52 protein-coding genes (2 of these 52 cut by a window edge) are annotated in these 56432 nt (G+C 70.0%); 30 read left to right on the top strand and 22 right to left on the bottom strand.

Features of this window, described 5'->3' with window-relative positions; translation table 11 throughout:
* Together ACFYV1_RS12295 and ACFYV1_RS12290 are read left to right on the top strand one after the other, a co-directional pair.
* Positions 1 to 240 carry the final stretch of a DUF1707 domain-containing protein gene (locus ACFYV1_RS12295; protein WP_389395397.1) on the top strand. Its footprint begins 450 nt before the window's first position, so the window shows 240 of its 690 coding nt (coding positions 451-690); its start codon lies beyond the left edge, outside the window; it ends in the stop codon at positions 238 to 240.
* Positions 241 to 403: 163 nt separating this feature from the next.
* The gene (locus tag ACFYV1_RS12290; RefSeq protein WP_389395396.1) at positions 404 to 757 is read left to right on the top strand and encodes a WhiB family transcriptional regulator; all 354 of its coding nucleotides are present in this window, start codon (positions 404 to 406) and stop codon (positions 755 to 757) included.
* Positions 758 to 861: 104 nt separating this feature from the next.
* Here the strand turns inward: ACFYV1_RS12290 and glpX are convergent, their stop codons facing one another.
* Positions 862 to 1893: a class II fructose-bisphosphatase gene (gene glpX, locus ACFYV1_RS12285; RefSeq protein WP_389395395.1), complete on the bottom strand. Its 1032-nt coding sequence runs from the start codon at positions 1891 to 1893 to the stop codon at positions 862 to 864.
* 136 nt (positions 1894 to 2029) lie between these two features.
* Between glpX and ACFYV1_RS12280 the strand changes: the two genes are divergently transcribed.
* Positions 2030 to 2605, top strand: a complete 576-nt coding sequence (locus ACFYV1_RS12280; RefSeq protein ID WP_389395869.1) for a DUF4245 domain-containing protein — start codon at positions 2030 to 2032, stop codon at positions 2603 to 2605.
* A gap of 127 nt (positions 2606 to 2732) precedes the next feature.
* Here the strand turns inward: ACFYV1_RS12280 and ACFYV1_RS12275 are convergent, their stop codons facing one another.
* The 4 genes from ACFYV1_RS12275 to ACFYV1_RS12260 all read right to left on the bottom strand — a co-directional run bounded on the left by ACFYV1_RS12275 (position 2733) and on the right by ACFYV1_RS12260 (position 6781).
* The gene (locus ACFYV1_RS12275) at positions 2733 to 3323 is read right to left on the bottom strand and encodes a malonic semialdehyde reductase (protein ID WP_389395394.1); all 591 of its coding nucleotides are present in this window, start codon (positions 3321 to 3323) and stop codon (positions 2733 to 2735) included.
* Between the two features lie 140 nt (positions 3324 to 3463).
* The gene (locus ACFYV1_RS12270; RefSeq protein ID WP_389395393.1) at positions 3464 to 3697 is read right to left on the bottom strand and encodes an exodeoxyribonuclease VII small subunit; all 234 of its coding nucleotides are present in this window, start codon (positions 3695 to 3697) and stop codon (positions 3464 to 3466) included.
* A 54-nt stretch (positions 3698 to 3751) separates the two neighbouring features.
* Entirely contained in the window at positions 3752 to 4960 is a 1209-nt protein-coding gene (gene xseA / locus ACFYV1_RS12265; protein ID WP_389395392.1) for an exodeoxyribonuclease VII large subunit, read from the bottom strand.
* Positions 4961 to 5389: 429 nt separating this feature from the next.
* Entirely contained in the window at positions 5390 to 6781 is a 1392-nt protein-coding gene (locus ACFYV1_RS12260) for an APC family permease (RefSeq protein ID WP_389395391.1), read from the bottom strand.
* Between the two features lie 79 nt (positions 6782 to 6860).
* Here ACFYV1_RS12260 and ACFYV1_RS12255 point away from each other — a divergent pair, with 79 nt between their 5' ends.
* Together ACFYV1_RS12255 and ppgK are read left to right on the top strand one after the other, a co-directional pair.
* Positions 6861 to 7865, top strand: coding sequence for a 4-hydroxy-3-methylbut-2-enyl diphosphate reductase (locus tag ACFYV1_RS12255; protein ID WP_389395390.1), 1005 nt, complete (start codon positions 6861 to 6863; stop codon positions 7863 to 7865).
* 30 nt (positions 7866 to 7895) lie between these two features.
* Complete coding sequence (gene ppgK / locus ACFYV1_RS12250) at positions 7896 to 8636, top strand: polyphosphate--glucose phosphotransferase (protein ID WP_389395389.1); 741 nt, start codon at positions 7896 to 7898, stop codon at positions 8634 to 8636.
* 19 nt (positions 8637 to 8655) lie between these two features.
* Here the strand turns inward: ppgK and ACFYV1_RS12245 are convergent, their stop codons facing one another.
* Positions 8656 to 9219: a DUF6542 domain-containing protein gene (locus ACFYV1_RS12245; protein WP_389395388.1), complete on the bottom strand. Its 564-nt coding sequence runs from the start codon at positions 9217 to 9219 to the stop codon at positions 8656 to 8658.
* Between the two features lie 204 nt (positions 9220 to 9423).
* Here ACFYV1_RS12245 and ychF point away from each other — a divergent pair, with 204 nt between their 5' ends.
* The 3 genes from ychF to ACFYV1_RS12230 all read left to right on the top strand — a co-directional run bounded on the left by ychF (position 9424) and on the right by ACFYV1_RS12230 (position 11471).
* Positions 9424 to 10512, top strand: a complete 1089-nt coding sequence (ychF, locus tag ACFYV1_RS12240) for a redox-regulated ATPase YchF (RefSeq protein WP_389395387.1) — start codon at positions 9424 to 9426, stop codon at positions 10510 to 10512.
* A 279-nt stretch (positions 10513 to 10791) separates the two neighbouring features.
* Entirely contained in the window at positions 10792 to 11076 is a 285-nt protein-coding gene (locus ACFYV1_RS12235) for a hypothetical protein (RefSeq protein ID WP_028438980.1), read from the top strand.
* Entirely contained in the window at positions 11058 to 11471 is a 414-nt protein-coding gene (locus tag ACFYV1_RS12230) for a PIN domain-containing protein (protein ID WP_037661709.1), read from the top strand. Before ACFYV1_RS12235 ends, ACFYV1_RS12230 begins: the two co-directional genes overlap by 19 nt.
* Before the next feature lie 1186 nt (positions 11472 to 12657).
* On the opposite strand, the gene ACFYV1_RS12225 is transcribed toward ACFYV1_RS12230, so the two are convergent.
* The 6 genes from ACFYV1_RS12225 to ACFYV1_RS12200 form a co-directional block, all read right to left on the bottom strand.
* Positions 12658 to 12921 carry a type II toxin-antitoxin system RelE/ParE family toxin gene (locus ACFYV1_RS12225; RefSeq protein ID WP_389395386.1) on the bottom strand — a complete coding sequence of 88 codons (264 nt, stop codon included), beginning with the start codon at positions 12919 to 12921 and terminating at the stop codon, positions 12658 to 12660.
* Entirely contained in the window at positions 12914 to 13183 is a 270-nt protein-coding gene (locus ACFYV1_RS12220) for a type II toxin-antitoxin system Phd/YefM family antitoxin (RefSeq protein WP_019434848.1), read from the bottom strand. Before ACFYV1_RS12220 ends, ACFYV1_RS12225 begins: the two co-directional genes overlap by 8 nt.
* A gap of 213 nt (positions 13184 to 13396) precedes the next feature.
* Entirely contained in the window at positions 13397 to 14182 is a 786-nt protein-coding gene (locus ACFYV1_RS12215) for an ArsR/SmtB family transcription factor (protein WP_389395385.1), read from the bottom strand.
* Positions 14183 to 14336: 154 nt separating this feature from the next.
* On the bottom strand, positions 14337 to 15128 hold the full coding sequence (locus ACFYV1_RS12210; protein WP_389395384.1) for an ABC transporter permease: 792 nt from the start codon (positions 15126 to 15128) through the stop codon (positions 14337 to 14339).
* Complete coding sequence (locus ACFYV1_RS12205) at positions 15125 to 16093, bottom strand: ATP-binding cassette domain-containing protein (protein WP_389395383.1); 969 nt, start codon at positions 16091 to 16093, stop codon at positions 15125 to 15127. The genes ACFYV1_RS12210 and ACFYV1_RS12205 overlap by 4 nt, the downstream gene beginning before the upstream one ends.
* A gap of 14 nt (positions 16094 to 16107) precedes the next feature.
* Positions 16108 to 16788, bottom strand: a complete 681-nt coding sequence (locus ACFYV1_RS12200) for a DUF4097 family beta strand repeat-containing protein (RefSeq protein WP_389395382.1) — start codon at positions 16786 to 16788, stop codon at positions 16108 to 16110.
* Positions 16789 to 17017: 229 nt separating this feature from the next.
* On the opposite strand from ACFYV1_RS12200, the gene ACFYV1_RS12195 reads away from it, so the two are divergent.
* The 4 genes from ACFYV1_RS12195 (at position 17018) to ACFYV1_RS12180 (ending at position 22438) form a co-directional block, all read left to right on the top strand.
* The gene (locus ACFYV1_RS12195; protein ID WP_389395381.1) at positions 17018 to 17827 is read left to right on the top strand and encodes a helix-turn-helix domain-containing protein; all 810 of its coding nucleotides are present in this window, start codon (positions 17018 to 17020) and stop codon (positions 17825 to 17827) included.
* Positions 17828 to 18014: 187 nt separating this feature from the next.
* A complete protein-coding gene (locus ACFYV1_RS12190; protein ID WP_389395380.1) occupies positions 18015 to 20672 on the top strand; it encodes a BTAD domain-containing putative transcriptional regulator in 2658 nt (885 codons plus the stop codon).
* Positions 20673 to 20775: 103 nt separating this feature from the next.
* Positions 20776 to 21543, top strand: coding sequence for a DUF4232 domain-containing protein (locus ACFYV1_RS12185; RefSeq protein ID WP_389395379.1), 768 nt, complete (start codon positions 20776 to 20778; stop codon positions 21541 to 21543).
* Between the two features lie 193 nt (positions 21544 to 21736).
* Complete coding sequence (locus ACFYV1_RS12180) at positions 21737 to 22438, top strand: ribonuclease H (RefSeq protein WP_389395378.1); 702 nt, start codon at positions 21737 to 21739, stop codon at positions 22436 to 22438.
* 77 nt (positions 22439 to 22515) lie between these two features.
* On the opposite strand, the gene ACFYV1_RS12175 is transcribed toward ACFYV1_RS12180, so the two are convergent.
* The 3 genes from ACFYV1_RS12175 to ACFYV1_RS12165 form a co-directional block, all read right to left on the bottom strand.
* The gene (locus tag ACFYV1_RS12175) at positions 22516 to 23016 is read right to left on the bottom strand and encodes a hypothetical protein (protein ID WP_389395377.1); all 501 of its coding nucleotides are present in this window, start codon (positions 23014 to 23016) and stop codon (positions 22516 to 22518) included.
* 59 nt (positions 23017 to 23075) lie between these two features.
* Positions 23076 to 23792 (bottom strand): SDR family oxidoreductase, encoded by a 717-nt coding sequence (locus ACFYV1_RS12170; RefSeq protein ID WP_389395376.1) that lies wholly within the window; start codon positions 23790 to 23792, stop codon positions 23076 to 23078.
* A gap of 97 nt (positions 23793 to 23889) precedes the next feature.
* The gene (locus ACFYV1_RS12165; RefSeq protein ID WP_389395375.1) at positions 23890 to 24978 is read right to left on the bottom strand and encodes a threonine synthase; all 1089 of its coding nucleotides are present in this window, start codon (positions 24976 to 24978) and stop codon (positions 23890 to 23892) included.
* 188 nt (positions 24979 to 25166) lie between these two features.
* On the opposite strand from ACFYV1_RS12165, the gene ACFYV1_RS12160 reads away from it, so the two are divergent.
* Complete coding sequence (locus ACFYV1_RS12160) at positions 25167 to 26744, top strand: S8 family peptidase (protein WP_389395374.1); 1578 nt, start codon at positions 25167 to 25169, stop codon at positions 26742 to 26744.
* A 128-nt stretch (positions 26745 to 26872) separates the two neighbouring features.
* Here the strand turns inward: ACFYV1_RS12160 and ACFYV1_RS12155 are convergent, their stop codons facing one another.
* Complete coding sequence (locus tag ACFYV1_RS12155) at positions 26873 to 28243, bottom strand: glycoside hydrolase family 18 protein (RefSeq protein WP_389395373.1); 1371 nt, start codon at positions 28241 to 28243, stop codon at positions 26873 to 26875.
* Positions 28244 to 28481: 238 nt separating this feature from the next.
* Here ACFYV1_RS12155 and ACFYV1_RS12150 point away from each other — a divergent pair, with 238 nt between their 5' ends.
* From ACFYV1_RS12150 to ACFYV1_RS12130, 5 genes are all read left to right on the top strand, one after another.
* Positions 28482 to 29234 (top strand): GntR family transcriptional regulator, encoded by a 753-nt coding sequence (locus ACFYV1_RS12150; RefSeq protein WP_389395372.1) that lies wholly within the window; start codon positions 28482 to 28484, stop codon positions 29232 to 29234.
* Positions 29235 to 29438: 204 nt separating this feature from the next.
* Positions 29439 to 29618, top strand: a complete 180-nt coding sequence (locus tag ACFYV1_RS12145; RefSeq protein ID WP_389395371.1) for an SPOR domain-containing protein — start codon at positions 29439 to 29441, stop codon at positions 29616 to 29618.
* A 64-nt stretch (positions 29619 to 29682) separates the two neighbouring features.
* Positions 29683 to 30147, top strand: coding sequence for a (deoxy)nucleoside triphosphate pyrophosphohydrolase (locus tag ACFYV1_RS12140; RefSeq protein WP_389395370.1), 465 nt, complete (start codon positions 29683 to 29685; stop codon positions 30145 to 30147).
* Positions 30148 to 30272: 125 nt separating this feature from the next.
* Positions 30273 to 30689, top strand: a complete 417-nt coding sequence (locus ACFYV1_RS12135; RefSeq protein ID WP_389395369.1) for an ATP-binding protein — start codon at positions 30273 to 30275, stop codon at positions 30687 to 30689.
* 147 nt (positions 30690 to 30836) lie between these two features.
* Positions 30837 to 33419: a SpoIIE family protein phosphatase gene (locus ACFYV1_RS12130; RefSeq protein WP_389395368.1), complete on the top strand. Its 2583-nt coding sequence runs from the start codon at positions 30837 to 30839 to the stop codon at positions 33417 to 33419.
* 293 nt (positions 33420 to 33712) lie between these two features.
* Here ACFYV1_RS12130 and ACFYV1_RS12125 read toward each other — a convergent pair whose 3' ends face one another.
* Both ACFYV1_RS12125 and ACFYV1_RS12120 read right to left on the bottom strand, forming a co-directional pair.
* Entirely contained in the window at positions 33713 to 34423 is a 711-nt protein-coding gene (locus tag ACFYV1_RS12125; RefSeq protein WP_389395367.1) for a PspA/IM30 family protein, read from the bottom strand.
* A gap of 43 nt (positions 34424 to 34466) precedes the next feature.
* Positions 34467 to 36545, bottom strand: coding sequence for a TPM domain-containing protein (locus ACFYV1_RS12120; protein WP_389395868.1), 2079 nt, complete (start codon positions 36543 to 36545; stop codon positions 34467 to 34469).
* 87 nt (positions 36546 to 36632) lie between these two features.
* Between ACFYV1_RS12120 and ACFYV1_RS12115 the strand changes: the two genes are divergently transcribed.
* The gene (locus ACFYV1_RS12115) at positions 36633 to 37721 is read left to right on the top strand and encodes a hypothetical protein (protein WP_389395366.1); all 1089 of its coding nucleotides are present in this window, start codon (positions 36633 to 36635) and stop codon (positions 37719 to 37721) included.
* A 39-nt stretch (positions 37722 to 37760) separates the two neighbouring features.
* On the opposite strand, the gene ACFYV1_RS12110 is transcribed toward ACFYV1_RS12115, so the two are convergent.
* The 4 genes from ACFYV1_RS12110 to ACFYV1_RS12095 all read right to left on the bottom strand — a co-directional run bounded on the left by ACFYV1_RS12110 (position 37761) and on the right by ACFYV1_RS12095 (position 41640).
* Positions 37761 to 38531 (bottom strand): succinate dehydrogenase/fumarate reductase iron-sulfur subunit, encoded by a 771-nt coding sequence (locus ACFYV1_RS12110; RefSeq protein WP_389395365.1) that lies wholly within the window; start codon positions 38529 to 38531, stop codon positions 37761 to 37763.
* Positions 38528 to 40468: a fumarate reductase/succinate dehydrogenase flavoprotein subunit gene (locus tag ACFYV1_RS12105; protein ID WP_389395364.1), complete on the bottom strand. Its 1941-nt coding sequence runs from the start codon at positions 40466 to 40468 to the stop codon at positions 38528 to 38530. The genes ACFYV1_RS12110 and ACFYV1_RS12105 overlap by 4 nt, the downstream gene beginning before the upstream one ends.
* A 14-nt stretch (positions 40469 to 40482) precedes the next feature.
* On the bottom strand, positions 40483 to 41304 hold the full coding sequence (locus ACFYV1_RS12100) for a hypothetical protein (RefSeq protein ID WP_389395363.1): 822 nt from the start codon (positions 41302 to 41304) through the stop codon (positions 40483 to 40485).
* A 90-nt stretch (positions 41305 to 41394) separates the two neighbouring features.
* Positions 41395 to 41640: a hypothetical protein gene (locus tag ACFYV1_RS12095; RefSeq protein WP_389395362.1), complete on the bottom strand. Its 246-nt coding sequence runs from the start codon at positions 41638 to 41640 to the stop codon at positions 41395 to 41397.
* A 319-nt stretch (positions 41641 to 41959) separates the two neighbouring features.
* Here ACFYV1_RS12095 and ACFYV1_RS12090 point away from each other — a divergent pair, with 319 nt between their 5' ends.
* The 11 genes from ACFYV1_RS12090 to ACFYV1_RS12040 all read left to right on the top strand — a co-directional run.
* Complete coding sequence (locus ACFYV1_RS12090) at positions 41960 to 44215, top strand: ABC transporter family substrate-binding protein (RefSeq protein WP_389395361.1); 2256 nt, start codon at positions 41960 to 41962, stop codon at positions 44213 to 44215.
* A 325-nt stretch (positions 44216 to 44540) separates the two neighbouring features.
* A complete protein-coding gene (typA, locus tag ACFYV1_RS12085; protein ID WP_389395360.1) occupies positions 44541 to 46448 on the top strand; it encodes a translational GTPase TypA in 1908 nt (635 codons plus the stop codon).
* A gap of 421 nt (positions 46449 to 46869) precedes the next feature.
* Positions 46870 to 48486 carry an ABC transporter substrate-binding protein gene (locus tag ACFYV1_RS12080; RefSeq protein ID WP_389395359.1) on the top strand — a complete coding sequence of 539 codons (1617 nt, stop codon included), beginning with the start codon at positions 46870 to 46872 and terminating at the stop codon, positions 48484 to 48486.
* Between the two features lie 127 nt (positions 48487 to 48613).
* Positions 48614 to 49543 carry an ABC transporter permease gene (locus tag ACFYV1_RS12075; RefSeq protein ID WP_389395358.1) on the top strand — a complete coding sequence of 310 codons (930 nt, stop codon included), beginning with the start codon at positions 48614 to 48616 and terminating at the stop codon, positions 49541 to 49543.
* Positions 49536 to 50507, top strand: a complete 972-nt coding sequence (locus ACFYV1_RS12070; protein ID WP_389395357.1) for an ABC transporter permease — start codon at positions 49536 to 49538, stop codon at positions 50505 to 50507. Before ACFYV1_RS12075 ends, ACFYV1_RS12070 begins: the two co-directional genes overlap by 8 nt.
* A 14-nt stretch (positions 50508 to 50521) precedes the next feature.
* Complete coding sequence (locus tag ACFYV1_RS12065; protein ID WP_389395356.1) at positions 50522 to 51580, top strand: ABC transporter ATP-binding protein; 1059 nt, start codon at positions 50522 to 50524, stop codon at positions 51578 to 51580.
* On the top strand, positions 51573 to 52721 hold the full coding sequence (locus ACFYV1_RS12060; RefSeq protein WP_389395355.1) for an ABC transporter ATP-binding protein: 1149 nt from the start codon (positions 51573 to 51575) through the stop codon (positions 52719 to 52721). Before ACFYV1_RS12065 ends, ACFYV1_RS12060 begins: the two co-directional genes overlap by 8 nt.
* Before the next feature lie 102 nt (positions 52722 to 52823).
* Complete coding sequence (locus tag ACFYV1_RS12055) at positions 52824 to 53312, top strand: GNAT family N-acetyltransferase (RefSeq protein ID WP_389395354.1); 489 nt, start codon at positions 52824 to 52826, stop codon at positions 53310 to 53312.
* 50 nt (positions 53313 to 53362) lie between these two features.
* Positions 53363 to 54310, top strand: a complete 948-nt coding sequence (locus ACFYV1_RS12050; protein ID WP_389395353.1) for a GNAT family N-acetyltransferase — start codon at positions 53363 to 53365, stop codon at positions 54308 to 54310.
* Positions 54311 to 54376: 66 nt separating this feature from the next.
* Positions 54377 to 56008, top strand: coding sequence for an ABC transporter substrate-binding protein (locus ACFYV1_RS12045; RefSeq protein ID WP_389395352.1), 1632 nt, complete (start codon positions 54377 to 54379; stop codon positions 56006 to 56008).
* 73 nt (positions 56009 to 56081) lie between these two features.
* On the top strand, positions 56082 to 56432 hold the beginning of the coding sequence (locus tag ACFYV1_RS12040; RefSeq protein ID WP_389395351.1) for an ABC transporter permease. 573 nt of this gene lie beyond the right edge of the window; 351 of the gene's 924 nt are visible here — the first part of the coding sequence; it begins with the start codon at positions 56082 to 56084; its stop codon lies beyond the right edge, outside the window.

Here is a 56432-nt window from a genome sequence, read left to right as displayed (position 1 = left end):
ATCAACGCGACGTCCGTCTTCGGCAATGTCGAGGTGCGCGTCCCCGAGAACATCTCCCTGCGCGGCAGCGGGACCGGCTTCTTCGGCAACTTCGAGGTCGTCACGCTGGAGGCGGCGGACCCGGAGGCGCCCGTGGTCGTCGTCAACGGCTACTCGGTTTTCGGCAATGTCGAGGCGAAGCCCAAGCGCGGCAGGCGTATCTCCGACCTCCACCACCGGCTGCGCAAACACCTCGGCTGACGGCCCCGGGGCGACGAAACCGGGGGGCGCCTTCACGCCGAACGCGCCGATACGCAATTCCGTACGTCGGAACTCAGTGCCACTCAGTGCATAGGCGTGCGCACAGCGGGTAGGGACTGCTGCATCGTCTCTCGCTCGCGAATCCCGTCGTCAGGAGTAGACCGTGCTGCAACTGCCGCATCAGTCCCTGCAGGTGGCCGCCGTGCCGCAACAGCGCATTCCTGCGCGGGAGGACCAGGCGGGCCCCTGGCATGCGGAGGCGGTGTGCCGTCGTGACGAGGCGGGCCTGTTCTTCGCCCCGTCCAAGGAGCCGACTGCCGAGCGGCTTTCGCGGGAGGAAGCGGCCAAGCGGGTCTGCGCCCGCTGCCCGGTGATGGTGGAGTGCCGCGAGCACGCACTGGTCCAGCCCGAGCCGTACGGGGTGTGGGGCGGTCTCACCGCAGCGGAGCGCCGTGTGGTGCTGGCCCGCCGCAGGCGCCGCGAGGTGGAGCTGAAGAAGTCGGCGTCAGCGGCCTGAGACCGGCCCGAGCCGAGCGCGCGTACGGATATGGGGCGCCCCCGCACAAGGGCGCCCCTTCCGTTTGTCCGACGGGGCCCGGTCCGTGGCGGCCGGGCGCCCGACTACTGCGCGCGGTCGAAGTCGATCTGGCTGTACGCGCGGAGCTTCGACAGCCGGTGCGTCGAGTCGATCTGCCGGATCGTGCCCGACTTGGAGCGCATCACCAGGGACTGCGTGGTCGCCGTCTCCGCCCGGTAGCGGACGCCGCGCAGCAGCTCGCCGTCCGTGATGCCGGTGGCGACGAAGAAGACGTTCTCGCCGGAGACCAGGTCGTTGGTGCTCAGGACGCGGTCGAGGTCGTGGCCGGCGTCCAGCGCGCGCTGCCGCTCCGCGTCGTCCTTCGGCCACAGCTTGCCCTGGATCACGCCGCCCAGGCACTTGATCGCGCAGGCGGAGATGATGCCCTCCGGAGTGCCGCCGATGCCCAGCAGCAGATCGACGCCGGTGCCCTCCTTGACGGCCATGATCGAGCCGGCGACGTCGCCGTCCGAGATGAACTTGATCCGCGCGCCGGTCTCGCGGATCTCCTTGACGATGCCCTCGTGGCGCGCACGGTCGAGGATGACGACGGTGACGTCCTCGGGCGACGAGTGCTTCGCCTTGGCGACGCGACGGATGTTGACGGACACGGGGGCGTCGATGTCGACGTAGTCGGCCGCCTCCGGGCCGGTGACCAGCTTGTCCATGTAGAAGACGGCGGACGGGTCGAACATGGTGCCGCGGTCGGCGGCGGCCAGCACGGCGATGGCGTTGGGCATGCCCTTGGCCGCCAGCGTCGTGCCGTCGATCGGGTCGACGGCGATGTCGCACTCGGCGCCGGTCCCGTCGCCGATCCGCTCGCCGTTGAACAGCATCGGGGCTTCGTCCTTCTCGCCTTCGCCGATGACGACGACACCGTTCATGGAGACGGTGGAGACGAGGGTCCGCATGGCCTTGACCGCGGCGCCGTCGGCGCCGTTCTTCTCGCCGCGCCCGGCCCAGCGGCCGGCGGCCATGGCGGCGGCCTCGGTGACCCGGACGAGCTCGAGGGCCAGGTTGCGGTCGGGGGCCTCGGGGGAGACCTCCAGCGGGGACGGCAGATGATTCTCGGTCATCGGAGCGCACCTTTCTGTACGACGACGGCCGTAAATAAAGAGGGTGGGGCGACTCTATCGGTACGTCGACAAAATGAGCAGAGGGGGCCACGTTTGAGCACATCCCCCGGATGCGAACATGGGGGGCGTGGCAGGTATGCGAGGCAAGCAGACGATCCGTGGCATGTTCCAGTCCATGGCGGTGATCGGCGTCGTGGTGGCGGGCATCTACATGCTCGTGCCGCACGACGAGAACAAGGACCCGATCAGGACGAAGGACTATCGCGTCGAGCTGGTGACGGCGCAGCGGGCGGCACCGTACCCGGTGCTGGCGCCCGAGGGGCTCGGCAAGGAGTGGCGGGCGACGTCCGTCACGTTCGAGCGCGAGAACGCCCACGCGTGGCACCTCGGCTTCCTCGACCCGGACAACCAGTACGTCGCGGTGGAGCAGTCCACCGCCCGGCCCGCCGACAAGTACGTGGCCCGGGTCACCCACCAGGCCGTGAAGACGGAGCGGACGCGGCAGGTGGCCGGTGAGACCTGGCAGTACTGGGAGGGCCCCAAGTACGACGCCCTCGTGCTGACGGCCGACGGCGCGACGACGGTGGTCACCGGTACGGCGCCGCCGGAGCGGCTGGCGGAGATGGCCGCGGCGCTGCGGTCCGAGAAGCCGGGCGGCACGGACGGCGGGGCGTCGGCCACGCCGTCGGCGAAGTCGTCCGCCGGTTCCTGACGGCCCCGCGCGAGAACGGCGAAGGCCGCCGCACCTGGAAGGGTGCGGCGGCCTTTGTGCGTGCCCGGAAGGGTGCGGCGGCCTTCGTGCGTGCCCGGCGGGCTCGCGGCGCCGTCGGAGGGCGCTGTCAGACGGTGGTGACGACGTCCTCGTACGACAGGCGCGGGGAGCGCGGGAACCAGGCGTCCTCGCCCGGCCTGCCGATGTTCACGACCATCAGCGGGGTGTGGTCGTCGTCCAGGAACTCCTTCTGGAGGCCCGCGAAGTCGAGTCCGGTCATCGGGCCGGCGGCGAGGCCCGCGGCGCGGACGCCGATGATGAAGTACGCGGCCTGCAGGGCGGCGTTCATCGCGGCGGCCTGCTCACGGACCGGGCGCTCGCTGAAGAACATGTCCTTCGCCTGCGGGAAGTGCGGCAGCAGGGACGGCAGTTCCTCGTGGAACTCGTTGTCGGCGGCCAGGATCGCGACCAGCGGAGCGGCGGCGGTCTTGGCCTGGTTGCCCTCGGCCATGTGCCCCACGAGGCGCTCACGGGCCTCGGCGGAGCGCACCAGCACGACCCGCAGCGGGCTCTGGTTGAAGGCGGTCGGGCCGAACTTGACCAGATCGTAGATCGCCTGGACCTGCTCCTCGGTCACCGGCTCGTCGGTGAACGTGTTGGCGGTGCGGGCCTCACGGAAGAGGAGGTCCTGGGCGGCGGGGTCAAGAACGATGGACATAGACGTACCTTCCACGTGCTGGAAAAGCCTTACGAGGGCTTCCAACCCCACCCCAGTGGATTAAATTTCAACTATATGCGGAATGTGACCCGCCTCACAGGGGTGTGCGGGAAGGTCTCCGGCCGGGCTCGCCCACGCTCCTATTCGGCGTCGGCGGCCCCGTCCCCCTCCGGCTTCGCCAGCGCCGCGTCCAGCCGCGCCCGGGCACCCTCCAGCCAGTGGCGGCACACCTTCGCCAGCTCCTCGCCGCGCTCCCACAGCGCCAGCGACTCCTCGAGCGTCGTGCCACCGGCCTCCAGCCGGCGTACGACCTCGATCAGCTCGTCCCGCGCCTGCTCGTAACCGAGCGCGGCCTCTTCCGTCTTGGCAGCCATGCGATCCACCCTATGCAAGAGGTACGACAACGGAACCGGCGCTCGGCGCCGGTGTCACTCGGCGACCCGGACGGAGAACTCGCCCTCCGCGACCCGCGCCCTCAGCGGATCCCCGGCGCCGACCTCCTCGGCCGAGCGCACCACCGCCCCGTCCGCGCGCTGGAGCACCGCGTACCCCCGCTCCAGCGTCGCCGCCGGCGAGAGCGAGACGACCCGGGCACGGGTGTGGGCCAGTTCCGACTCGGCGCGGTCCAGCAGATGCCCCAGGACCCGCCTGCTCCTGGCGACCAGGGCGTCCACCTCGGACTCCCGCTCGTCCACCATCCGCTGCGGGCGCTCCATGCACGGGCGGGCCAGCGCGTGCGCCAGCCCGCGCTCCTCCCTGTCCAGCTGCCCCTGCACGGTGCGCAGCGCCCGGTCCCGCAGCTGCCGGACACGGTCCAGTTCCTCGCCCACGTCAGGCACGACCTTCTTCGCCGCGTCGGTGGGAGTCGAGGCCCGCAGATCGGCCACCAGGTCCAGCAGCGGGGAGTCCGGCTCGTGACCGATCGCGGAGACGACCGGTGTCGAACAGGCGGCCACCGCCCGGACCAGCTGCTCGTCCGAGAACGGCAGCAGATCCTCCACGCTGCCGCCGCCGCGCGCCACGATGATCACGTCCACGTCGTCCAGACCGTCCAGCTCCTTGACGGCCTGGACCACCTGCGTCACGGCGTGCACGCCCTGCACGGCGACGTTGCGGACCTCGAAGCGGACATGCGGCCAGCGGCGGCGCGCGTTCTCCAGCACGTCGCGCTCGGCCGCGGACGCCCGCCCGCACACCAGACCCACCCGGTGCGGCAGGAACGGCAGCGGCCTCTTCCGCTCCGGCGCGAACAGCCCCTCCGCGCCGAGGGTCTGCTTCAGCTGCTCGAGCCTGGCCAGCAGTTCGCCGACGCCGACCGGCTTTATCTCGACCGCCCGCAGCGACAGCTGCCCCCGGGGCGCGTACCACTCGGGCTTGGCGTGCACGACGACGCGGGCGCCCTCCGCCACCACGTCGGCGACGGCGTCGAAGACCTGCCGGAAACAGGTGACGCCCACCGAGATGTCGTGCGACGGATCGCGCAGCGTCAGGAACACGACACCCGCCCCGGGGCGCCGCGACAGCTGGGTGATCTGCCCTTCCACCCAGACCGCCCCGAGCCGGTCGATCCAGCCGCCGATGAGCCGTGACACCTCGCCGACCGGCAGAGGAGATTCCGCGGACGTGTTGAGAGCCATGGGGGCGAGCGTAACGGCACCCTCGGACAAGTCCCGGCCCTCGCACGACGGCGGCCTTCCCGCCCGCCCCACCCGCCCCACCCGCCGCGCCCGGTCTGCCGCACCCGGCCCCGGCCCCGCAGTGCCACGCGCCCGTGATGCGCCGCCCGGCCCCCTGCCTCGGGTCTCGTTCCGGACGGCGTACGTGCGTCGTCGGATCCGTCCCACGGAGCCCTCCGCGTCCGGGCGCCGGCCGGCCGTGCGGCGGCGCGAAGCCGCGGCCCCGGGGTGCCGGCCGTCGCGTGGCCGTGGCCGGTCCCCGGGGAGGAGGGACCGGCCCGGAGACGTTTCCCCCGCCGGCCCGGACCGCCGCGCAGTCCGCCGCGCGGTCCGCCGCGCCGAACAGGGACGCTCCGGCCCCAGCCGAGGCCCGGCGCTCAGACAGGGGGCCTACCCGCCCCCGCCTGCCGGCCCCCCGCGCCGTCCGCCCCACTGCACCGACAGCACGATCAGCCCCACCCCCAGCCACACCACCCCCACCACCTGCGCCGACCCCGCCGCCTCCACCATCACCGCGATCAGCACGCACGCGCCCACGACCGGCACCACCAGATGCCTGATCCGGTCCGGCGGACCGGCCGCCCTGCGGACGACGAACCAGCCGATCACGCTCGCGTGCAGCAGGACGAACGCGCTGAGCGCCCCGATGTCCACCACCGACACCAGATGGTCCAGGCCGTCGTCCCGCTGTGCCGCCCACACCGCCGCCACCATCGTCACGGCCGCCGCGACCAGCAGCGCCGGACGCGGCACCCCGGACCCCGTACGCGCCAGCACCCCCGGCAGCCGCCGGTCACGGGCCATCGCGAACAGCAGGCGCCCCGCCGCCGCCTGCCCGGCCAGCGCCGCGAACGCCGCCCCGATCGCCTTGCTCACCGCCACGAGATCGTGCAGCCAGGTCCCCACCGACGCGTCGACCGCGTCGTAGAACGCCGAGCCCTGCCGGGCCGGTTCGGCCGCCAGCCGCGCCGATGGCACCGGCTCCAGCAGCGCCACCAGATACGTCTGCGCCACGAACAGCAGCCCGGCGAGCGCCAGACAGAACAGCACCGCCCGCGCCACCTTCCGCGAGCCTCCCGTCACCTCCTCGGCGAACGACGCGATCGCGTCGAAGCCGAGATACGACAGGACGGCCACGGACACCGCCCCGAGCACCGCCGCCACGGAGAACCCGCTGTCGCCCGTCAGCGGCGTCAGCCAGCCGCGCTGCGCCCCGTCCCGTACGAGCACCGTGACCGCGGACACCACGAACACCAGCAGCACCACAATCTCCATCGCGAGCACCGCGAAGCCGACCCTGGCCGCCGCCCGCACACCCCACAGGTTCAGCAGCGTGGTCACCACCACCGCGATCCCCGTCCACACCCACCGGTCGACCTCGGGGACCAGCGCCTCCATCGCGATGCCCGAGAAGAGGTAGGCGACGGCCGGGATCAGCAGATAGTCGAGCATCGCCATCCACCCGGCGATGAACCCCGGCCCCTCGCCGAGCCCCTTGCTCGCGTACGTGAACACCGAGCCGGCCCTCGGAGCGACCCGCACCATCTGCGCGTAACTCACGGCGGTGAAGGCCATGGCGACCGTGGCGACCAGGTAGACGAGGGCCACCGCGCCGCCGGATCTGGCGTCCAGCGTCCCGAACACGCCGACCGGGGCCATCGGGGCGATGAACAGCAGCCCGTAGACGACCAGGTCACGGAAACCGAGCGTCCGGCGCAGCCCGTCGCCGTCCGGGAGCTCCTCATGACCGGTGCCGGGTTCCGGGGCGGCGGCTCGCCTCATCACGACGTACTCCCTCGCTCGAGTACCGCCAAGTCTCGTACCGGTGGCTGATCAAGCGCCTGCACGACGCGGCCTTACGATGGGGGGCATGACTGCTACGCCTCCTGCCCGACGCGTCCTCCTCGCCGCCCCCCGCGGCTACTGCGCAGGCGTGGACCGTGCCGTGATCGCCGTGGAGAAGGCCCTGGAGCAGTACGGGTCGCCCATCTACGTCCGCCACGAGATCGTCCACAACAAGTACGTGGTGCAGACCCTCGAGAAGAAGGGCGCGATCTTCGTCGACGAGACGGCGGAGGTCCCCGAAGGCTCGATCGTCATGTTCTCCGCGCACGGCGTGGCGCCGACGGTGCACGCCGAGGCAGCCGAGCGGAAGCTCGCGACGATCGACGCGACCTGCCCGCTGGTCACCAAGGTCCACAAGGAGGCCGTGCGGTTCGCCCAGGAGGACTACGACATCCTCCTGATCGGCCACGAGGGTCACGAAGAGGTCATCGGCACGTCCGGCGAGGCGCCCGACCACATCACCCTGGTCGACGGCCCCGAGGACGTGGCCAACGTGGAGGTCCGCGACCCCGACAAGGTCGTCTGGCTCTCCCAGACCACCCTGTCCGTCGACGAGACGATGGAGACGGTCGGCGCGCTCAAGACGAAGTTCCCCGGCCTGATCTCGCCGCCGAGTGACGACATCTGCTACGCCACCCAGAACCGTCAGATCGCCGTCAAGCAGATGGGCACGGAGGCCGACCTGGTCATCGTGGTCGGTTCCAGGAACTCCTCGAACTCGGTCCGCCTCGTCGAGGTCGCCCTCGGCGCCGGCGCCCGCGCCGCACACCTGGTCGACTTCGCCGACGAGATCGACGAGGCATGGCTGGAGGGCGTCTCCACGGTCGGCGTCACCTCGGGCGCGTCCGTGCCGGAGGTGCTGGTCGAGGGGGTGCTCGAGTGGCTGTCGCAGCGCGGCTTCGAGGACGTCGAGATCGTGAAGGCGGCAGAGGAGTCGATCACGTTCTCCCTGCCCAAGGAGCTCCGCCGCGACCTGCGCGCGGAGGCTGCCGAGCTGTCGGGTCGGCCGTCCGGGCAGTGACGCTCAGCTCCGCCCTTTAACGTTGTGTCCATGAACGTCTTCGGAGTGGACATCGGCGGATCCGGGATCAAGGGTGCTCCCGTGGACCTGGGCCGCGGCGACCTCGCACAGGAGCGCCACAAGGTGCTGACACCGCAGCCCTCGACCCCGGAGGCCGTCGCGGACGGCGTCGCGGAGGTGATCGGTCACTTCGGCTGGACCGGCCCGGTCGGCATCACCTTCCCCGGCGTCGTCACCGGCGGCATCATCCGTACCGCGGCGAACGTCGACAAGGGCTGGATCGACAAGGACGCGGCCGCCCTCCTCGGCGAGCGCGTCGGAGGGCTGCCCGTCACGATCCTGAACGACGCGGACGCGGCCGGTGTGGCGGAGATGACGTTCGGCGCGGGCCGGGGCCGCAAGGGGACCGTCATCCTGCTGACCTTCGGCACCGGGATCGGCAGCGCGGTCTTCACCGACGGCAGCCTGGTGCCCAACACCGAACTGGGCCACCTCGAGCTGAACGGCCACGACGCGGAGACGCGGGCGTCGACGAAGGCCAAGGAGGACGCGGACCTCAGCTGGTCGCACTGGGCACGGCGGGTGCAGAAGTACCTGGCCCACGTGGAGATGCTGTTCTCGCCCGAGCTGTTCATCGTGGGCGGCGGGGTGAGCCGCAAGTCGGAGAAGTTCCTGCCGCTGATCGAGGGCGTTCGGGCAGAGATCGTCCCGGCCGAGCTGCAGAACAACGCGGGCATCGTCGGCGCGGCGATGGCGGCGGCGAGCCGCTAGGCAACGCCTGCCATCAGCGTCAGCCGCGTCCGCCGGGGTCGCCGCCCGTACGGCCCCGGCGCTGGCGCCGCGCCATTGTCCGCACCTTCCGTACGCAGGTGATGACCCCTGCCACCAGCGTCCCGCCGTACAGCCAGCCCGCGTGCACGGCCAGCGCCGTCACCACGGCCATGGTCTGCCCGCCGACCCCGCCGCTGCCGCCGGAGATCGGCACGATCCCCACGGCGAACGCGATCGGCACGATGATCGGCGCACTGACCAGGTCGGCCTCACGCACCCAGAGGGCTGTCAGGGCGCTGACCGGCAGGAACATCAGCCCGTACACGGTCGCGGAGCCGTCGAACAGCAGCCAGGACAGACTGCCCAGCGCCAGCATCGCGGCGGCCGCGAACAGCCCCGCACCGAGCCCGGTCAGCCGGGGATTCGGCAGCCGCCGCAGCGCGAGCACCAGGGGAGGGACGGGCCGCGGCGGGCCGGCGGGCACCGGATAGACGGCGGCGGCGTCGGCGAGCGTGCTCGGCGCCGAGACGGGGGCCTTCGGCTGCTGCCGGGGGCGGGGGCGACCTGTCCTGTGCTGGTCCACTCGCACAAAGTAGGTCGCGGCGGCGGAGGAAACCGGCACTGGACACGCCCTTTGGACGACCTTGGTGCTGTGTTCGACTCCGCCGGCCGTCGCAGGCCCGCCGGGCCCGCCCGTAAACTGGTGGATCGGCCCCGCCCTACCGGGCTGTACGCCGACCCGCCAGTCCGCAGCTCTCCACACTCTCCACGTCAGGAAGTCGCCAACGTGTCGCTCACGATCGGAATCGTCGGTCTGCCGAATGTCGGCAAGTCGACCCTGTTCAACGCCCTGACCAAGAACGACGTGCTGGCGGCCAACTACCCGTTCGCCACCATCGAGCCGAACGTGGGCGTCGTGGGCGTCCCCGACCCCCGTCTCGCCGTCCTCGCGAAGATCTTCGGCTCGCAGCGCATCCTCCCCGCCACGGTCGACTTCGTCGACATCGCCGGCATCGTGCGCGGCGCGAGCGAGGGCGAGGGCCTGGGCAACAAGTTCCTGGCGAACATCCGCGAGTCCGACGCGATCTGCCAGGTCATCCGCGCCTTCAAGGACGAGAACGTCGTGCACGTCGACGGCAAGGTCTCGCCCAAGGACGACATCGAGACGATCAACACCGAGCTGATCCTCGCGGACCTGCAGTCGGTGGAGAAGGCGGTCCCCCGCCTCACGAAGGAGTCCCGCCTCCAGAAGGAGAAGGTCGCGGTCCTCGCCGCGGTCGAGGAGGCCCAGAAGATCCTCGAGTCCGGCCAGACCCTCTTCGCCGCCGGGATCACCGCGGGCACCGAGAAGGGCAAGCTCCTCCACGAGCTGCACCTGCTGACCACCAAGCCCTTCCTCTACGTCTTCAACGTCGACGAGGACGAGCTGGTCGACGAGGACTTCAAGAACGAGCAGCGCGCCCTGGTCGCCCCGGCCGAGGCGATCTTCCTCAACGCGAAGATCGAGTCCGAGCTGATCGAGCTGGACGACGACGAGGCCCTGGAGCTCCTGCAGTCCATGGGCCAGGAGGAGCCGGGCCTCGCGACCCTCGGCCGCGTCGGCTTCGACACCCTGGGCCTGCAGACCTACCTCACGGCAGGCCCGAAGGAGACCCGCGCCTGGACCATCAAGAAGGGCGCGACGGCCCCCGAGGCCGCCGGTGTGATCCACACCGACTTCCAGAAGGGCTTCATCAAGGCCGAGGTCATCTCCTTCGCCGACCTGGTCGAGACCGGCTCCGTGGCCGAGGCCCGCGCCAAGGGCAAGGCACGCATGGAGGGCAAGGAATACGTCATGCAGGACGGCGACGTGGTGGAGTTCCGCTTCAATGTGTGACGGGTGACGTAACACCACGTCACTGATCTGGCAAACGTGCAGGTCAGATGGGGTCCGACTCTTCGGAGTCGGGCCCTTTGTTTTTCCCGTGCTGGGATGGTGCTGGGATAGCTGACCCCTCGTCACCTGTCGTCATCCCTGGTCATCCGTACCGTGCTGGGATCGTGTTGGCATGGATGGGGGTGCCCGTGCTGGGATTTGTGCGAGCGGGGCGCTGACCGAGCTGTGAAGGTAGTGCGGACGTGGCGATTTTCCTACTCGTTTGACACAATCGGGGGCATGGCTGAGGCGACGTACAGCATCGGGGAAGGGCCAGCGACGCGGGTGAGCTTGTCGCTGCCGGAGGGGACCGCGGAGGCGATCCGGGCTCGGGTGGGCAAGCGGGAGTTCTCCGCGTTCATCGCCGAGGCGGTCGAGCGTGAGCTGCGCGGGCAGGTCCTGGACGAGTACCTGGCGGACTACGAGAGCCGCAAGGGGCCGGTCTCCGAGCCGGCTCGTCAACGGGCGCGGCAGGTCTTCGACGAGGTGTTCGCCGAGGAGGCCGAGTGGCCCGCCGCAGGCTGAGTCACGAGGGGACGCTCGTCCTCGACAGCGAGGGACTCTCGAAGCTGCTCGCTGACGAAGAACAGGTGGTGGCTCTGATCGCTGAGGCGCGCTCGCGTGGCATGGAGGTCGTGATCAGTGCGCTCACCATCATCGAGGCCGTCCACGCCCGTACGAACAAGTCACGCCTGAACTGGGTGCTTTCCGGGCTGCGGGTCGTCCCGGTCGGTGACGAGGAGGCGAGGGCCGCCTCGAAGTTGCTGATGAATGCCGGGTTGCACGGACACAAGTACGCGATCGATGCGGCCGTCGCGGAGGCCGCGCTGCGACAGCACCGCCCCGTGGTCATGCTGACTTCCGATATTGACGACATGGCCAAGCTGTGCGGCGAGCGGGTCCGGCTCGTGGCGGTGTGATTTCCCTTGGTCCGGCTCAGTAGGAGCGGGGTCCGTAGGGGCTCCAGTGACCGAGGAAGGGCTTGAGGTCGTCGCCGCTGGGTTTCGGCGGCGTGGGCAGTTTCGGCGCTGAGGCCGATTCGGTGAGGTTTTGGAGGTGCGCGTCCGCGAACGCGAGCCACGCCTCGACCTCGGTCCGCTCCTGCCCGGGCGGAAGTGATGTGGCATGAGACAGCCGTCGTTCGCAACCGCCAGTTCATCGAGTAGCTGGTCCGCGTAGTTCGCAAGGGCCTTCGGCACGGCTCGGGGGCGCGGCGGTGCCGGTTCTCGGGCGGGGCGCTCCGGCGGTCGGGTGCTCTGCTCCACGGGGCGGATGCCGCGTTCGATGAGATGCTGCCGCCCCTTCTCGGTGAGGTGAGCGCTCCAATGCCCGCGGCGTTTGGTGACCTTGATGAGCCCTCGGTTCTGCAGGGCTTGTCCGCTGGTCTTGTACGTGCTGTCCGGCCAGACTCCGTCGCCGCGCGCACCGTTTCTCCGCTAGCGGTCCGAGAGCGCCCTGACCAGCCATGTTTGGGGCGCCCCCGGCAGGACTCGAACCTGCGGCCAAGCGCTTAGAAGGGGCCTGCTCCACCCGCTGAGCTATGCAGGCTGACCTGCGGCAGCGCGGAAGCTTCTGACTATGCCCCGCCAAGCCGGGGGTATACGGGACCTGTGGAGGCTCGTGCCGGCCCCGAGGTCTGGACGTGCATTCTGGGCGGCGGCCAGGCGTCGGAGCTGGCCGCCGGCGTCCAGGGAGACCGTGAGTGAGCGCGAGCGCTGCTCTAGCGTTGGCGATCTTCGGTCTTCTTGTACTTTGTCGCGCATTCCGTGCTGGGATGGTGCTGGGATGCGCCCGCATTTCCGCAGGTCACAGCCTTGTGGTGGAGTTCCGCTTCAACGTCTGAGCGGATGAAATAACACCACGTCGCTGATGTGGCAAGCAAGCAGATCAGAAGGGGCCGTGCTCTTGAGAGCCCGGCCCCGTCGTCCATACCGTGCTGGTTCGGTGCTGGATTTTCTGACGATTGGTCACCTCTGCTGGGCCCTGAGGATGAAACCGCTGTGACGACCTGGTGAGACGGAATAGCGCCCGCATGTAGGTGCACAAGGCTAAAGGTTTGCCTCTGCTGGGCCTGTGCTGGATGTTCAGACGCTGGATCAGTCGGGATCAGGTGTCGTAAGCGGTGGAGCGATGCCCGACGTGTACGACCCAGACCACGAGCTCCCTGTTGTCGATCGTGTAGACGACCCGGTAGTCGCCGACGCGCAGTCGGCGGCGTTCCGGCTGCGACACGAGCGCGGTGGTGTCGAAGCCGAAGGGGTCGCTTTCCAGCTCGGTCAGCTTGGCGAGGATGCGCAGCGCCATGTCGCGGGGGGTCTTCCGGAGTTCGGCCTGCGCCTCGGGTCGGAAGACGGTTCGGTACTCACTCACCGCGCGCCAGCGTTTCCCTCATGATGTCCTCGATCGGGATGCCTGGGGCCGGGTTGGCCATGCGCTCGTCGATGATCCGGTTGATCTCGCGCTCTTCCCATTCCTGGTACTTGCGCAGCACTTCGATGGAGACGACGGCGGCGACTTCCTTGCCTCGACGTGTGATCACCGTGGGCACGTCGTCGCGGTCTGCGCGCTCCACCACCTCCGCAAGGTGTGCGCGTACGTCGCGGATGGACTCTATGGGCAGCGGCTGCGTCATGCGCTCAAGTGTACCGAGTGTGCCATGTGTACACATTCAAGGGGCTGTGCGCTCGGCTCGGAGGCGCGGCGTGATTCCTCGGGTCGTCGCGTCGGTGCGAGGCCGACGGAGCGACACACCTGTCCACCGGAGCGCGTGCGCCGCGCGCCGTTGCACGGAGCACCCGCACATGGGACACCGCAGACCGGGATCTGCGGTGTCCCACCGAAAAGGTCAGCCCCTTTCGAGGATTGTCTTGAGCTCGGACAGCATCGCGGTCCAGCCGCCGCTGACGCCCTCGAGCATCTTGGAGTCGGCCGAGGCGAAGCCGTCGTGGGTGATGGTCAGCTTCACGCCCATCTCCGGCTCCTCGGCGAGCTCGATGTCGAAGGCAACCTTCGAACGCTCCTTGGCCGCTTCGGTGAACTCCGCGTCGCTCATGCCGAACATCTCCTGGTGCATCGGCTGCAGCGTGTGCCAGGTGTACGCGAGCCGCTTGCCGGGCTCCGACTCGGTGACGACCTGGCCGAGGTCCTGCGGCTCGCCGCCGTCCTCGACCGGCCAGAGCACCTTGGAGCCGAGCTGCCAGTCGGAGGACGGCGCGTAGCCGCCGTGGTACTGCTTCAGGAACTCCGGGCTGGTCAACCCCTGCCAGAGCTTCTCGGGCGTGGTGTGGATGTAGATCGTGTAGACGTACTCGGGCGTGGTCATCGCCGTTCCTTCCAGGGCGTGCTTCAGATTGCTGAGTGCCGCCATCCGGCCCCGCTCGTACTGGCCGATCCAGCGGTCCGCAATGTCGTGGATGGGCACGGGATTGAGGTAGTGCAGCCGCTCTCGGCCGCGCGGGACCGCCGTGACCAGGCCCGCTTCCTGCAGCACCGCCAGATGCTTGGAAACGGCCTGCCTGGTCATCTCCAGCCCAGCGCACAGCTCGTGCAGACTCTGCCCGTCCCGCTCGTTCAGCCGGTCCAGCAGTCTTCTTCGGCTCGCGTCCGCGAGTGCTTTGAACACCTCGTCCATGCCATCGAACCCCCTCGAAACCAAAATGGCAACCATTTGGTTGCCTGTCAACCGACGGAGGTGCTGCCGACGGGGCGGCGTGCGCCGACGGGTGTCGGTGGACGCCGCCCTCGGGTGGAAGGGTCGCGGGAGGTGGCCCGCGTCGTCATGACGGCTACTTCGGATCGCGGTTGAACTTCGAGGTGGACCAGACGTAGCCGAGCGCCGTGAGGCCGAGGCACCAGGCGACGGCGAGCCATCCGTTGTGGCCGATCTCGCTGCCGAGCAGCAGGCCCCGGAGGGTCTCGATGGCGGGGGTGAACGGCTGGTACTCGGCGATCGGCTGGAACCAGCCGGGCATGGCGTCGACCGGGACGAAGGTGCTGGACAGGAGCGGCAGCAGGATCAGTGGCATCGCGTTGTTGCCGGCGGCTTCGGCGTTCGGGCTGACCAGGCCCATGCCGACCGCGATCCAGGTGAGCGCCATGGCGAAGAGCACGAGGAGTCCGAACGCCGCGAACCACTCCAGGGCCGTGGCGTCGGTGGACCGGAAGCCGACGGCCACGGCGACGGCGCCGACGAGCGCCACGCTCGTGACCGACTGCAGCACGCTGCCGATGACGTGCCCGATGATCACCGAGCCGCGGTGGATCGCCATCGTCCTGAAGCGGGCGATGATGCCCTCGGTCATGTCGTTGCAGACGGAGACCGCGGTGCCGACCACGGTGCTGCCGATGGTCATCAGCAGAAGGCCCGGGACGACGAAGGCGACGTATGCGGACCGGTCGGCACCTCCGCCGCCGATGCCCGCGCTCATGGTGTCTCCGAAGATGTAGACGAAGAGCAGCAGCAGCATGATCGGGGTGAGCAGCAGGTTCAGGGTGAGCGACGGATAGCGCCGTGCGTGCAGGAGATTGCGGCGCAGCATCGTGGAGGAGTCGCGTACGGCGAGGGAGAGGGAGCTCATCGGGCAGTCTCCTTGGGCTGGTTGTTCCGGCCGGGCGCGCCGGAGCCGGTCAGGGCGAAGAACACGTCGTCGAGGTCGGGGGTGTGCACGGTCAGCTCGTCGGCCTCGACGCCGGCGGAGTCCAGCCGGTCGAGGACGGAGCGCAGTTCGCGCTGGCTGCCGCCGCTGAGGATCTGCAGTGCCAGCGCCTCGTCGTCCCGTGTGACCTCGCGGAGTGCGGAGGCGGCGGACCGGTACGCGGCCGGGTCGGTGAAGCGGAGCCGGACGTGTCCGCCGGGGACGATCCGCTTCAACTCCTCCGCGGTGCCGTGGGCGGCGATCCTGCCGTCGTTGAGCACGGCGATGCGGTCGGCGAGTTCGTCGGCCTCCTCCAGGTACTGGGTGGTGAGGAAGACGGTGACGCCGTCGGAGACGAGTTCGCGGATGATCTGCCACATGTTGTGGCGGGAACGCGGGTCGAGGCCGGTGGTCGGTTCGTCGAGGAAGATGATCCGCGGGTCGCCGACCAGGGTCATGGCGATGTCGAGGCGGCGCTTCATGCCGCCGGAGTAGGTGGAGGCCGGCTTCTTCGCCGCCTCCACCAGGTCGAAGCGCTCGAGGAGTTCGGCGGCGGTGCGGCGCCCCTCGCCGCGGGACAGGTGGTGCAGGTCCGCCATGAGGAGCATGTTCTCCTCGCCGGTGATCAGCCCGTCCACGGCGGAGAACTGGCCGGTGACGCCGATCATGGCGCGTACGGCCTGCGGTGCGGCGGCGAGGTCGTGGCCACCGACGCGGATCTCGCCGGAGCCGGGGTCGGGGGAGACGAGGGTGGAGAGGATCTTGACGGCGGTGGTCTTGCCGGCCCCGTTCGGGCCGAGCAGGGAGAAGACCGTTCCTTCGGGGACGGTCAGGTCGACGCCGTCGAGCACGACCTTGTCGCCGTAGGACTTGCGCAGTGCGTGCGCCGCGATGGCCAAGCCGGTCATGAGGGGGTTCTCCTTCAGAGGCTGCGGGCGTCGATGTCGCCGTGGTCGGTGGTCGCGTGGATGTGCAGGCCCGCGGAGGCGCCTTCGGTGTTCTTGAGCGAGTTGGTGATCCGGCCGTAGCCGGTGCCGGCGTCCAGCGAGGCGGAGACTCCGGCGGCGGCGCGGACCGACACGTTGCCCATCCCGGCGCGCAGCACGACCGTGCCGCTCACGGCCTCGGCGATGCGGATGTCGCCCTTCTGGGTGTTGATCTCCGCGGGGCCGCCCAGTTGGCCGACCGACACGTCACCGGCGAGGGCGGTGAGGCGGACGCTCGCGGCCTCGTCGATCTTGACCGCGTCGTGCGGGCCGTACGCGCCTTCGAGGGCGACGTCGCCGAGCCGCCCGACGCCCCGGAATTCGGCGCCCGCCGCCTTCGCTTGGACGCGGGAGCCGGCGGGCAGCCGGATGGTCACCTCGACGGAGCCGGAGGGGCCGAGGATCTGGTTCTTCGCCGCCGGGGCCTCGATTCGCAGGACGCCGTCGCCGTATTCGACCGTGGTCTGCTCCGCGGCCTTCACGTCGCGGCCCTTCGAGGCGTCCGCGGGCAGGACCTCGACCGTGGCGTCGGACCGGTCGGAGGCGATGACCTGGATCCGCCCCGCGGGGATGTCCAGGACGGTGGAGATCGGGGCCGGGGTGTCGAACTTCCGCATCGTGCTCTCCTCTTGCCGCTGCTTGTTTCTGACACCGGAAACGCTACGTTGCGTTCACGATCTAGGCAACAAGCTCGTTGCGTACGGGGTGTGTATATGCAGGTTATAGCCTGGATATCGTTGCAACGGTTGGGTTTTTAACGCAATGGAGTCAGTGCGGTTCGTTGCATTGGGTTCCGGGTGAACGCTATGTTGGATCACCGAGGGAAGCGCACGTAGGGAGATCGCGATGCCGGGAGGCAGACTCACCCAGCAGGAACGCCGGCAGATCGCGCTGGGGGTGGCCGACGGCCTCGCCTACGCGGAGATCGCCAGGCGCCTCGACCGTCCCACCTCGACGATCACGCGCGAGGTGATGCGAAACGGCGGCCCCGCCGCATACCGCGCCGACCTCGCCCAGCGCGCCACCGAGCGCCGCGCCCACCGGCGCAGGCAGGCGGCCCCCCGGGGGGCGCAGACGCCCGAGCAGGGCCGCGGACGTGACGCCGAGGCCGTGCGCGAGTACGAGGAGGCGTTCACCACCCTCCTCATGCAACAGGGCCTGCCCAAGATGACGTCCCGGGTCCTGGTGTCCCTCTACACCACCGACGCGGGCAGCCTCACCGCGTCCGAACTCGTCCAGCACCTCCGGGTAAGCCCGGCGTCCGTCTCCAAGGCCGTCGCGTTCCTCGAGGGCCAGGGACTCATCCGCCGCGAACGCGACGAACGCCGCCGCGAGCGCTACATCGCCGACGACGACGTCTGGTACCAGGGGATGATCGCCGCCGCCCGGTCCCACGCCCAGCTCGCCGAGACCGCACGGCAGGGCGTCAGCCTCCTGGGCCCCGACACCCCGGCCGCCACCCGTCTGGAGAACATCGCCCGCTTCGTCGACTTCGTCGGCGAGAGCATGACCCGTGCCGCCGAACAGGCCCGCGAAGTCCTCCACTCGAAAGCCGGAACGACCTCGGGCGGCACCACGGAGCCGGGGGGTGCCACGGAGCCGGGGGGTGCCACGGAGCCGGGCGGTGCCACCGAGCCGGGCCCGGACCACGGATAGAGACCCCGACCGCGGGCGGGTTCCGACATGCGCGGCGTCTGCTTTCGGACATTTGCCCCGTCGGCAGTGGTCCGGGGTCCCCGCCGGGGCAGGTCCTGCACGTCATGCGTGAGCCGCGCCGGGGCGGGGGGAAGCGCTCGCACGCGTATTGTCGACCCTTGCGGCAAGTGGATCATGGAGGTCTCAGGTGGAGTTCCGGCTGCTCGGCTCCGTCGCCGTCGTGACGGAGAACGGCGATGTGGCCCTTGGACCCGCCAAGCGCTCCAGTCTGCTGGCCATGCTGCTGCTGCGCCCCAACACCGCCGTGAACGTGGACCAGTTGACCGCCGCGCTCTGGGAGGACGAGCCGCCGACCCATTCCAGGACCGTTCTGCAGGGTCACGTCTCGCGGCTGCGCGCGCTGCTCGCCGCGCACGGCGCCGAGGTGTACGGGGTCGAGCTGGCCACCCAGGGCTCGGCGTACCTGCTGCGGATGCCCGAATCCCTGGTGGACGCCCACCGCTTCGAGGAGCTCGTCGCACTCGCCAGGGTGCAGCGCCGGCCCGCCGACGCCGTACGGATGCTGCGCGACGCCCTCGCCTGCTGGCAGGGGCCCGCACTCACCGGAACCGTGCGGAGCAGGCCGCTGGAGGCGGCGGCCGGGGGCCTGGAGGATCTGCGGCTGGCCGCGGTGGAGGCACTGGCGGACGCGTACGGGCAGCTCGGCGAGCACGGCAGGGCCGCCGCGGTGCTCCGCACCGAAGCCGTCGCGCACCCGCTGCGTGAATCGCTCGCGGCCGCGCTGATGCTGGCTCTCGGCCGCTCGTCACGGCAGTCGGACGCGATCAGCTGGTACCACCGCACCCGGCGGCTGCTCGCGGAGGAACTCGGCGTGGACCCCGGCGAGCAGCTCAGTGAGGCGTACGCGACACTCCTGCGCTCCGCGGGTCCCGCTCCCGCGCAGCGACCGCCCGCCCCCGCCGAGGTCCCGGTCCCCGCCGAGGTCCGGGTCCCCGAGCTGCTGCCGCGACCGCCGCGCGGATTCACCGGTCGGGGCGCCGAACTGGCGGCACTGGCCAGGGCGGTCGGCGACGCCCCCGTATGCCTCGTCACCGGGCCCGCCGGGGTCGGCAAGACGGCCTTCGCCCTGCACTGGGCCTACCAGCGACGCGCCGACTTCCCCGACGGGCGGCTCTTCGCCGACCTGCACGGCTTCAGCGAGACCCAGGCCCCCGAAGCCGCCACCGTGCTGCGGGAGTTCCTCCTCGCGCTCGGCTGCCCGCCGGAGCGTATTCCGGTGGCCGCCGAGGCGATGGGAGCGCTGTTCCGTGCACTCACCGCGGGACGCAGACTCCTCGTCGTACTCGACAACGCGCGTTCCTCCGAGCAGGTCCGGCCGCTGCTGCCCGGCGGTGAACACTGCGTGACGCTGGTGACCAGCCGCGACCGGCTCGGAGGTCTCGTCGCATCGGACGCCGCCCGCCCGGTGGCGCTCGGGCACCTTCCGCGGGCCGACGCCTCGGCTCTGCTCGCCACCGTCCTCGGGGAGGAGCGGATCGCCGCGGAACCTGACGCCGCCGCGCAGCTGGCCGGGCTCTGCGACGGCCTGCCGCTCGCACTGCGGGTGACGGCGGCCCGGCTGGCCGAGCGGCCCCAGTGGACGCTCGCGGCGATGGCCGGGGAACTCGCGGACGAACAGGGCCGCTTGGCCCTGCTGGACGTCGAGGACACCGGAGTCTCCGCAGCGCTGCGGCTCACCGTGCAGCAGCTGCCCGAGTCCGCCGCCCGGATGTTCTGTGCGCTGGGCCTGCACACAGGGTCCGAGCTGGACCGTTTCGCCGCGGGCGCGCTCGCCGGGACGTCCCCCGCGCGGGCGTCGGCGGACCTGGACCGCCTGACCGCCGCCCATCTGCTCACCGAATCGGTCCCGGGCCGCTGGACGCCGCACGACCTCGTACGCCTCTACGCCCGCCATCTCTCCCCCCAGGCCGACCCAGAGGGGCTGCCGCGGCTCCTCGACCACTACCTGTACACCGGGCTCGCGGCCGATGCGGCCGCCGAACCGGGCTCCCAGCCCTGCTACTCACTGCCCGCGGGCATGCGGCGTCCCGCCGCGACAAGGGAGTTCGAGGACCGGACCGCCGCGCTGGCCTGGTACGAGGCCGAGCGCCCCGCCCTGGAGGGCGCGGTCGCCGCCGCCACCTCCCTGGGCCTTCACGACCGGGTCTGGCGGCTCGTCCTGATGCAGTGGCCGTTGATGCTCTGGCGGATCAGGGACGGCTGGGTGCCGCTCCTGGAGACCGCGCGCGACGCCGCGGAGCAGGAGGGCGACCCGGACGCCCAGTCGCGCGCACGGGCACTGCTCGGCTGGGTGCTGCACGCCGAGGGCCGGGACGACGAGGCTCTCCTGCAACTGGAGAAGGCTCCCGAACTGGCGGCCGCGGCGGGTGACGAGATCAGCGAGGCGATCGCCTCCGTCAATCTCGCGGTGGTCCTGGACTCCGTCGGTGAGCGCGAGCGGGCCGGGCCGCTCATGGCCCGGGCGGTCTCGCTCGCCGACCGGACGGGCCATCCGCCCACCCAGGTGCTGACTCTCCGGCACCTTGCCGGGCACTGCCTGGGGGCGCGGGATCACGAGGCGGCACTCGCGCACACCCTTCGCGCGACGGAACTCGTCCCGGCCGACGCGGTGGTCGGCCGGACGCAGCTGCAGCTCCTCCTGGGCGAGGCACTGGCAGGGCTCGGCCGCCTCGAGGAGGCGGCTGACCAGCTTGAACAGGCGTCTCTTTCGGCCGAAGCGGCCGGTTTCACGGAGGGACACGAACGGGCGGCGGAGCTGCTGTCGCGGCTGCCGGTAAATCGTTAGCGGTACGCAAGTGGGACGGCAGCGCCGGGCCCGAAGCTGTAGTCGGACCGAAACAGTGTGCCGAACACGGCCACGACCGACTGCTCGACGGGGGAGAACCACCATGCGTACCCACCACAGGAACACCGTCCTTGCCGCCGCCGCCATCGCCGCCCTCTCACTGGGTCTCACCGCCTGCGGCGGCAGTGACGGCGCCGAGGGGGCGGCGGACGCCGGCTCGTCGTCGGCGTCCTCGGACTCCGGCTCCAAGGCGTCGGCAGGGGCGGCGTCGGACGCGAAGGGCGCGGCAGCGGCCGGGGCCGCCGCCGAGGACGGCGCGGGCTCCACCGCCGGCGGCAGCGGCGGAACGGGTTCGACCGGCGCGAAAGGCGGCCCGCAGGATGGTTCGAAGGGCGGGTCGAAGGGCGGGTCGAAGGGCGGCTCGCAGGGTAACGCCGACGCCCCCGCCTGCACGTACGAGGACGTGAAGATCACGATGGAGAAGGCCGACGAGGTGCCCACCGAGCACATCGTGCTCACGGCGACCAACACCTCCGGCCGCACCTGCCGGATCCTCGAGTACCCGCTGATCGCGTTCGGCGACGTCCAGACCGCCAAGGACATCCCGGCCGTCGCGAAGAGCAGGCCGGAGGCGCCGATCGTCCTCGAGCCCGGCGCGCCGGCGTACGCCAATGTCCGCGTCGCCCTCGGCGGGGTGGACGAGGACAACAAGGTCGTCACCCGCTTCAACGTGAACCTCTTCGCGGCCGACGGCCCGGCCGAGGGCAGCGATGTCGTCACCGCCCCCGCGGGTGGTCTCGCCGTCGACGAGGCCGCCGCGAAGACCGGCTACTGGACGTACGAGCTGCGCAACGGCGCCGACGACTTCTGAAGGCCGCGCTCGAAGTCCTGCCGCCGCCCCCACCAGCGGCCCGTCTGCCCTCGCCCGCACACCCGGTGACGGACCTCCCGGTCCCGACGGCACACCGTCGGGACCGGGACGCGTCCTTCCGGCCGCGAGCCGAAACGGGCCGCGTCCGACCCGGCAGCACACGGACACCTGGGGAAGTGCCATGATCGGTGGCATGGGTGAGCGAATCATCGCGGCGTGCGACGGCGCCGCAAAGGGCAACCCGGGGCCGGCCGCATGGGCCTACGTGGTCGCGGACGGCGCCGGGGTCCCGCAGCGCTGGCAGTCCGGACCGCTGGGCCACAGCACGAACAACATCGGCGAACTCACCGCGCTCGAGCAGCTGCTGGCCTCGACGGACCCCGCGACGCCGCTGGAGGTCCGCCTCGACAGCACGTACACCCGTGACGCGGTGACCAAGTGGCTGATCGGGTGGAAGCGGAACGGCTGGAAGACCGCCGCGGGCAAGCCGGTCGCCAACCGCGAACTGATCCAGCGCATCGACGCCCTCCTGGAAGGGAGGGACGTCGTCTTCGTGTACGTCCCCGCCCACCAGGTGGACGGGGATCCGCTGAACGCCGTCGCCGACAAGGCGGCCGGCGACGCCGCCCGTACGCAGCAGGGCGCGGCCGGAACGGCGGCCGACCTTCCCGTGCCGGACCCGGTCACCGCCTCCGCACCGCGTCGCGGCGGCGGCCGGCCGCGCGGTGCGTCGGCCGCCTCCGCGTCGAAGTCCACATCGTCGGGCAGGCGCACTCTGTCCGCCCGTTTCGCCGGGACCTGCCCCTGCGGCAGCCCGTACGCCAAGGGCGACAAGATCACCAAGGTCGGCGCGAGCTGGGGGCACCCCGGGTGCGCCGCCGCGGCAAGCACCTGAGTACCCGCCCGAAACGGCGGACCGCACCGTCGAGTTCGCCCCCTCCGGTGTCCCCGCCTCCCCGGCCCCGCGGTGTCTCAGGAGGGCGCGGCCGACGGCGCCGAGGGATTGACCGTGTCGAACCAGACGAGTCCCTTCGCCGCTGACAGCAGGAAACGGCCGCTGTACGCGCCTTTGGTGATCTCGGCGTCGAAGGTCTCGCTGCCGACCCATCCGGCCCCGGCCGGGACATGGGCCGCGAGCCGCTCCGGCACCTCTGACGGCGTCCGCGGACGGAAGCCGCGGGCCGACTTGGACAGCAGTCGGGCGACCGTGCCGTCCGCGGGCCGGGCGACCCCGACCACGCGGATGTCGGACGGTCCGGGGACCGACCGGCCGTCGTTGTTCCGCACCCGGTCGTAGCCGAGCCAGTGGGCCTCGCTCAGCGGACCGAGCAGCGGGAAGCGTTTCTCCAGCGGTCCGGTGTCCGTGCGCAGCGGGCCCTCGTCGGGCCCGCCTGCGGCGGCGTCGGTTCCGCACGCGGAGGTCAGGGCCAGGGTCCCCATGGCCAGAAACAATCGCCGCGTCACCTGTGACATCCGCGCCCCCGTCGTCGAACCGCCGCGATCGTACCGTCCGGGTGTCGCCGGACCGCTTGTCAGACAGGCTGGCCGATCGGCCGGATGATCATGGTGTTGATGTCGACGCCGTACGGCCGGCCGACCGCCCACACGATGGAGTCGGCGATCTGATCGGCGGTCAGCAGATGCCCCTCCGGCAGGGCGCCGAGGCCGTCCCAGAAGGGGGTCTCGACGCGGCCCGGCGCGACGAGGGTGACACCGACCCCGTCGGCCGTCACCAGGCGGCGGGTGTTCTCCGCGAGGCCGGTGACCGCCCACTTCGTCGCGCCGTAGATGTTGCCCGGGGTGTTCTGGAACCCGGCGACGCTGCCGACCAGGACGATCCGGCCGCGGGTCTCCTTCAGAGCGGGCAGCGAGGCGCGGATCAGCAGGGCGGGGCCCAGGACGTTCGTGAGCACCATCTCGCGCCAGCCCTCGGGGTCGCCGTCGGCGACCGAGTCGTGCGTGGCGAAGCCGGCGTTGGCGACGACCGCGTCGAGACGCCCGAACGCCTCGACCGTGGTGTCGACGGCCGACTGGACCGACTTGTGGTCGGACGCGTCGCCGGGGAGCAGCAGCAGACCGTCGGGGTCGCCCAGTTCGCCGGCGAATCGGCGCAGCCGTTCGGGGCTGCGGCCGGTGACGGCGACGCGGTGGCCGCGGGCGAGGAGCCGGCGGGCCGCGGACGCGCCGATGCCGCTGCCACCGCCCGTGATCAGCGTGACCTGTGCCGCGGGTGTGGTGTCCTTGCTCATGCTGTTGCCCCCTGTGCTGGCTCGAGTGCCTGTCCGGCGCCGGGATTCCATCACTTGGAGCGCGCTCGATGTCAACGGCGGAGGCGGCCTGCGTGCTTCACGGCGCCAGGCCCGTCTTCAGCCCGGCCCCGCACAGCGGCACCACGGCCGTGCGGTCGGTCCAGGCGCCGGCTGCCGCCCAGCAGGCCACTCCCGTCGACTCGACGAACAGTCCGCGGGTGGCGAGGTCTCGCTGGGCTGTCCGGATCTCGTCCTCGGTGACGGTCAGGAAGGTTCCGCCCCATTCCCGTACGGCCCGAAGGATCTGCCGGGCCCGCGGCGGGTTCGGGATGGCGATGCCCTCGGCGAGCGTCGGGCGGGCGGGGGAGGCGTCGAGGAGTTCGTCGGCGCCCGCGTGGAACGCCGCGGCCAGTGGCGACACCGCCTCCGCCTGGACGGCGATCAGTGCCGGACGGGAGTCGATCAGCCCGTGCGAGTGCAGTTCGGACAGGGCCAGTGCCGCACCCAGCAGCAGCGTGCCGTTTCCGACGGGAACGACGATCGCCTCGGGGAGCCGGCCGCCGAGGTCCTCCCACAGCTCGTACACGTACGTCTTGGTCCCGTGCAGGAAGTACGGGTTGTGGACGTGGCTCGCGTAGAAGACACCGGGCAGGCTCGCCGCCGAGCGAGCGGCCGCGGCGGTGGCCTCGCGGTCACCGGGGACGATTTCCAGCCGCGCTCCGTGGGCCCGGATCTGCTCGACCTTCTTGGCGCTGGTGGCCTCGGGTACGTACACGGTGCAGTCCAGTTCCGCCCGCGCGCAGTACGCGGCGACGGCCGTGCCCGCGTTCCCGCTGCTGTCGGCGATCACGCGGCGTGGCCCGAGACGCCGGGCGAGCTCGGCGAGCATGACGGCGCCGCGGTCCTTGAAGGACAGTGTCGGAGTCAGGAAGTCGAGCTTCGCGGACACGGTCGGCGTGAGGGTCACGAGCGGTGTCCGGCCCTCGCCGAGCGACGTGACGGGTTTGGAGAGAGGCAGTGCCTCCTCGTAGCGCCACAGTGAGTTCACCCGTCCCGGCAGGGCGCCGAGAGGAACGGCCGAGGCGCTGAAGTCCAGGTCCCAGGGCCCCTGGCAGGCGGGGCAGCACCAGGTGGCAGAATCAGCCGGCGAGCGGCTTCCGCAGACGGAGCAACGATAAGTCGTCATGGCTCGTGAGCATGTCAGTCGTGTGGCGCGCTTGTTACTTGGCGGCCGGGCCTCTTGTGGGATTCCTATGGATCGGTCAATCTTTCGATCGTCAGGCGCTTGCACGTGACGCGGATTTGGGGCCGCGTTATTGGCATGCTCCTGTCGTCCCCCACAGCAACGCACCACCTATGAGGAGGACCCCTCACATGTCTGTGATGCGTGTTTCGCGGCGAAGACTCGCCGCGGCAAGCGCCATATCCGTTGCCGCGCTCGCGCTCGGCACGGTCTATGCCCTGCCGGCGACCGCGGTCGAGCCGGCACCCGCAGGTGTGATCGAGAACGCGGGCGCACCCGGAGCCATCAAGGGCAGCTACATCGTCACACTCGAGGACTCCGCGGCCGACGCGGGCTCCAGCGCGGGCAAGCGTCTCGCGGCGAAGTACGGTGCGACGGTCAAGAAGACGTACAGCGCCGCACTGAACGGCTACGCCGTCGAGCTCTCCGAGTCGCAGGCGAAGAAGTTCGCCGCGGACCCCGCCGTGGAGTCCGTCGTGCAGAACCGTGTCTTCACGATCTCCGGTACGCAGCCGAGCCCGCCCTCGTGGGGCCTGGACCGGGTCGACCAGAGGGCGCTGCCGCTGAACCAGAGCTACACCTACCCGGACACCGCCGGTGAGGGCGTGACCGCGTACATCATCGACACCGGTGTGCGCATCACCCACAGTGACTTCGGTGGTCGGGCGTCGTACGGCTATGACGCCATCGACAACGACAACACGGCGCAGGACGGCAACGGACACGGCACGCACGTCGCCGGAACCGTCGCGGGATCCGCGCACGGTGTGGCCAAGAAGGCCAAGATCGTCGGCGTCCGCGTGCTGAACAACCAGGGCTCCGGCACCACCGCGCAGGTCGTCGCCGGCATCGACTGGGTGACGCAGAACGCCGTCAAGCCGGCCGTCGCCAACATGAGCCTCGGCGGCGGCATCGACTCCGCCCTCGACACGGCCGTGCGCAACTCCATCGCCTCCGGCGTCACGTACGCGGTCGCGGCGGGCAACGACGGGTCCAACGCCTCCAACTACTCGCCCGCGCGCGTCGCGGAGGCCATCACCGTCGGCTCCACCACCAGCTCCGACGCCCGCTCGAGCTTCTCCAACTACGGCAGCGCGCTGGACATCTTCGCCCCCGGTTCTTCGATCACCTCGACGTGGAACACCAGCGACTCGGCGACGAACACCATCTCCGGCACGTCGATGGCCACCCCGCACGTCGCGGGCGCGGCGGCGCTGTACCTGGCGGGCAACAAGACCGCGACCCCGGCCCAGGTCTCGACTGCCCTGACCACCGCCGCCACGAGCGGTGTCGTGGGCAACCCGGGCACCGGTTCCCCCAACCGCCTGATGTACGTGGGCACCGGGGACACCGAGCCGCCGACCGGTGACCGCTTCGAGAACACCACCGACTACCCCATCAGGGACAACGCCACCGTCGAGTCGCCGGTCACGGTGAGCGGCATCTCGGGCAGGGCGCCCTCGAGCCTGCAGGTGCCGGTCAGCATCCAGCACACCTACATCGGTGACCTCCGGGTCCAGCTCGTCGCGCCCGACGGCACGGCGTACACGCTGAAGGCCTTCGGCAGCGGTGGCAGCCTGAACGACATCAACACCACCTACACGGTGGACGCGTCGTCGGAGACGGCGAACGGCACCTGGAAGCTTCGGGTGACCGACAACGCGTCGTGGGACACCGGAACGCTCAACTCCTGGGCGCTGCAGTTCTGAGCCGCCCATGAGCCGGTGACCGGCTGAGCTCCACCGAAGTACCGCAATACCGCAGTACCGCAGCAGCAGAGGGGCGGCCGTTCGCACGGCCGCCCCTTCCGCGTGCACGGGGCCGCGTCGCCCCCCGGTCAGCGCCGGTTCAGCCCGTGGTCGACCGCGGCCGTCAGCTCGCCGTCCGCGGTGTCCCCGTCGAGCGACCAGAACATCGCGCCGCCGAGACCCCGTTCACGGATGTACGAGGTCTTGGCGCGCAGCACCCGCGGATCGTCGTACGTCCACAGCGTGGTCCCGTCGAAGAGCCACGCGTGCCCGTTCCGCCGGTCCCGGTGGACCTCGTACGTGCCCGAGTCGGCGAGCTTCCTGAGGGCCTTGTAGTCCTCGTAACCGGCCGCCCATGTCGCCGGGGCGGGCCCCGTCGCCGGCTGGCCGAGCCCGTCACCCCCGCCGGTCACACCCGTCCAGCCCTGTCCGTAGAAGGGCATGCCGACCACCAGTTTGCGGGCCGGTGCGCCGCGCCGGACCCAGTCGCGGACGGTCTGGTCGACGCTGAAGTCGTCGCGGGCGCGGAGCGCCGACTGCTGGGCGGTGGTCTTCTCACCGGAGACGTGGAAGTCGTAGCCCTGGAGGTTGACGAAGTCGAAGTCCCGCATGATCTTCCGCACCTCGAAGCCCGCGTCGATCTTGGCGGGCGACGCCGGCACGAAGGCGGAGAGCTCGTAGTGCTTGCGCCTGCCGCCGTGCTCCTTCTGCTGCGACCGGGCGTAGGCGTCCAACTGGGTGCGGAACTCGTGCACCAGCGCGGTGAAGTTCCGCTTGTCCTCCGGCCGGTACACGGTGTCGGAGTCACCCTCGGAGCCCGGCCACTCCCAGTCGATGTCGACGCCGTCGAAGAGACCGGCCGCCGCGCCCTCGCCGCCGCGCGCTCCGTCCGCCGGCAGGTTGCCCTTGATGTAGAGGTCGATGCAGGAGGAGACGAAGGCTCTGCGCGACTCGGGGGTACGGGCGGCGTCCGAGAAGTGCGTGGACCAGCTCCAGCCGCCGAGCGAGATCAGGACCTTGAGGCCCGGGTGCCTGGCCTTGAGCTCGCGCAGCTGGTTGAAGTTGCCCGCGAGAGGCTGCTCCGCGGTGTCGGCGACGCCGTCGACCGAGTCGGCGGCGTCCAGTGGGCGGACGTAGTCGGCCCAGGCGTCCGCCTCACCGGGGACGTTGCCGGTGAAGCACCTGCCCTCGGCGTCGACGTTGCCGAAGGCGTAGTTGATGTGGGTGAGTCTGGCGGCCTGGCCGCTGGTGTCCATGTCCTTGACCTGGAAGTCCCGGCCGTAGACGCCCCATTGGGTGAAGTAGCCCACGCGCTTGTACGACTGTTCGGGGCGGTGGTCGTGATGGCCGTCGCGTGTGTCCTGCTCGGCCGAGGTGGCGACCGCGACGGGGGCGAGGGTGGCGACGAGCGAGAGCGAGCAGACGGCAACAGCCGCCCGGACAGAGGTGGTTCGACGCATCGGGCTCATTCCTGTGCGCGTACCGGAAACGGGTTCCGGGAACGGTGTCGTGTGCGCAGGAACGTATTGGTATGGACCATTGCGGTCAAGGGGTGTTTCCGCCAGGGGTGCCGTACCCGCGGTAAACCTCTGCTCAGCAGCAAATCATCACTTCGGGTGAAACCCTGGCCCAGGCTTGCGGTCAGCAACCGACGGTTGTCACGCTGTTGCGGTCTGTCAACCTGTTGGGGAGTGGCCTGTGACATTCGGTGAGCAGCCCGCCTATCTGCGCGTTGCGAGCGATCTCCGCCGGAAGATCGTGAACGGCTCGCTGCCGCCGCACACCCGCCTTCCTTCCCAGGCCCGTATCCGCGAGGAGTACGGCGTCTCGGACACGGTCGCACTCGAGGCACGCAAGGTTCTGATGGCGGAGGGGCTCGTGGAGGGCCGTTCCGGTTCCGGGACCTATGTGCGCGAGCGGCCCGAACCGCGCAGGGTCGCCCGCTCGGGCTTCCGGCCGCCGTCGGGCGCCAGCCCGTTCCGCCAGGAGCAGGCGGAGGAGGACGCCCGCGGAAGCTGGGAGTCCAGCAGCGAGCAGGAGCGGGCTACGGGAGAGGTCGCGGAGCGGCTCGGCATCGGGCTCGGTGACCGCGTGATGCGTACGCGCTATCTGTTCAGGGACGCGGGCGAGGCCATGATGCTCTCCACTTCCTGGGAGCCCCTCGAGATCACCGGCCGCACCCCCGTCATGCTGCCCGAGGAGGGCCCGCTGGGCGGTTGCGGCGTCGTCGAGCGGATGGCCGCCATCGACATCGTGGTGGACAACGTCGTGGAGGAGGTCGGCGCCAGGCCGGGCCTCGCGGAGGAGTTGCTGGCGCTCGGCGGCGTGCCGGGCCATGTGGTGATGGTCGTCGAGCGCACGTACTACGCCTCGGGACGCGCGGTCGAGACCGCGGACGTCGTCGTACCCGCGGACCGCTATCGCCTCGCGTACCACCTGCCCGTCAGATGATCCCGGGCTCCTCGTGAAGTGACCCCGCGACGGCACTTGGTGGCCACGCGAGGGGGGTGTATCCGGCCGGATGCGCCTGTCTTCATGCCTCTTTGTAAAAACCCGTATCCGCTCAGTAAATGCCAGGCGTAGGCTTGGGCATATGCAAACTGCGGTTTCCTGGCGATCGTTACGAAAAGTCCGGCCGACCGGGGGAGGGGTGCGATGACCGAGAGCGGTTCCGTCCTGCCCTGGCTGGTCATACGGCAGGACGACAACGGCAACTGCTATCGCGTGGGCAGGTACGCCACCGAGGCCGAGGCGCAGAAGATCGCGGACTCACTCGACGGCCGCGGCCAGAAGCAGCTCTACTGGGTCGAACAGATCGGCCGGCCGGCCCGTTGAGGGCCCCGTCGGCGCACCGACCCGCCGCCTCGCGGCTCTCCCGGCGCGCAGTACGCTCCGCCGCATGACTGATCGCGTGCTGGTCGTGGCCGGAGCCGTCTACGACGAAGGGCGGCTCCTGGCCGCGCGGCGCAGCGCACCGGCGGCGCTCGCCGGCCGCTGGGAGCTCCCCGGCGGAAAAGTGGAGCCGGGAGAGAGTCCCGAGCAGGCACTGGTGCGCGAGCTGCGCGAGGAACTGGGCATCGAGACACAGACGGTGGAACGCGTCCCCGGCGAATGGCCGCTGCGACCCGGCTACGTGCTGCGGGTGTGGACGGTGCGGCTGGTGTCCGGCGAGCCCCGGCCGCTCCAGGACCACGACGCCCTGCGCTGGCTCGCGCCCGACGAGCTGGACGACGTCGACTGGCTCGACCAGGACCGGCCCGCGGTCGCCGCGTGCGCGCGCCGCCGGCCGGAGCGGCCCGCGGATGCCGAGGAGCCCCCGGATGCCGAGGAGCCCGGAGGGGCCGGAGAGGGCGCGCGCCGCTGAGGGGTGGGCCGTTCGAGCCACTGCTGCGTCCATTGCGGTCCGCGTACGGTAAGCCGGGCCGCAAATAGGGTATGTGCTGATTAACCCCCTGAAACAGGACGCGGTTCGGCTGGTGATCCGGGGAAGTGATCGGCGTGATCGGCACCCGAGGCGAATGCGCCGAGTGGACTTTTCCGGCCCGGCCGAACGTGGTGCGCGCTGCCCGCCACGCCGTCCGCGACACCCTCCGGGAGTGGGGCGTGGAGACCTCGGCCGTCGACATGACCGTGCTTCTCGTCAGCGAGCTGGTGACCAATTCCCAGCGCTACACCCCCGGTCCGATCGGGCTCCGCCTGTTCCGCCCCGACGCCGCCGGCACGCCCCCCGTCCTGCTGGTCGAAGTCTCCGATCCGCTTCCGGATCCGCCCGTCGAGAGATCGGCCCGATCCGACGACGAGAGCGGCCGCGGACTGCAGTTGGTGGCTTGTTCCGCTCGACGCTGGGGCACTCGGCGCGGCAGGACGGGCAAGACCGTGTGGTTCGAGCTGGCCCTGACTGGTTAGAAGTCTTCAGAGACGACGATCACATCGGAGTCGGCTCAAAACGAACGAGACCTCTCTGTGATCGTGAACGCCGTGTCGGTGGGAGCCGTAGTGCTGAATACTGCGGTCATGGCCGGTCCGGTGCGGTGAGCTGGAGGGGACGGTCGCGTGAGCGAAATACCTGAGACGGCGAGCGATGTCGTGTGGCAGAGCAGCCCGCCTGGCTCGATCTATGACTACATCAAGGTGGCTTCCTTCTCGATCGGTCACGACGGCCTGGTCGATCAGTGGAGCGACCGGGCCGTGGAGCTGTTCGGAATCACCGCCCGCGAGGTCAGAGGCAAGGACCCGGTCGAGGTCTTCATGCCCGCGGAGCTACGTGGGCTGGGCCACCGCGAAGTGGCGCAAATCCTCGACGGCAAGGAGTGGACGGGCCTCGTCCCCTTCCGGATGCCGGGTGGCAGCAGGGCCCATGGCCTCGCCGAGATCTATGTGATGCCCAGCCTGACGGCCCAGGGCGAACAGGCCGCGCTCTGTATCGTGCTCGACGTCCGCGCGCTGCGGCAGATAGAGACCGACCTCGCCGCGTCGCAGGCCATTTTCGGTCAATCTCCTTTCGGTTTCCTGCTCTTCGGCACCGATCTCACCGTGCAACGCGCCAACCAGCGTTTCGCCACCGTCTTCGGCGGCGCCGCGGACGACCACCGCGGCCGTACCGTCCACGACTACCTCTCCCGGCCGGAGGCCGAGCGGATGGACGCCGCCCTGCGCCGGGTCCTGGAAACCGGAGAGTCCGTCACCGACCTCCAGATCGTGGGCACGGCGCCGGGAACCACGGACCGCAGGCACTGGTCGATCAACCTCTACCGCGTACACGGGGGATCGGGCCGCCCCGTCGGCGTCGCCGGGCTCGGCACCGACATCACACGCCGTCACATCGCGGCGCGCGAGGCCGCCAACGCCCGCCGGAACCTCGCACTCCTCAACGAGGCGAGCGCCCGCATCGGCAACTCCCTCGACCTCGAGACCACCGCCCGTGAACTCCTCGACGTCGCCGTCCCCGGCTTCTGCGACCTCGCCTCCGTCGACCTGTACCAGGGACTGCTCACCGGCGACGAGGCGCCGCCGGGGCAGTGGGGCTCCGCGCGGTCGGAGAGCTACGGCGGTGGCAGCGCGGAACTGCGCAGGGTCGCCTTCGCCAGCGCCGTCTCCGACGCCCCGCTGATGACGACACCGGGCTGCACGGTCGAGGGCAGCGCCCCCATCGCGGTCGGCGAGGTCCACCGCTACCCCTTCAACTCGCCCTGCGCCGGGGCGCTGCGGACCGCCGGTGTGCGGACTCTCCCCGGCGAGGAGGGCGGCCTGGTCCAGTCGACACTGGCCGTGCCGATGGTGGCGCACGACACCGTCGTAGGACTCGCCCAGTTCTCCCGCGCCAAGGGCAGCGAGCCCTTCGGCGAGAGGGACAGGGCCCTCGCGGTCGAGCTCGCCGCTCGGGCCGCCGTCTGCATCGACAACGCCCGGCTGTACCGCAGGGAGCACGAACGCGCCCTCATCCTCCAGCGCAGCCTGCTGCCCCCGGGCGACCCCGAGGCCGCCGGCCTGGACATCGCCTGCCGCTATCTGCCGGGCACCACCGCGACCGAGGTGGGCGGCGACTGGTTCGACGTCATCGAACTGCCCGGCCACCGCACCGCGCTGGTCGTCGGAGACGTCATGGGCCGCGGACTGCGGGCCGCCGTCGCCATGGGTGAACTCCGCACCGCCGTACGGACCCTGGCCCTGCTGGACCTGGAACCCGCCGAGGTGCTGTCCGCGCTCGACGAGATCGCCCGCGGACTCGGCAGCCCCGCGAAGGCCGGCCGTACCGGGGGCGGCGCCCAGGTCCCGTCCCGTGTGGCCCACAGGTCCCGCGAGGCGGACCTCTCCGAGGTCTACCTCGCCACCTGCGTCTACGCCGTCTACGACCCGGTCACCCGGCGCTGCACCTTCGCCAACGCGGGCCACCTGCCGCCCGTGCTCGTCGAACCGGGCGAAGAGGCACTGCTGCTGGAGGTGCCCCCGGGGATGCCGCTCGGCGTCGGCGGCGAACCGTTCGAGGAGGTCGAGGTGGAGATACCGGAGGGTTCGCTCCTTGCCCTCTACACCGACGGACTCGTCGAGTCCCGCGACCACCCGCTCGACGAGGGACTGAGCGCGTTCCGCGCCGCGCTCACCAACCCGGTACGCCCGCTGGAAGACGTCTGCGACCACGTGCTCACCAGCCTCGAGACGCGGCACGGCGAGGACGACATCGCCCTGCTCATGGCCCGCATACAGGGCCTGCCGGCCGCGGCCGTCGGCGACTGGCGGCTGCCGCGCGAGCCCCGATCCGTGGGGCGGGCACGAGAACTGGCACGCGGCCAGCTCACGGAGTGGGGCCTCGAGGCTCTGATCGACACGGTGGAACTCCTCGTCAGCGAGCTGGTCACCAACGCGCTGCGGTACGGCGAGGGCGAGATCCGCCTGCGACTGCTGCGGGACCGGACGCTGGTGTGCGAGGTGTGGGACGCCGGCCTGGTCCAGCCACGGCGCCGACGGGCCCGCGACACGGACGAGGGCGGACGCGGCCTGCAGCTCGTCGGTCTGCTGAGCGCGGCCTGGGGCTCGCGGAGGACGCCGCGGGGCAAGACGGTGTGGTTCGAGCTGGCGCTGCCGGACGGAGAGGGGTCGGCGGAGCCGACGGTGGAGCAGCTGCTGAGCATGTTCTGAGCGTGTGCGGGGGTCCGTGTGACGCCTGCGGCGAGCCGTTTCCCCACCCCACCCCGCCCCTTTCGCGGAACCGGAACTGGAACCGGGGCCGGCCCCGTGCGCCGTGCCGCCCTGCCGGGCCGCTGTGCCGCGCGGCGGCATCTTCAGCCTCGCCGGCGTTTGAGGCGCGGGGGTACGGGGGCAGAGCCCCCGAAACACCGCGCGGAGCGCGGTGAACGGGCCCGGGCGGAGCCCGGTTGTGGGAAGGGGCGGGGAGGGGAAACGCGCCGCCGCAGGCGCGGCGGCCCCCGCCCTCACCCCGCCTTCAGCGCCGCCAGCCTCGCCGCGATCTCCGCGTCGTCGCCCATACCGTCCAGCTGCTCGAACTGCGCGTCCAGCGAGGACGCCGCGAGCTCCTGCTTGCCCAGGGCTCGCGCCTCCTCCCGCCGGACCTTGTCCTCGAAGCGGTTCAGGTCGCTCGTCGGGTCGAGCACGTCGATGCTCTTCACGGCGTCCATCATCCGGTTCTGCGCCTCCGCCGACTTCGCCCTCGCCACCAGCTCGTCGCGCTTCGCCTGCAGCTCGCCCAGCTTCGCCTTCATCTGCTCCAGACCCGACTTGAGTTTGTCGACGACGGCCGTCTGGGAGGCGATCGTCGGCTCGGCGGTCTTCGCCTCCTTCTCCGACTGCAGTTGCCTGCCGAGAGCGACCTTCGCCAGGTTGTCGAACTTGTCGGCGTCCGCCGTCTGCCCCGAACTCCGCAGCTCGTCCGCCTTCCTGCTGGCCGCGAGCGCCTTCGTGCCCCACTCGCCGGCCGCCTCCACGTCCTCCTTGTGGTCCTGTTCCATGAGGCGCAGATTGCCGATGGTGCTCGCCACCGCCTGCTCCGCCTCGGCGATGTTGTTCGTGTAGTCGCGGATCAGCTGGTCGAGCATCTTCTGAGGGTCCTCGGCCTGGTCCAGCAACGCGTTGATGTTGGCCTTCGCCAGCTGGGTGACCCGTCCGAGAATGGTCTGCTTGGTCATGCCGCTGCTCCTTGAGCCGTGGGGAAAATCAGTGGGACATGGGTCAGAACCGGCCACCGCCCATCCGGCCGCGGGTGCCACCGCCGCCAAAACTCCCCGGCCCGCCCCCGAAGCCGCCTCCGAACCCGCCCCCGAAACCGCCGACTCCCCGGCCCCCGCCGCCGAGCATCCCGCCGAGGAGGATGCCGCCGAGCACCGCGCCCCCGAGCCCGCCACCGGAGGGCCCCGCGCCACCCGGCCCGAACGGGTCCCCGAAGCCGCGTACGTCGCGTTCCGCGAGGCTCTGCGCCTGCTGCGCCAGCCAGTCCGCCCGCTGTGCCTCCGCCAGCGCGGCCTGCGGGTCGCCGCCGCCACCGCTCTCCCCGGCCAGTGTCTGTGCCCGTTCGAGCCGCCGCTGTGCCTCAGCCAGCCGGGTCCGCGCCTCGCTGCCGACGGCGCCGCGGTGCGTGGTGATGTAGTCGGCGGCGGCGCCGATGCCCGAGCGTGCGGCGAGCACCGCCCGGTCCAGCAGCGCCCGGGCGCGCCGTGTGCCCTGTTCGTCGTCCCGTGTCCTGGCGAGTTCCTCGTCCAGCCCGGCGTCGGACTCCTCCACCCGCCGCAGCGCGTCGATCGGGTCGTACGGCCCGGTCTCCGCGGCCTTGCGCACCTCTGCGACGACGGTCTCCGCGCGGGCGACACGGCCCTGGAGCCCCGCCGTCGGCGTGCCTTCCCCGGTTCCCTCCAGCAGCCCGCGCGCCTCCGCCAGGTCCGCCTCCGTCTCGGTCAGCGCGCCGGGTAGCTTTCCCGCGGCCTCCGCCAGTTCCCGTGCCCGCCGGTCGACGGCTTCGATCAGGCTGGTGGCCTGCGCGACGGCGCTCTCCGCCGCCCGTACCCGCACCGCGGCCGCGCCGTTGTCGTCCGCCTCGACGGCCTGCCGGGCCTGGTCGAGACTGCTCGTCGCGAACTCCAGCCGGTCCTTCGCCTGCTCCACGTCGTTCCCGACGGGTGCGGCCGCGGACGGCGCGTACCGTTCGCGCATCACGCCGAGCGTGGCCTCGGCGCTGACGACCCGGCCGTTCACGTCCTGGAAGGCGGCCTCCGCCGCGGCCAGTGCCTGGGGCGCGTTGCGTTCCAGGGCACGCAACCGGTCGAAGTCCTCCGACACGGAGTCGAGCCTGCGGTTGGCCTCGGAGCACCGGGTGACGATCTCCTCGAGCATCCGGCGCCGGGTGGCGTCGTCCTCCGGATGGGCGTCGTCCAGTTGCTGACGCAGCCGGAACGCGGCGGTCAGCTCGTTCTTCGCGTGGTCGACCGCCTCGGTGAACGGCCGTGCCGCCTCGTCACCGAACTGCGCCGCCGCGAAGCCGAGTTCCTCCTGGCTGGTGCGCACGGCGTCGTCGGTGTCCACGAGGGCCTGCTTGGACTTCGCGTCGAGTTCCGGGAGCGGCGGCTGCTCCGGTGTGCCCCAGCCCTCCTGGCCGCCACGGGGGGTGGTGCGGGTCGCCGTGCGCCGCTTGCGTTTGCTGTACGTGTACGCGGCGAGCGCTCCGGCGCCGCCGAGGACCGCGATCGGCAGCACCAGATCGCCGGCACCCGTACCGGCTCCGCCGTCCGAGCCCGGATCCGCCTCGCCGGGCGTGATGTTCACCGTCGGTACGGGATTGCCGGACAGCACCGCGCCGTATCCCTCGGCCGCGCCGATCGCGGCGCCCGCCCAGTCGTTCTCCCGCAGTGCCGGTTCCACCGCGGTTGCGGCGACCTCGGCGAGCTGGGCGTCGGTCAGGCGCGAGGTGTTGTCGACCCAGTAGGCGTACTGCCGGTCGCCGGTGGCGACGGCCAGCAGGGCGTCCTGCCCGCCTAGACCGTTCCTGGCGGCTGTGGCGGCGGTCCACTCCTGGGGCGAGCGGCCGGAGAAGCTTGCCACGTACACGACGAAGAGTTGGAGCCGCTGCTCGTCGTAGAGGGTGTCCAGCGAGCGGGACACGGCTGCCTCGCGGTCGCCAAGCGCGCCGACGCGGTCGGTGATCTGACCCTGCCGTGACAGGCCCACCGGGTCCTCGGCCCACGCGCCACCGGTGGCGGGCACGACCAGCCACCATGCCGCCGTCAGCACGGCGACGAGGACTCGGGCGGCTGTTCGCATCACATTTCGGAGGCTAAGTCGCACTCTGTCCCACCGCGACCGGACGCCGTCAGGAACCGCGGGCGGCCGACCGCGGTCCTGCATCGCATGGGCAACGACACGATCGACGGCGAACAGCGAACGGACACACGGCCGGGGGGCGGTTCGAAGGGGCCGGGGCGAGGGTGGTGGCGCCCGCGGCTGAAGTGGCCCCGGCGGATCGCCCTCGCGCTGGCGCTGGTCCTGCTCGTCCCGGCGCTCGCCGGGGTGGTCGCGCTGCGCGTCAATTACGCGGGCGACCTTCGGGACGGCACCCGCACCCGCGGCAAGGACGCGATCTGGCTGGGCCATGCGTGGGTGGACGGCCGCCGGAAGGACGCCGACGTGAAGGCGTTCGCCGAGCGGATACGCGGCACCGGCATCAAGGACCTGTACGTCCATGCCGGCCCCCTCGAGCACGACGGCACGCTGCCCGCCGACCGCCATCCCCGCGCCCGGTGGTTCATCGACGCCGTGCACCGCGAGATGCCCGGCGTCCGGGTCCAGGCATGGCTCGGCGACGTACTCGCGAACGACGGTCCCGACGGGCTGCGCCTCGACGACGAGGGCTCCCGTGACGCGGTGGTCGCCTCCGCACGGCGGATCCTCGACACCGGCTTCGAAGGGGTCCACTTCGACCTCGAACCGCTGCTCTCCGGAGACCGGGACTATCTGTCGCTGCTCGACGACCTGCGCGAACTGACGAAGGACCGCAAGGCCCAGCTGTCGATCGCGGCACACCAGATCGACCCGCTGCCGGCCGCGCACAGCGTCAACTCGGCCGTCAGCGGGCGCGAGAAGTGGTGGTCGCAGAAGTTCTTCGGCGAGGTGGCGCGGCGGGTCGACCAGATCGCCGTCATGTCGTACGACACCTGGATGCCGCTGGAGTTCATGTACGGGGGGTATGTCGCGCAGCAGACTGCTCTGGCGCTCGAGGTCACGCCGGAGAGCACCGATCTGCTGATGGGGTTGCCGTTCTTCCACGAGGACGATCTCGGCCACCACGAGAACGCGGAGACGGTCGCGGCCGCGGTCCGCGGCACCCGGCTGGGTCTGGGCCGCACCGACCGCGACCGTGAGCGTTTCGGGGTGGCGCTGTACGTGGACTTCGCGGCGGAGGAGGGCGACTGGGAGGCGTACCGCGAAGGGTGGTGCTGACGGTGCCGGCGGGAGGGCCCGCCGGCACCGAGGGGAAGGTCACCGCTCCCGGCGCCGGATCTTGTCGCCCAGCCACACCAGCGGGTCGTACTTGCGGTCCGCGGCCCGTTCCTTCAGCGGGATCAGCGCGTTGTCGGTGATCTTGATGCCCTCGGGGCAGACCTCGGTGCAGCACTTGGTGATGTTGCAGTAGCCGAGCCCGTGCTCGTCCTGTGCCGTCGTCTTCCGGTCGAGTCCCGTCTCCCCGGCCGCGTCCAGCGGGTGCATGTCCAGTTCGGCGACCCGCATCAGGAAGCGCGGGCCGGCGAAGGCCCCCTTGTTCTCCTCGTGGTCGCGCACCACGTGGCAGGTGTCCTGGCACAGGAAGCACTCGATGCACTTGCGGAACTCCTGCGACCGGTCCACGTCCATCTGCTGCATCCGGTACTCACCGGCCGCGACGCCCGGCGGCGGTACGAAGGACGGGATCTCCCTGGCCTTCGCGTAGTTGAAGGACACGTCGGTGACCAGGTCCCGGATCACGGGGAACGCCCGCAGCGGGGTGACCGTGATCGTCTCGTCCCTGGAGAAGACGGACATGCGGGTCATGCACAGCAGCCGCGGCCGGCCGTTGATCTCCGCGCTGCACGAACCGCATTTGCCCGCCTTGCAGTTCCACCGGACCGCGAGGTCGGACGCCTGGGTGGCCTGGAGGCGGTGGATGATGTCGAGGACGACCTCTCCGTCGTTCACCTCCACCGTGAAGTCCTCCAGGCCGCCGCCGTCCTGGTCACCCCGCCAGACCCTGAAGTGGGCTCGGTACGCACTCACTCGGTCAGCTCCTCTTCGGAGAGGTACTTGACCAGCTCTTCCCTCTCGAAGAGGGCGAGCAGGTCGGGGCGGATGGGCTCTGCGGTCGTCCGTTCGAGCTCGATTCGGCCGCCGGCCGGATCGGCGCCGGCCGACGGAGCCAGCCGGCACACCAGATTGGCCCGGCGCCACGCGCGTTCCATGCCGGGGCAGTCCTCGCGGGTGTGCCCGCCGCGGCTCTCCGTGCGCTCCAGTGCCGCCCGGGCGATGCACTCGCTGACCAGCAGCATGTTCCGCAGGTCCAACGAAAGATGCCAGCCGGGGTTGAACTGCCGGTGCCCTTCGACCCCGGCACGGCTCGCCCGTACGCGAAGCTCCGCGAGCTTCTCCAGGGCCTGCTCCATCTCGCCCGCCCGCCGGATGATGCCGACCAGGTCGTTCATCGTCTGCTGCAGCTCCTGGTGGAGCGTGTACGGGTTCTCGGGCGTCCCCTGGTCCGCCGTTTCCTCCGCGCCGAAGGGGCGCAGCGCCTCCGCGGCGGCCGAGTCGATCTGGTCCTCGTCGACGGCTGGGCGGGCCGGCAGCCGCTGGGCGTACTCGGCGGCGTGGAGGCCGGCCCTGCGGCCGAAGACGAGCAGGTCGGAGAGGGAGTTGCCGCCGAGGCGGTTGGAACCGTGCATACCGCCCGCGACCTCACCGGCCGCGAACAGGCCGGGGACGCCGGGAGCGGCGGCGGTGTCGGACTCGACGGCGATGCCGCCCATCACGTAGTGGCAGGTGGGGCCGACCTCCATGGCCTCCGCCGTGATGTCCACGTCCGCCAGTTCCTTGAACTGGTGGTACATCGAAGGCAGCCGGCGCCGGATCACCTCGGCCGGCATACGGGTGGAGACGTCGAGGAAGACACCGCCGTGCGGTGAGCCGCGGCCCGCCTTGACCTCGGAGTTGATCGCCCGTGCGACCTCGTCGCGCGGCAGCAGTTCGGGGGGACGCCGGTTGTTGTCCGGGTCCTCGTACCAGCGGTCGCCCTCTTCCTCCGACTGCGCGTACTTCTCCTTGAAGACGTCGGGCACGTAGTCGAACATGAACCGCTTGCCCTCGGAGTTCCGCAGCACCCCGCCGTCACCGCGCACCGACTCGGTGACGAGGATGCCTTTCACGGACGGCGGCCAGACCATTCCCGTCGGGTGGAACTGCACGAACTCCATGTTCAGCAGCGGGGCGCCCGCGAGCAGTGCCAGGGCCTGCCCGTCACCGGTGTACTCCCAGGAGTTGGAGGTCACCTTGAAGGACTTGCCGATGCCGCCCGTGGCCAGGATGACCGAGGGGGCCTCGAGGACGAAGAAGCGGCCGGACTCCCGCTCGTAGCAGAAGACGCCGGACACCCGGCCGCCCTCGGCGGAACCGCTCCGGTCGGGAGCCTTCAGGATCCTGGTGACCGTGCATTCCTGGAAGACCTTCAGACCGGCCTCGTAGTCGCCGAGCTCGCGTTTGTCCTCCTGCTGCAGCGAGACGATCTTCTGCTGGAGCGTGCGGATCAGCTCGAGGCCGGTGCGGTCCCCGACGTGCGCGAGGCGCGGGTACTCGTGTCCGCCGAAGTTGCGCTGGGAGATCCGGCCGTCCTTCGTACGGTCGAACAGCGCCCCCCAGGTCTCCAGTTCCCACACCCGGTCGGGCGCCTCTCGGGCGTGCAGCTCCGCCATCCGCCACTGGTTGAGGAACTTCCCGCCGCGCATCGTGTCGCGGAAGTGCACCTGCCAGTTGTCGCCCGAGTTGACGTTGCCCATGGAGGCGGCGATCCCGCCCTCTGCCATGACGGTGTGGGCCTTGCCGAACAGGGACTTGCAGATCACCGCCGTCCGCGCGCCCCGCTCGCGCGCCTCGATGGCGGCGCGCAGGCCCGCGCCGCCCGCACCCACCACCACGACGTCCCACTGCTGCCGTTCGAGATCGGTCATCGAGCACCTTCCATCTAGAACAGCCTCGGATCGTCGAAGGCGCCGGACGCGACGAGATAGACGTAGAAGTCGGCGAGCGCGACGCTGAGCAGCGATGCCCAGGCGAGCTGCATGTGACGGGCGTTCAGCTTGCCGACCCAGCCCCAGAGGCGGTAGCGCACCGGGTGTGCGGAGAAGTGCCGCAGCCTTCCGCCGATGATGTGCCGGCAGGAGTGGCACGACAGGGTGTAGGCCCAGATCAGCACGATGTTGACCAGGAAGACGAGCGTCCCGAGGCCCATGTGGCCCCACTCGTACTTCTCGTCGCGGAAGGCGAGCACCGTGTCGTAGGTGAGGATCGCGGCGACCGGCACGGCCGCGTAGAAGAAGTACCGGTGGATGTTCTGCAGGATCAGCGGGAAGCGGGTCTCTCCCGAGTACTTCTTGTGCGGCTCCGCGACGGCGCAGGCCGGGGGAGAGGCCCAGAAGCCCCGGTAGTAGGCCTTGCGGTAGTAGTAGCAGGTCAGCCGGAAGCCGAGCGGGAAGATCAGGATCAGCAGCGCGGGGGACAGGCCCCACCAGCTGCCGAAGATCTCCCAGTTGGGGCCGCCCCGCATGGGTTCGCAGTTCTCGGCCAGACAGGGCGAGTAGAACGGCGAGACGTACGGGGCCGCGTAGTAGTGGGCGTTCGCGAACGCGCGCCATGTCGAGTAGACGACGAAGGCGAGCAGCCCGGCGGCGGTCAGGGCCGGCGCGAGCCACCAGCGGTCGGTCCGCAGGTGGCGGGGGCCGATGGCGGCGCGCGTGGTCCCGTGCACGCCCGTTTTGATTTGTGGTGGTTCAGTACCAGTGGCCAACGAAGACTCCGGGTGGAGTGGGTCGGGGGTGGACTGGACTGGCGGCCTCACCGGCCGGTCGCTACGGGCCGGTCCTGCCGTCCGCCCCGGTCAGGGCGCGTGCCGGTCGCGGACGCCCAGCCCCTCGTCGTCGGAGTCCGTCCACAGGGCGTTGTCGTAGGGGGCGTCGGGGATGGTGACCAGTTCGGTACGGACCTTCGCGGCCGGTGCGGCGGCGGTCGCGGGGACCGGGCCGGTGGCGCGCAGCTGATCGACGGTCTGCTCCAGCTGCCCGACGCGACGGACCAGCTCGTCGATGCGGCTCTGGACCGCCGACAGATCTTCCTGCTGTGACATGACTTGCCCTCACTTCCGCGGGGTGCGGTGGCGTCGCTCATGCGCCTGCGAGTGTCGCGCGTCACATCCCCACTTGTGAAGGGGACGTACGGGATTCCCGGCGCGTGCGCTGCCGGCGCGCCCCTTGTGGCTGTTGTCTCACTGCCCCCATATTCGACCCTTCTGTTGCTTTTTACGGCTTTCGCGGTTCGCCCGCACGGGTGGCCTTGGTGGCGGACCCGCCGTGCCTCCCCCCGGTGGGCCTTCCCTTCCACTTCAGTGGAGGGAATCGGTGTGATCATCTCTAAATTCGACAAAACAGGACGAAGAGGTACAAGTCATGTCCCAGGTCGAAGTCCCCCGCGGACGGACATGCTCCCGAAGGCTCCGTCCCGCCGCACTGCTCGCGAGCGGAGTGCTCGTACTCCCCGTCCTCGCCGGATGCAGCTCGGGCGACGAGCAGAGCCGGGGGAATCCCCCGGCTCAGGACATCGCGTCCGCCGACCGCGGCCTCGTCGCCGACGGGGGCACGCTGCGCTGGGCCGTCGACACGATGCCCGCCACGCTCAACGCCTTCCAGGCGGACGCGGACGCCACCACCGGCCGGATCGCCGGCGCGGTACTGCCCGCGCTGTTCGTACTCGACGAGAGCGGCCGTCCACAGCGCAATCCGGACTATCTCGAGTCGGCCGAGCTGATCGAGCGGGAGCCCAAGCAGGTCGTGCTCTACAAGCTGAACCAGCAGGCGGTGTGGAGCGACGGCCGCGAGATCGGCGCCCCCGACTTCCTGGCCCAGTGGCGCGCGCTGAGCGGAAAGGATTCCGCGTTCTGGACCGCCCGCAACGCCGGCTACGACCGGATCCAGAAGATCGAGCGCGGCGCGAACGATCTCGAGGTCAAGGTCACCTTCACCACGCCCTACGCGGACTGGCGGTCCCTGTTCACGCCGCTGTACCCCAAGGACGTGACCGGCAGCGCGGGGGCCTTCAACGACGGCGCCCGCACCACCCTGAAGGCGACGGCGGGCCCCTTCCGGATCTCCAAGATCGACACCAAGGCCGAGACGGCCACCCTGGTGCGCAATCCGCGCTGGTGGGGGGACCGGCCCAAACTCGACAAGCTGGTCCTGACCGCGGTGCCGCGCGACAAGCGCGTCGAGGCACTGACTGCCCGGACCGTCGACCTCGCGGACATCGACCCCTCGGCGGCGGAACGTATCTCCTACGCCGTGAAGGACGCCGGCCGCGGCGGCCGTCCGCTCGCCTACGGGCCGGCCGCGGCCACCGTCCCCTCCGCCGCGCTGAAGTCCTGGGCGATGGCCCACGGCTCCGACGAGGAACTGGCCGAGGTCGCGCAGCAGGCGAGGAAACGTGCGGCGGAGGCCGAGAAGAAGTGGGCGAAGGAACAGTCGGCCCTCAGCGCGTACGAGGTCCGCAAGTCCCTGGCCGCCGCCTACACCCAGCTGGCGCTGAACGGTGAATCCGGGCCGCTCGCCGACGACCGGGTACGCCGGGCGATCGCCCGCGCGCTGGACCGCAAGGCACTGGCCGAAGCCGTGCTCACGCCTCTCGGCCTGCCCGCCGAGCCGCCCGGCAGCCATGTGGCACTCGCGGGCCAGGCCGCGTACACGGACAACAGCGCCGCCTTGGGGGAGCAGAACACCCAGGAGGCGCAGGCGCTGCTCGCCGACGCCGGCTGGACGCCCGACGGGCTGCTGGACAAGCAGGAACCGGCCAAGGCGGGCGGCGAGGCCGGCAAGCCGGACAAGGCGAAGGACCAGGACGGGAAGAAGGAGGACGCGAAGAAGGACGCGGAGAAGGACAAGGAGAAGGACAAGGAGAAGAAGGCCGAGTCCTCCGCCAAGCCCTCCGCGAAGCCTTCGGACCAGGAGTTGGAGAAGAACAAGGACACCGCCTCGGACGACGGGCTCTACATCGTCGGCGACGGCAAGGGCGACAAGTCGTCCCAGGAGAAGGGCGGCATGGCCGGCGCCTACGCACCACGCGGTACCGCGGCACCCGACCGCGCCTCCGCCGGTGGCGCGCTCGGCAAGGACGGGAAGCCGCTCAGCCTCCGCTTCGTCCTGCCCTCCGGCCCCGGCTCAGAGACCCTGCGCGGCGTCGGCGACAAGATCGCACAGATGCTGGACCGCATCGGAGTGCGAACCGAGATCGTCAAGGTCGACGACGCGAGCTTCTTCAAGGACCACATCGCCTCCGGAGACTACGACCTGGCCCTCTACTCCTGGCCCTCCAGCCCGTACCCGGCCACCGACGCCAGGCCGATCTACGCAAAGCCGAAGCCCGCGTCCGACGGCTCGCTGCTCGTCGAGCAGAACTACACGCGGGTCGGTACGGACTACATCGACCAGCTCTTCGCCCAGGCGGCGGGCGAGCTCGACGACGAGGCCGCCCGTGACCTGATGCGCAGGGCCGACGCCAGGATCTGGGCAGTGGCCGGTTCCGTCCCGCTCTACCAGCGTCCCGAGCTGGTCGCGGTCCGCAGGGACGTGGTCAACGCGGGCGCCTTCGGCTTCGCCGACCCGCGATACCAGGACATTGGTTTCAAGAAGGGCGGGGCAGCCCCGAAGAAGTAGTCACGGAGGCCACCTCCGACAGAAAACAGCAGGTCACAACCTCAGAACTGGCTCAACTTCCTTGCCCGCCGGTATCGCCGGCGGGCAAGCTCGTGCCGACCCTTGACCCAGGCCGGCCCCTGTGTGCCCGCTCGATCGCCGTACCGGCCCGCCCCCTGCCGCGGCGTGATCCCCGCCTCGTTCGTCCCCCACCCGTTCCTTCCGGGAGGCCCGGGTCCCGACGGCCCCGTACCATGGGACAAGCCGTGGCGTGTCCGCCCGGTGGGCGGATGGGGAAACTACATCCACTGCCTGTATCCCACGATCGAGAGAAGCGCCAGTACGCATGCCCACGCGCCACGACATCCGTAACGTCGCCATCGTCGCCCACGTCGACCACGGCAAGACCACGCTGGTCGACGCCATGCTGAAGCAGGCCGGTGCCTTCGCAGCGCACGCGGCCGAGCAGCTCGACGACCGCATGATGGACTCGAACGACCTGGAGCGTGAGAAGGGCATCACGATCCTGGCCAAGAACACGGCCGTGAAGTACCACCCCAAGGCCGGCGGGGCCCCGATCACCATCAACATCATCGACACCCCGGGTCACGCCGACTTCGGTGGCGAGGTGGAGCGCGGTCTGTCGATGGTGGACGCGGTCGTCCTCCTCGTCGACGCCTCGGAGGGCCCGCTGCCGCAGACGCGTTTCGTGCTGCGCAAGGCGCTCGCCGCGAAGATGCCGGTCATCCTCTGCATCAACAAGACGGACCGTCCCGACTCCCGGATCGCCGAGGTCGTCGACGAGACGTACGACCTGTTCCTGGACCTGGACGCGACCGAGGAGCAGATCGAGTTCCCGATCGTCTACGCGTGCGCGCGTGACGGCGTCGCCTCGCTGACCAAGCCCGAGGACGGCACCGTCCCGGCCGACAGCGACAGCCTGGAGCCGTTCTTCACCACGCTGCTCGAGCACGTCCCGGCGCCGGAGTACGACGAGACGGCCCCGCTGCAGGCCCACGTCACCAACCTGGACGCCGACAACTTCCTCGGCCGTATCGCGCTGCTCCGCGTCGAGCAGGGCGAGCTGCGCAAGGGTCAGACCGTCGCGTGGATCAAGCGGGACGGCTCGATGTCCAACGTCCGCATCACCGAGCTGATGATGACCGAGGCGCTCACCCGCAAGCCCGCGGAGGTGGCCGGCCCCGGCGACATCTGCGCCGTCGCCGGTATCCCGGACATCATGATCGGCGAGACGCTGGCCGACCCGGAGAACCCGATCGCGCTTCCGCTGATCACGGTCGACCAGCCGGCGATCTCCATGACCATCGGTACCAACACCTCGCCGCTCGTCGGCCGTGGCGGCACCGGCAAGGGCGCGGACGCCAAGTCCGCGGTCAAGGACCGCAAGGTCACGGCCCGTCAGGTGAAGGACCGCCTCGACCGCGAGCTGATCGGTAACGTCTCGCTGCGCGTCCTCGACACCGACCGTCCGGACGCCTGGGAGGTCCAGGGCCGCGGTGAGCTCGCGCTCGCCATCCTGGTCGAGCAGATGCGCCGCGAGGGCTTCGAGCTCACCATCGGCAAGCCGCAGGTCGTCACCAAGGACGTCGACGGCAAGGTGCACGAGCCGGTCGAGCGCATGACGATCGACGTTCCCGAGGAGCACATGGGCGCGGTCACGCAGCTCATGGGTGTCCGCAAGGGCCGCATGGACAACATGTCGAATCACGGCTCCGGCTGGGTCCGCATGGAGTTCGTCGTTCCGTCCCGTGGCCTCATCGGCTTCCGCACGGAGTTCCTGACCAACACCCGTGGTACGGGTATCGCGCACTCGATCCACGAGGGCCACGAGCCGTGGTTCGGCCCGCTGGTGACCCGTAACAACGGCTCCCTGGTGGCCGACCGTTCGGGTTCGGTCACGCCGTTCGCGATGATCAACCTCCAGGAGCGCGGTGTGCTGTTCACCGAGCCCGGTACCGAGGTCTACGAGGGCATGATCGTCGGTGAGAACTCGCGCTCCGACGACATGGACGTGAACATCACCAAGGAGAAGAAGCTCACCAACATGCGTGCGGCTTCCGCGGACAACACGGAGAACGTGGTCCCGCCGCGCAAGCTCTCGCTCGAGCAGTCGCTGGAGTTCTGCCGCGACGACGAGTGCGTCGAGGTGACCCCGGAGGCGGTCCGCATCCGCAAGGTCGTCCTGGACCAGAAGGAGCGCGGTCGCGCCGCCTCGCGTGCCAAGCACGGCTGACGGTTCGCAAAAGCTCCGGAAAAACCGCTGAACACACGGCCCGGCCCTCCGCAGACACTGTGGAGGGCCGGGCCGTTCGTCAACTCGTTTTCATGGTCCGAGTGTCCGTATATCGGCCGTGGCACTCCGGAACATGTGTTATCGGTCCGTTTCGCGGGTGTCTGTCTGGGATCGCTTTGTCCGGATTTCGGGCTCAAGCCCTGCTCTGATGTTGTCAAAACGAGACCCTTTAGGTGTGGTTTACAAGCCTGTCCTACTTAATAGTTGGCTCCATTGAGCTCGGGTCAATGGGTCAAGCGCTGTGGGGAGCGCCGACTCACGAGCACACTCGGGGCACTTGACGAACGCTGTCAGGGGTGTCAGCGCGCGTGGAACCGTGCCCCTCTTGTAGTGACAAAAGTGGACTCATGAGGAGGAACCCATGCGTGGTGCCAAGAGCGCCAAGTGGGTCGCGGGAGCGATCGTTGTCGCCCTGGCGGCCACTGCCTGTGGTGGCGGCAGCGGTGATGAGGGCAAGAAGAACCCGGCGGGCAAGCCGGCCGGTTACGTCTCGATCGACGTGGGCGAGCCGCAGAAGCCGCTGATCCCCGCCGACACGAACGAGACCAACGGCTCGTACGTGATCCAGTCGCTCTTCACCCAGCTCCTGGACTTCGACGCCAAGGGCGAGATCGTCTACACCAACGCCGAGTCGGTGGAGACGACGGACTCGAAGACCTGGACCGTCAAGCTCAAGCAGGGCTGGAAGTTCCACAACGGTGAGGCCGTCACCGCGCAGTCGTACGTCGACGCGTGGAACTGGTACGCCAACATCAAGAACAACCAGCAGAACAGCTTCTGGTTCGGCGACATCGCCGGCTACGACGACGTCCACCCCGAGAAGGGTGAGCCGAAGGCCGACAAGATGTCCGGTCTGAAGGTCGTGGACGACACCACCTTCACGATCGAGCTGAAGGACAAGGTCCCCTACTTCAACTACAAGCTCGGCTACGCGACGTTCGCGCCGCTGCCGAAGGTCTTCTACGACGACCCGAAGGCGTTCGGCCAGAAGCCGATCGGCAACGGTCCGTACAAGTTCGAGAAGTGGACCCACAAGAAGCTCATCCAGGTCGCGGCCAACCCTGACTACCTGGGCCCGAACAAGGCTGCCAACAAGGGCATCCAGTTCAAGAACTACGCGACCCTCGAGGCCGCGTACCAGGACGTCGTCTCCGGCAACCTGGACATCATCCGCCAGGTCGGCCCGACGGACCTGCCGAAGTACAAGCAGGACCTGGGCGAGGGCGCCATCGAGCAGCCCTACGCGGCCATCCAGTCGCTGGTCCCGGCGTTCTACAGCAAGACGTTCAAGGACATCGACCCGAAGGTCATCCAGGGTCTGTCCATGGCGATCGACCGTGAGACGATCACCAAGACCGTCCTGAACAACACCCGTACCCCCGCGACGAGCTTCACGCCGCCGCAGGTCAAGGGCAACCAGGACCTGGGTACGGACGTCTTCACGTACAACCCGGCCAAGGCCAAGCAGCTCATCACCGAGGGCGGCGGCGTCCCGGAGAACAAGCTGTTCATCCAGTACAACAGCGACGGTGGCCACAAGGAGTGGGTGACCGCGGTCTGCGAGTCCATCCGCAAGGCGACCGGTGTCGACTGCGTCGGCGACGCCAAGCCGGACTTCCCCACGGACCTCGAGGCCCGTGACAACAACCAGGTGAAGTCGATGTACCGCGGTGGCTGGGTGGCCGACTACCCCGTCAACGTGAACTTCATCAAGGAGCTGTACCACACCAGCGCCGAGTCCAACAACGGTCGTTTCTCCAACAAGGAGATCGACAAGATGATGGCCGACGCAGACAAGGCGAGCTCCCTGGAAGAGGCCGTCAAGGGCTACCAGGCGGTGGAGAAGAAGCTCCTCGAGGAGATGCCGGCCATCCCGCTGTGGTACTACCGCATCAACGGTGGCCACGGCAAGGGCGTCGACAACGTCGCGGTCGACTTCCACGGTGACCTGGAGCTCACCGGAGTCACCGTCAAGTAAGCGCCTGCGGGCCTCATCCCCACTCGGCCGTCACCCGCCGCCGTCGGACATCCGGCGGCGGCGGTGGTCCGGGGGCTGTCCGCACAGGACAGCCCCCGGACCCAGTTAACCCCTCACGGAGGCACCCATGGGGCGCTACGTCGCACGACGACTGCTCCAGATGATCCCGGTGTTCATCGGGTCAACCTTTTTGATCTTCGCCATGATGTTCGCGCTGCCCGGCGACCCCGTCAGAGCGCTCATGGGGGACCAGGCTTTCGACCCCGCCGTGGTCGAGGCCATTCGCCATGACCGCGGTCTCGACCTGCCACTGTGGCAGCAGTACCTGAAGTACCTCTTCGAGCTGGTTCAGGGCAACTTCGGCACGGAGATCGCGAGCCAGCGTCCCATCGCCGACATCATCGGGCAGGCGTTCCCGGTCACCATCCGGCTCACCCTGTTCGCGTTCACCTTCACGGTGGTCGTCGGTATCGCCCTCGGCATCATCGCGGGTCTGCGTCCCGAGTCGGTGCGGGACCGGGGCCTGCTGGCCCTCACCCTCGTTCTGATCTCGATGCCCTCCTTCGTGCTGGGCTACCTGATGCAGTACCTGTTCGCCTTCAAGTGGGGGATCACCACCCCGACCGTGCAGGACTCCGAGAGTTTCGGAGACCTCCTCCTGCCGGCGATCGTTCTCGGCTCACTCTCACTCGCGTACGTGGCGAGGCTGACCCGTACCTCGATGGCGGAGAACCTGCGTGCCGACTACATGCGCACGGCCGTCGCCAAGGGCCTGCCGCGTCGTCGGATCATCGGTGTCCACCTGATGCGCAACTCGCTCGTCCCGGTGGTCACCTTCCTCGGCACCGACATCGGCAACCTGATGACCGGTGCCATCGTCACCGAGGGCATCTTCAACGTGCAGGGCGTCGGTGACGCGATCTACGAGGCACTGTTCCGCCGCGAGGGGGCGACCGTCGTCGGTATCGCCTCGCTGATCGTCCTCGTCTACCTGCTCGCCAGCCTGCTCGTCGACCTGCTTTACGCGGTCCTGGACCCGAGGATCCGGTATGCCTGAGAAGACCGCAGCCCCCGCGGAGTCCACCGGGACCGACAAGGTCACCAGCACCGCTGCCGCTCCCGACACGGCGCTCGTCACCAGCGCGCCCAAGCCGGACAAGGCGCGCAGCCTGTGGTCCGACGCGTGGCACGACCTGCGCCGCAACCCGCTCTTCCTGATCTCGGCGGCGCTCATCCTGCTGCTCATCGTGATCTCGGCGTTCCCGAGCCTGTTCACCAGTGCCTCGCCGCGTGACGCCGACCTGGCGAACCACTACCTCGGCCAGCCGAACTGGAGCCACTTCTTCCAGCCCGACTGGTTCGGTTACGACGGTCAGGGCCGCTCCATCTACGCCCGTGTCGTCTACGGCGCCCGCGCCTCGATCATTGTCGGTGTCGGTGTCACCACCCTGGTGACGCTCCTCGGCACGCTCGTCGGCATGATCGCCGGCTACTTCGGCGGCTGGGTCGACACCCTCCTGTCGCGCCTCACCGACATCTTCATGGGCATCCCGTTCCTGCTGGGTGCGCTCGTCGTGCTCACCAGCTTCGAGAAGCGCGCCATCTGGGTCGTGATCCTCGCCCTGGTGTTCCTGGGATGGACGCAGATCGCCCGTGTCGCCCGCGGCTCGGTCATCACCATCAAGCAGGCGGACTACGTGGTGGCGGCCAAGGCGCTCGGCGCCTCGACCACCCGTATCCTCACCCGGCACGTCCTGCCCAACGCGCTCGCGCCGATCATCGTCGTCGCGACCATCGCGCTCGGTGGCTACATCGCCGCAGAGGCGACGCTGTCCTTCCTCGGTGTCGGCCTCGCCGAACCGACGGTGTCCTGGGGCGTCGACGTCTCCAGCGGACGTGAGCAGCTGCGCAACGCACCCCACGTGCTGATCATTCCGTCGGTGATGGTCTCGATCACGGTGCTCTCGTTCCTGATGTTCGGCGATGCGGTCCGCAACGCCCTCGACCCCAAGCTGCGCTGAGGAGGGCGTACGACGTGACCATCATCGATAAGACAGCAAGCGTCCCGGCGCCCCGCGAGGGCGGCGAGTACTCAGGTCCACTGCTCGAAGTGCGCGACCTGCACGTCGAGTTCCACACCCGCGACGGTGTGGCCAAGGCCGTCAACGGCGTGAACTACAGCGTCGACTCCGGCGAGACCCTGGCCGTCCTCGGCGAGTCCGGCTCCGGCAAGTCGGTCACCGCCCAGGCCATCATGGGCATCCTCGACATGCCGCCCGGCAAGATCCCGCAGGGACAGATCCTGTTCCGCGGCGAGGACATGCTCACCATGAGCAACGAGGAGCGGCGCAAGGTCCGCGGCCGGAAGATCGCGATGATTTTCCAGGACGCGCTCTCCTCGCTGAACCCGGTGCTCTCCGTGGGCTACCAGCTCGGCGAGATGTTCCGTGTGCATCAGGGCCTGTCCAAGAAGGACGCCAAGGCCAAGGCCGTCGAGCTGATGGACAAGGTCAAGATCCCGGCCGCCAAGGCCCGTGTCGGCGACTACCCGCACCAGTTCTCCGGCGGTATGCGCCAGCGCATCATGATCGCCATGGCCCTGGCCCTCGAGCCGGACCTGATCATCGCCGACGAGCCGACCACCGCGCTCGACGTGACGGTCCAGGCCCAGGTCATGGACCTGCTCGCGGAGCTGCAGCGCGAGTACAACATGGGTCTGATCCTGATCACCCACGACCTCGGCGTCGTCGCCGACGTCGCGGACAAGATCGCCGTGATGTACGCGGGCCGGATCGTCGAGACCGCGCCCGTGCACGAGCTGTACAAGCGGCCCGCCCACCCGTACACCAGGGGTCTGCTCGACTCGATCCCGCGCCTGGACCAGAAGGGCCAGGAGCTGTACGCCATCAAGGGCCTGCCGCCCAACCTGCTGAAGATCCCGAGTGGTTGCGCCTTCAACCCGCGCTGCCCCAAGGCGGACGACATCTGCCGTACGGAGATCCCGGCACTGGCCCCGGTGACCGAGCAGGACGGCAGCGAGCTGCCCGGCCGCGGCAGCGCGTGCCACTTCTGGAAGGAGACGATCCATGGCTGAGCTCAAGAAGACGAACGAGGCCGTGGACGCGACCCCCAACGTCACCGAGGTGGACGCGGTCGACGCCGCCACCGAGGAGGCCGCGGTCGCGGCGCTCGACGCGCCCGTCCACCGCGGTGAGCCGATCCTGCAGGTGCGCAACCTGGTCAAGCACTTCCCGCTGACCCAGGGCATCCTCTTCAAGCGCCAGGTCGGCGCGGTCAAGGCCGTGGACGGGGTCTCCTTCGACCTCTACCAGGGCGAGACGCTCGGCATCGTCGGCGAGTCCGGCTGTGGCAAGTCCACCGTCGCCAAGCTGCTGATGACGCTCGAGAAGGCGACCGCCGGCGAGGTCTTCTACAAGGGCCAGGACATCACCAAGTTGTCGGGGCGTGCCCTCAAGGCCGTCCGCCGCAACATCCAGATGGTGTTCCAGGACCCGTACACCTCGCTCAACCCGCGTATGACGGTCGGCGACATCATCGGTGAGCCCTTCGACATCCACCCCGAGGTGGCCCCCAAGGGCGACCGGCGCCGCAAGGTGCAGGAGCTGCTGGACGTCGTCGGTCTCAACCCGGAGTACATCCACCGCTACCCGCACCAGTTCTCGGGCGGTCAGCGTCAGCGCATCGGCATCGCCCGCGGTCTGGCGCTCAACCCCGAGATCATCATCTGCGACGAGCCGGTCTCGGCGCTGGACGTGTCGGTGCAGGCGCAGGTCGTCAACCTGATGGAGAAGCTGCAGGACGAGTTCAACCTCTCCTACGTCTTCATCGCCCACGACCTGTCGATCGTCCGGCACATCTCGGACCGGGTCGGCGTGATGTACCTCGGCAAGATGGCCGAGATCGGCACGGACGTGCAGATCTACGACCACCCGACGCACCCCTACACGCAGGCTCTGCTGTCCGCGGTCCCGGTCCCGGACCCGGAGGCGCGTGAGGGCCGCGAGCGGATCATCCTCACCGGGGACGTACCGTCGCCGGCCAACCCGCCGTCGGGCTGCCGCTTCCGCACCCGCTGCTGGAAGGCCGAGGAGAAGTGCGCGACCGAGGTTCCGCTGCTCGCGGTTCCCGAGCGCTTCAAGGGTGAGGACACCCCGGCGGCGCACGAGTCGGCGTGCCACTTCGCCGAGGAGAAGGACGTCGTCCACGCGGCGTAGTCCCCGTGCGTCACACACAGGGCGCCTGTCCCCGTCGGGGGCGGGCGCCCTGTGTCGTGGAAATGCGTTGCGCCGGGCGGCGCACGCACCGAAGGTGTCCGAATGGATTACGGACTGACCGACCGGGCCGGACGCCGCATCGCACTGTGCGCCGTCGGTGACGACAACTGGCGGGCCGTCGCGGACATCGCGCCCCGGGACGAGCAGCGCGGTTTCGTGGCGGCGCTCGCCGCCCGCTATCTGCTGCTGTCGATGCGGGAAGGCGTGTGGACCTCGCTCGGCGTACTGGCGGACGACACCGTCGTCGGCCATGTCATGTGGGCGTACGACGAGCAGGACGGAACCCACTGGATCGGCGGCGTGATCGTCGACGCCGACGAGCAGGGCAGGGGTGTGGGCCGGCAGGCCCTCACCACTCTGCTCCGACTGCTGTCCGAGCGACCGGACTGCCGGGAGATCCGTCTCTCCCACCACCCGCGGAACACCGGCGCGGCCAAGCTCTACGCCGCTCTCGGGTTCGAGCCGACGGGGGACCTCGAGGACGACGAGATCGTGGTCGGACTCACGGTCGGCCGGGCACCGGCGGCCTGAGGGGCGAAAATCCGTTGCGGTGGCGGGCCCGGGACGCGAACAGTGGTCGAATGCCACTCACCGTCCGGCCCGCGAAGCTCGCGGACGCACCCGCCGTATGCGCTCTGCTGAATGCCGTGGACATCGCGGAGATCGGCCACGCCGACACCGAGCTCCACACCGTCGAGACCGACCTGGCCCATCCGGAGATCGACCTCGCCCGGGACTCCTGGCTGGTGCACGACGACGGCGAGCTCGTGGCGTACGGGATCCTGTGGAGCGATTCCGGCAAGGGAGACATCGGCGTCGACCACTATGTCCTGCCGGACCGGCCCGACGCCGCCCTGCTGGTCCTGGGCCGGATCGAGGAGCGGGCCGCCGGCAAGGCGGCGGAGGGAGGCGCGGACCGGGCCGTGCTGCACCTGAACCTCACCGTCCGGCCCACCCTCGACACCGCGCTGCTCGACGGCAGGGGCTGGCGCACCGTCCGCCGCCACCACGTCATGACCCGCCCGCTGTCGCGGACGGCCGACCGGGTGCCCGCACCGCCCGCCGGCGTGACGCTGCGCGACTGCGTCGAAGAGGCCGACCACCGCATCGCCCACGCCCTGATGGAGGAGACGTTCGCCGGGCACTTCGACCACCACCCGCGGACCTACGAACAGTGGCTGGCCGACACCGGCCCCCGCGACCGGTCGCTCATGTGGATCGCCCACATGGACGGCGAGGGCGACGTGGCCGTCCTGCTGACCAGGGACGACAAGGAGACCATGGGCTGGGTCGGGAACCTCGGCGTCCGGCGGTCGGTGCGCGGCCGCGGTCTCGGCGGCCATCTGCTGCGCCATGCCTTCGGCACGTACGCGGCCCGTGGCCGGGACACCATCGGGCTGGCGGTGGACACCCGCAACGAGAGCCAGGCCCTGGCGCTCTACGAGGCGCACGGGATGAGCCCGCGCTACGCGATCGACACCTGGGAGCTCGTCCTGCCGGCGCACACCCCCGCCGACCGGGTGTCCTGAAAATGCGTTAGATCCTTTATGGAGTGATATTGGGCCCAAGTCGACTTGGGAACCAGGAGGCACTCCATGCGCAGAGCCCCCCACGCGAAGTGGTCCGCATGCGCGGTCGCCGTCGTCCTCGCGGCGGCGGCCTGCGGCGGCGGAGGCGACGACGGCGGCGGCGGTGGCGCCGACGGGATCGTGGGTTCCTCCTGGGGCGACCCGCAGAATCCGCTGGAGCCCGCCAACACCAACGAGGTGCAGGGCGGCAAGGTCCTCGACATGGTCTTCCGCGGGCTCAAGCGGTACGACCCCAAGACGGGCGAGGCCCAGAACATGGTGGCCGAGAAGATCGAGACCAAGGACTCCGTCAACTTCACCGTCACCATCAAGCCGGGCTGGAAGTTCAGCAACGGTGAGGCCGTCACCGCCAAGTCGTTCGTCGACGCCTGGAACTACGGCGCCCACCTGAAGAACAATCAGCGCAACGCCTACTTCTTCGGCTACATCGAGGGGTACGAGCAGGTCCACCCGGAGAAGGGACAACCGAGCGCGCAGACCCTGTCGGGCCTGAAGGTGGTCGACGACAGGACGTTCACCGTCAAGCTCTCCCAGAAGTTCTCCACCTGGCCCGACACCCTCGGCTACGCGGCGTTCGCCCCGCTGCCGCGCGCGTTCTTCGACGACCACGACGCCTGGCTCGCCAAGCCCGTCGGCAACGGCCCGTACACCGTCGAGTCGTACGCCAAGGGCTCCCAGATGTCACTGCGCCGCTGGGACGACTACCCGGGGCCCGACAAGGCCCAGAACGGCGGCATCGACCTCAAGGTCTACACCGACAACAACACCGCCTACACCGACCTGATCGCCGGCAACATCGACCTCGTCGACGACGTGCCCGCCTCCCAGCTCAAGAACGTGAAGGCCGACCTCGGCGACCGGTACATCAACAGCCCCGCCGGCATCATCCAGACCCTCGCGTTCCCGTTCTACGACAAGGCCTGGAACACCCCCGACGGGGCGAAGGTCCGCACCGGTCTGTCGATGGCGATCAACCGCAAGCAGATCACCGACACCATCTTCCAGCAGACCCGCACACCGGCCAAGGACTGGACCTCCCCGGTGCTCGGCGAGGAGGGCGGCTACGACCCGAGCCTCTGCGGCAAGGCCTGCGAGTACGACCCCGCGCAGGCGAAGAAGCTGATCGCGGAGGGCGGCGGCCTGCCCGGCGGGCGCATCACGATCACGTACAACGCGGACACCGGATCCCACAAGGAGTGGGTCGACGCCGTCTGCAACTCCATCAAGAACGCCCTCGGCGACGACAAGGCATGCGTCGGCCGCCCGGTCGGCACCTTCGCCGACTTCCGCAACCAGATCACCCAGTCCAAGATGTCCGGCCCCTTCCGGGCCGGCTGGCAGATGGACTACCCGCTGATCCAGAACTTCCTCCAGCCGCTCTACTACACCAACGCCTCGTCCAACGACGGCAAGTGGAGCAACAAGGAGTTCGACGCACTCGTCGACAAGGCGAACGCGGAGACCGACCCGGCCAAGGCCGTGGAGGCCTTCAAGGCGGCGGAGAAGGTTCTGCGGGACGAGATGGCCGCCATTCCGCTCTGGTACCAGAACGGCAGCGCAGGCTACTCGGAACGCGTCTCGAACGTGAAGCTCAACCCGTTCAGCGTCCCCGTCTACAACGAGATCAAGGTCAACTGACGGCAAAAGGCACCCGGCCCGGCGCGATCGCAGCGCCGGGCCGTCACCCTTCCCACGACCCCCGGAGCCCTTCATGGGACGTTATGTGATCCGGCGTCTGCTGCAGATGATCCCCGTCTTCTTCGGCGCCACTCTGCTGATCTTCCTCATGGTCAACGTGATGGGCGACCCCATCGCCGGCCTGTGCGGGGAGCGGCGGTGCGACCCGGCCACGGCAGCCCGGCTGCGCACGGAGTTCGGGCTCGACAAGCCCCTCTGGCAGCAGTACCTGACCTACATGGCCAACCTCTTCACCGGGGACTTCGGCACAGCCTTCAACGGACAGAAGGTCACCGAACTCATGGGGGTGGCCTTCCCGGTCACCATCAGGCTCACCCTGGTGGCCATCCTCTTCGAGATCGTCATCGGCATCGCACTCGGCGTC

The organism is Streptomyces sp. NPDC003023 (genome assembly GCF_042888225.1).
Classification (GTDB): domain Bacteria; phylum Actinomycetota; class Actinomycetes; order Streptomycetales; family Streptomycetaceae; genus Streptomyces.
Note: the sequence above shows the minus strand (reverse complement) of the source record. Positions and strands in the feature narration are given on the sequence as shown.

What these genes read in the sequence shown, in the direction of transcription:
- ACFYV1_RS12180 (WP_389395378.1), top strand. Translation starts at nt 21,737, where the DNA reads ATGGGTGAGCGAATCATCGCGGCGTGCGACGGCGCCGCAAAGGGCAAC.
- ACFYV1_RS12220 (WP_019434848.1), bottom strand. Translation starts at nt 13,183, where the DNA reads ATGACGCAGCCGCTGCCCATAGAGTCCATCCGCGACGTACGCGCACAC.
- glpX (WP_389395395.1), bottom strand. Translation starts at nt 1,893, where the DNA reads ATGACCGAGAATCATCTGCCGTCCCCGCTGGAGGTCTCCCCCGAGGCC.
- ACFYV1_RS12255 (WP_389395390.1), top strand. Translation starts at nt 6,861, where the DNA reads ATGGGGGGCATGACTGCTACGCCTCCTGCCCGACGCGTCCTCCTCGCC.
- ACFYV1_RS12095 (WP_389395362.1), bottom strand. Translation starts at nt 41,640, where the DNA reads ATGTCACAGCAGGAAGATCTGTCGGCGGTCCAGAGCCGCATCGACGAG.
- ACFYV1_RS12090 (WP_389395361.1), top strand. Translation starts at nt 41,960, where the DNA reads ATGTCCCAGGTCGAAGTCCCCCGCGGACGGACATGCTCCCGAAGGCTC.
- ACFYV1_RS12280 (WP_389395869.1), top strand. Translation starts at nt 2,030, where the DNA reads ATGCGAGGCAAGCAGACGATCCGTGGCATGTTCCAGTCCATGGCGGTG.
- ACFYV1_RS12170 (WP_389395376.1), bottom strand. Translation starts at nt 23,792, where the DNA reads ATGAGCAAGGACACCACACCCGCGGCACAGGTCACGCTGATCACGGGC.
- ACFYV1_RS12045 (WP_389395352.1), top strand. Translation starts at nt 54,377, where the DNA reads ATGCGCAGAGCCCCCCACGCGAAGTGGTCCGCATGCGCGGTCGCCGTC.
- ACFYV1_RS12080 (WP_389395359.1), top strand. Translation starts at nt 46,870, where the DNA reads ATGCGTGGTGCCAAGAGCGCCAAGTGGGTCGCGGGAGCGATCGTTGTC.
- ACFYV1_RS12205 (WP_389395383.1), bottom strand. Translation starts at nt 16,093, where the DNA reads ATGACCGGCTTGGCCATCGCGGCGCACGCACTGCGCAAGTCCTACGGC.
- typA (WP_389395360.1), top strand. Translation starts at nt 44,541, where the DNA reads ATGCCCACGCGCCACGACATCCGTAACGTCGCCATCGTCGCCCACGTC.
- ACFYV1_RS12215 (WP_389395385.1), bottom strand. Translation starts at nt 14,182, where the DNA reads ATGGACGAGGTGTTCAAAGCACTCGCGGACGCGAGCCGAAGAAGACTG.
- ACFYV1_RS12210 (WP_389395384.1), bottom strand. Translation starts at nt 15,128, where the DNA reads ATGAGCTCCCTCTCCCTCGCCGTACGCGACTCCTCCACGATGCTGCGC.
- ACFYV1_RS12125 (WP_389395367.1), bottom strand. Translation starts at nt 34,423, where the DNA reads ATGACCAAGCAGACCATTCTCGGACGGGTCACCCAGCTGGCGAAGGCC.
- ACFYV1_RS12155 (WP_389395373.1), bottom strand. Translation starts at nt 28,243, where the DNA reads ATGCGTCGAACCACCTCTGTCCGGGCGGCTGTTGCCGTCTGCTCGCTC.
- ACFYV1_RS12145 (WP_389395371.1), top strand. Translation starts at nt 29,439, where the DNA reads ATGACCGAGAGCGGTTCCGTCCTGCCCTGGCTGGTCATACGGCAGGAC.
- ppgK (WP_389395389.1), top strand. Translation starts at nt 7,896, where the DNA reads ATGAACGTCTTCGGAGTGGACATCGGCGGATCCGGGATCAAGGGTGCT.
- ACFYV1_RS12270 (WP_389395393.1), bottom strand. Translation starts at nt 3,697, where the DNA reads ATGGCTGCCAAGACGGAAGAGGCCGCGCTCGGTTACGAGCAGGCGCGG.
- ACFYV1_RS12200 (WP_389395382.1), bottom strand. Translation starts at nt 16,788, where the DNA reads ATGCGGAAGTTCGACACCCCGGCCCCGATCTCCACCGTCCTGGACATC.
- ACFYV1_RS12070 (WP_389395357.1), top strand. Translation starts at nt 49,536, where the DNA reads ATGCCTGAGAAGACCGCAGCCCCCGCGGAGTCCACCGGGACCGACAAG.
- ACFYV1_RS12185 (WP_389395379.1), top strand. Translation starts at nt 20,776, where the DNA reads ATGCGTACCCACCACAGGAACACCGTCCTTGCCGCCGCCGCCATCGCC.
- ACFYV1_RS12275 (WP_389395394.1), bottom strand. Translation starts at nt 3,323, where the DNA reads ATGTCCATCGTTCTTGACCCCGCCGCCCAGGACCTCCTCTTCCGTGAG.
- ACFYV1_RS12165 (WP_389395375.1), bottom strand. Translation starts at nt 24,978, where the DNA reads ATGACGACTTATCGTTGCTCCGTCTGCGGAAGCCGCTCGCCGGCTGAT.
- ACFYV1_RS12050 (WP_389395353.1), top strand. Translation starts at nt 53,363, where the DNA reads ATGCCACTCACCGTCCGGCCCGCGAAGCTCGCGGACGCACCCGCCGTA.
- ACFYV1_RS12160 (WP_389395374.1), top strand. Translation starts at nt 25,167, where the DNA reads ATGTCTGTGATGCGTGTTTCGCGGCGAAGACTCGCCGCGGCAAGCGCC.
- ACFYV1_RS12055 (WP_389395354.1), top strand. Translation starts at nt 52,824, where the DNA reads ATGGATTACGGACTGACCGACCGGGCCGGACGCCGCATCGCACTGTGC.
- xseA (WP_389395392.1), bottom strand. Translation starts at nt 4,960, where the DNA reads ATGGCTCTCAACACGTCCGCGGAATCTCCTCTGCCGGTCGGCGAGGTG.
- ACFYV1_RS12115 (WP_389395366.1), top strand. Translation starts at nt 36,633, where the DNA reads ATGGGCAACGACACGATCGACGGCGAACAGCGAACGGACACACGGCCG.
- ACFYV1_RS12260 (WP_389395391.1), bottom strand. Translation starts at nt 6,781, where the DNA reads ATGAGGCGAGCCGCCGCCCCGGAACCCGGCACCGGTCATGAGGAGCTC.
- ACFYV1_RS12075 (WP_389395358.1), top strand. Translation starts at nt 48,614, where the DNA reads ATGGGGCGCTACGTCGCACGACGACTGCTCCAGATGATCCCGGTGTTC.
- ACFYV1_RS12140 (WP_389395370.1), top strand. Translation starts at nt 29,683, where the DNA reads ATGACTGATCGCGTGCTGGTCGTGGCCGGAGCCGTCTACGACGAAGGG.
- ACFYV1_RS12195 (WP_389395381.1), top strand. Translation starts at nt 17,018, where the DNA reads ATGCCGGGAGGCAGACTCACCCAGCAGGAACGCCGGCAGATCGCGCTG.
- ACFYV1_RS12120 (WP_389395868.1), bottom strand. Translation starts at nt 36,545, where the DNA reads ATGCGAACAGCCGCCCGAGTCCTCGTCGCCGTGCTGACGGCGGCATGG.
- ACFYV1_RS12175 (WP_389395377.1), bottom strand. Translation starts at nt 23,016, where the DNA reads ATGTCACAGGTGACGCGGCGATTGTTTCTGGCCATGGGGACCCTGGCC.
- ACFYV1_RS12060 (WP_389395355.1), top strand. Translation starts at nt 51,573, where the DNA reads ATGGCTGAGCTCAAGAAGACGAACGAGGCCGTGGACGCGACCCCCAAC.
- ACFYV1_RS12105 (WP_389395364.1), bottom strand. Translation starts at nt 40,468, where the DNA reads ATGACCGATCTCGAACGGCAGCAGTGGGACGTCGTGGTGGTGGGTGCG.
- ACFYV1_RS12235 (WP_028438980.1), top strand. Translation starts at nt 10,792, where the DNA reads ATGGCTGAGGCGACGTACAGCATCGGGGAAGGGCCAGCGACGCGGGTG.